Below are 57,671 nucleotides of genomic sequence, written 5' to 3' on the forward strand. Positions count from 1 at the left end.
TCGGTGACGAGGGGCGTCGTCGCGTCAAGCTGGTGGATGTCGGCCAGCGCGAGGCCGGCGTAACGAAGTTCGTAGGTGTGGTCGCCGGAGCGGAACGCGTAGTCGGACGTGATGTCGACCGTGTGCGTGTGGGCGGAATGCGGCGGCAGCTCGAGCCAATCCGACGCGGCGCCTGCGGCGCCGGGCGCAGCCCTGCCGACGAACGCGATCGCCACCCCGCCCGGATGGAGGCGCACGTCGAACAGGCGGCCGGCGGGCCGGGTGTCGGCGGCGAGCCCGCGCGGCAGCCACACGCGGCGCTCGCCGCGGTTTTCCACCCGGAAGGTGACCCAGACCTTGTCGTGCCGCGCGTCGACGCTCAGGCTTGCATGCAGGTTCATCTGCTCTCCTCGTTCCATCGACGTCGCCGTCGGGTTGGAACGATTGTACCGTGCGCGCCCCGCGCGCACGCGCGGCCGCTACGCGCCGGCGCCGGACAGGATGGTGATGGCCACGCGCCGGTTGCGCGCCCGCCCGACCGGATCGCCGTTGGACGCCACGGGCCGGTTGGCGCCGCGCCCGACGGCGGCCAGGCGCGACTCGGCCACGCCGCTGGCCGCGAACAGGCGCACGACGGTCGTCGCGCGCACGGCCGACAATTCCCAGTTCGACGCGAACGCGGGGTTGCCGATCGGCGTGTCGTCCGTGAACCCTTCGACCTCGATCCCGTGCGGATCGTCCTTCAGCAGCCCGGCGACCGTGCGCAAGACCTCCTGCGCGGACGGCGTCAGCGCGGCGTCGCCCTCGTCGAACAGGACGCTGGCGTTGATCTCGAGCGTGATGCCGCGCGCCGTCTGCGTGACGCGCACCTTGCCGCTGTTGACGAGGGGTTTCAGGATGCTGTCGAGCTTTTTCGCCAGCAGGTCGAGGCGCTCGCGGTCGCGCTTGGCGGCCTCCGCCCGCTTGTGGGCGAGGATGCTCGACAGCGGCAAGGTGTCGACCTCGACCATCGTATTCGTCCGGTTCGCGGCGCCGCGCCCGCCGAAGGCGTCGCCGAGCGCTTCCGACAGCACCGTATACTTGCCGATGTTCACGACCGACACCGCATACATCACGACGAAGAACGCGAACAGCAAGGTAATGAAATCGGCGTACGAAATGAGCCAGCGTTCGTGGTTCTCGGTGTCCTGCTCGTACGGTCTGCGGCGCGCCATGGACGGCCTGTCAGTGATGCGCCAGCAGGCAGGCGACGCGCTCTTCGATCACGCGCGTGTAGTCGCCCGTGGCGATGTCGTGGAAGACGTCGGTCAGGATCTCGTACTGGGCCACACGCTCGGCGACGATGCCCTTGATCTTGTTGCCGACCGGGTAGAAGAACAGGTTCGCGAGGCCCACGCCGTACACGGTCGACACGAACGCGACGGCAATGCCGGCACCCAGGCGCGACGGGTCGGACAGGTTTTCCATCACGTGGATCAGGCCCAGCACGGCGCCGAGGATGCCCACCGTCGGCGCATAGCCGGCCGCCGATTCCCAGATGCGCGCGGCCTGGCGCTCGCGGAATTCGTAGCTGTTGATTTCCGTATCCAACAAGCTGCGCAGCTTGTCCGGCTGGATGCCGTCGACGACGAGGCGCAAGCCCTTCTGCACGAACGGATCGGACTTCGACATGTACTGCTCAAGCGACAGCAAGCCGTCGCGCCGCGCCGACAGGCTCCACAGGTGGATCTCGCGGGCCAGCGCCTGGCGGCGGTCGGGCGGCGTCACGAACACCCAGCGCAGCATGCGCACGCCGCGCACGAATGCCTGCGACTTGGTCTGCAGCAGCACGGCGCCGAACGTGCCGACGACGACGATGGCGAAGGCCGCGGGCTGGATCAGCGAGGAAAACTTGCCGCCGTCGAGCGTGTGCCCGACGAAGATCCCGGCCAGCGCCAGCGCGAGACCGAGCAGGCTGGTCAGGTCCACGAGCGCTCCCGCAGATAGGTACGCAGGCGCGCCACGGCCTGGGTGTGCAATTGCGACACGCGCGATTCCGACACACCCATCACGGCACCGATCTCCTTGAGGTTCAGTTCCTCTTCGTAATACAGGCCCATCAGCATCTTCTCGCGCGGCGGCAACGCGTCGATCGCGTCGATGACGGTCTGGCGGAAGTCCGTGTCCAGCAGGCTCTTCAGGGGATCGTCATCGTCGACGGCGTAGCGGTCGAGGAAGCTGTCGTTGCCGTCCTCGTCGTGGAAATCTTCGTAGTAGACGAGCTGGTGGCCGCCGGAATCGCCCAGCAATTCCTGGTACTCGGCCAGCGGCAGCTTGAGCGACTGCGCCACTTCCGATTCGCTGGGCGGACGGCCCAGTTGCTGCTGCAAGGTGGCCATGGCCTGCTCGACCTTGCGCATATTGGCGCGGGTGGAACGCGGCATCCAGTCGCTGCTGCGCAGCTCGTCGAGCATGGCGCCGCGGATGCGTAGCACCGCATACGTCTCGAACTGCGCGCCGTGGTTTTCCTCGTAGCGGTTGATCGCGTCGAGCAGGCCGATCATGCCTGCCTGGACCAGGTCGTCGACTTCGACGGACGGCGGGAGCTTGGCCTTCATCTGGTGGGCGAGACGCTTCACCAGCGGCATGTGCTCCGTCAGCAAGAAGTTCTTGTCCGCTTTCCCTTTGACCGTGTACATGGTTCCAGTGCTTGGTTGATCAATGCCGCGTCAAGCGGCCCGGCCCTGCTGCATGCCCGTGCGCGAAAAGCGCCCGGCCAGGCGGCGGAACGCCACCGATGCACCGGCCAGCGGGAATGCGTCCACGACGGCACGCCCGAGGCGCGCAGCGCGGTGCAGGTACTCGTCCGCCGGCACGGAACCCATCGAGGTCAGCGTTACCGCCAGGTAACGAGTTGCCGCAGATGACATATTATCGTATACCACCTTCGCCTCCGCCTCGGTCGCGCCCGTCACGAGGATGCCGAACGGACGGCGGCCCAGGTGCTGCGACAGGCGCTTGATCAGCGCATAGGCGTTCGTGATCGACGTGGCGCTCGTCGACACCTGCACGACGATCTCCGACGAGGCCATGATCGGTACGGGGAACGAGCCGTCGGCCGAAAATTCGCCGTCGACCATGATGATGCTGCCGGCCTGCTTGACGAGGACGTCGAACGTCTTGGCCAGCCGGCGCGCCTCGTCCGCGCTCGCGGATGGCGTACGGGCCATCGTCGTGACGGCAAAGCCCTGCGGCACGGAATGGATCACCTGGTTCAGCGCGCACTCCTGGCGCGCGACCTGCTGCAGGCTCGGGCCGCGGTCGACGCCGAGGCGCTGGGCCACGCCGTAGTCGCGCGTGCAGGCGTCGACGATTATCACGTCGTTGCCGGACTGGGCCAGCGAGGCGCCCAGGTTGACGAGCATGGCGCCCTTGTCATCCTCGGGCGTGGCGGAAAGAAAGGTCACGATGCGCGGCTTGGGGCCCGCCAGCATCCGGCGCAGGCCCTCCGCCTGGTCGAAGTCGAAACTAGCCAACATACACCTCGCGCAGCGAACGGTCGTTGTTCAGGTTGCCGAGGCCGGACATCATCAGCGGCAGGTCGGCGTCGGCGATCTGGCTTGCCGCGTCACGCTTGGTGCGGAACGCGCGGTCGACGAGCATCGCGCGGTCGGCCAGGTGCAGGTCTTCCGGCACGCGCTGGCCGTTCGAGATGTAGTGCAGGTTCAGCTTCTGGCGCACGAGCACGTCCAGCACGTTGCCGATCGACGCGGCCTCGTCCATCTTGGTCATGATGGCACCGGCCAGGCCCGTGCCCTGGTAGGCGCGCACGACTTCGTTCAGCGTCTCGTTGGTCGACGTCGCGTTCAGGCACAGCAGGCGCTTCACGTCGGCGCCGGACTCCGTCAGCATGGCAACCTGCTCCGTCACCATCTGGTCGCGCTGCGACATGCCGATCGTGTCGATCAGCACCGTGTGCTTGTTGCGCAATTCCTTCAGGGCGATACGCAGGTCGGCCTCATCCTTCACCGAGTGCACCATCACGCCCAGGATCTTGCCGTAGATGCGCAGTTGTTCGTGGCCGCCGATACGATAGGCGTCCGTCGTGATCAGCGCCAGCTTTTCCGGACCGTGGCGCATCACGCAGCGCGCGGCCAGCTTCGCGGTCGTCGTCGTCTTGCCGACGCCGGTCGGGCCGACCAGCGCGAACACGCCGCCGCGGTCGAGGATCGCATCCTCGTCGGCCATCGTCGTGATGTTGCGGGCCAGGACCGTCTTGACCCAACGCAGCGACTCGGCGGCATCCTTGCCGGCCGGCAGCTTGTCGATCAGGTAGCGCGACAGGCTCGCGGAAAAGCCGGCGGCCAGCATCTCGCGCAGCACGGCGGCCTTCTGCGGCTCGCGCTGCTGGGTGCTGCCCCACGACAGTTCGGACAGCTGCGTTTCCATCATGCCGCGCATGGCGCGGATCTCGTTCATCATGCCGTGCATTTCGGCGGCGGCGGACTCTTTGGCCTGGGCGATCGCGGCCGACATCATCGCCGTCATCGCGGCCATGTCGAAGGCCGGCGCTTCCGGTTGCGGCTGCGGTGCACGGCGGTTGGCGTACGTGGGCGGCACGACCGGCTCGTCCATGTCGTACAGCGGGTTCAGCGGCTGGCGCGCGGCCGGGGCTTCCTGGAAAGCGCGCGGTGCCGGCGCTTCCTGGAACGGGCGCGGCGCCGGACGGGCTGCCGGACGTGCGGCCGGTGCCGGGGCCGGTTCGTCGAGATCGTCGAACGACGGTTCCTGCATGCGCAGGTTCGGACGCGGCGCGGCCATTTCCGATTCCGGTGCCGGCGACGCCAGCGAAGCGACGTCGTCATTGTCCAGCGCCAGGATCTCGACCACGCCGTCGACGGGGCGGTTCGACAGGATGACCGCGTCAGGGCCCAGGGCCTCGCGCACTTTGCGCAGGGCCTCGCGGGAAGTCGCCGCTGTAAATTTCTTCACGTTCATCTTGATTTCTCCGCTCTTGCAGGCTTCTGTCGTGGATCGCTATCGGTGTGGTGGGCACAAAGTCCCGTCGTTGATAGGATTATTGACGATGCCAGTGGGAAACCATCACGGGAAAAGGGAGGGGAAAAAGCCCTATTTCCTCGAAGCAGCAATCCACCCCGCGTGGGTGGATTGCCCGCCGCTCCCGCGGCGCAGACCGGGATTACGCCGCGCCGACGAGGCTGGTGACCCGGATCGTCTTCGATTCGGGGATTTCCGAGTGCGACAACACCTTTAACTGCGGCAACGCCCGCCGCAGGAACCGCGACAACAGCGTGCGCAGCGGTCCCGGTACGAGGAGGACCGGCGTCAGGCCCATCGCCTCTTGCTGCTGCGCCGCATTGGCGGCCTGCTGGACAATCGTGTCGGCCAGGCCAGGTTCGATGCCCGTGCCATCGCCGCCGGCGTTCAGCGCTTGCACGAGCAGGCGTTCCAGGCGGTTGTCCAGCGTCATGACGGACAATTCGTTCGTTCCGGGGAACAGTTGCTGCACGATGGCGCGGCCCAGTGCGACACGCACCAGCGACGTCAGATCGGTCGGGTCCTGCGCGCTGCCGCCGTGCTCCGACAGCGTCTCGATGATCGTGCGCATGTCGCGGATGTGCACGCCTTCCTGCAGCAGGTTCTGCAGCACTTTCTGCAAGGTCGACAGCGACACGACCTTCGGCACCAGGTCCTCGACCAGCTTTGGAGCATCCTTGGCCAGGTGGTCGAGCAGCGCCTGCACTTCCATGCGGCCCAGCAATTCCGACGCGTGCGTCGTGATCAGGTGGTTCAGGTGGGTGGCGATCACGGTGCTGGCATCGACGACCGTATAGCCCATGCTCTGCGCATCGTCCTTCAGGCCGGCGTCGATCCAGATCGCCGGCAGGCCGAATGCAGGATCCGTCGTCACGAGGCCCGGCAACGTGCCGCTCGCCATGCCCGGATTGATCGCCAGGTACTGGCCGTTCATCGCCTCGCCGGTGCCCACTTCGACGCCCTTCAGCGTGATGCGGTAGGCCGACGGTTTCAACTCCAGGTTGTCGCGGATGTGCACGGCTGGCGCCAGGAAGCCGACTTCCTGCGCGAATTTCTTGCGGATGCCCTTGATGCGTTTCAACAGGTCGCCGTTCTGCGTCTTGTCGACGAGCGGGATCAGGCGGTAGCCCACTTCCAGGCCGAGCGTGTCGACGGGCATGACGTCCTGCCAGCTCGCCTCTTCCTGCTCGGCCGGCGTCGTGGCCGCGGCCGCGCCGCCCCCGGGCGTGCCCGCCGGGCCGCCACCGCCTGCCGCGCCCTGCTGCTGTTCCAGCGGCATGTTCTTGCGGCGCTTCTCCAGCAGATAGCCGCCGCCGAACAGCGAGCTGCCCAGCAGCAGGAACACGAGGTTCGGCATGCCCGGGATCAAGCCCATGCCGCCGATGATGCCGCCCGTGATGTACAGCACTTCCGGTTTCGCGAACAACTGGCCGACGACCTGGGAACCCACGTCCTTGTCGCTCGCCACGCGCGACACGACCATACCGGCCGCGATCGAGATGATCAGCGACGGGATCTGGGCGACGAGACCGTCACCGATGGCGAGCAGCGTGTAGTTCTTGATCGCGTCGGCAAAGCCCATGTCGTGCTGGACCATGCCCACGATGAGGCCGCCGACGACGTTGATCACGGTGACGAGGATGCCCGCCACGGCGTCGCCGCGCACGTATTTCGACGCACCGTCCATCGCGCCGTAGAACTCGGCCTCTTGGGACACCTCGGCACGACGGAGCTTGGCATCCTGCTCGCCGATCAGGCCCGCGTTCAGGTCGGCGTCGATCGCCATCTGCTTGCCGGGCATCGCGTCCAGGGCGAAGCGTGCGCCCACCTCGGCGATACGGCCCGCGCCTTTGGTCACGACGGTGAAGTTGATGATCGTCAGGATGACGAAGACGACGAGGCCGACCGTGTAATTGCCGCCGATCAGGAAGTGGCCGAACGCTTCGATCACCTTGCCGGCCGCGGCGGCGCCCGTGTGGCCTTCGGTCAGCACGACGCGCGTCGACGCCACGTTCAGCGACAGGCGCAGCATCGTGGTCACGAGCAGCACGGCCGGGAAGGCCATGAAGTCGAGCGGCTTGACCGTGTACAACGCGGTCAGCAGCACGATCACGGACATCGCGATGTTGAAGCTGAAGAACAGGTCCAGTGCGAAGGCCGGCAACGGCAGGATCATCATTGCCAGCAGCAGGATGATCAGGATCGGCGCCGCCAACGCGTTGCCGCGCGCACCGATCTTCTGCAGCCAGGGAGGCAATTTGAAACCGTTCATTCGTGCTCCGTCGTCCATGAAATGTGTGGATCCGGCCAGGACGCCATCGCATCCGATGGATCACTTGCCCAGATACAACATTATTGCCGGAGCGCGGTATCGACCATGCGGGAAGCAGACAGGCAAATACGGTGCATTTCGCCCTGTAAACGAAAAAGGCTAGCGCACCGCGGTGCGCCGGCCTTTCCTGCCCGTCAATGCGTGCCGGTGCCGGGACGGTTGCCTGCTTTTTGCGAAGCAGGGTTGAACGGGTCCATCTCGGGCGGGACCTGGAGCCGCTGCGGACGGTCCGGATACTGGTCGAGCGTGCCCTTGCTGTAGGCGCGCAGCTGGTAGACGTAGGCCAGCACTTCCGCCACGGCTGAGTACAGCGCTTCCGGGATCTCGTCGTCGATGTCCGTGTGCTTGTACAGCGCACGGGCCAGCGCCGGCGCTTCCAGCATGGCGACCTTGTGTTCCTTCGCGAGCTCGCGGATCTTCGCCGCGACCTCGTCGGTACCCTTGGCGACCACGCGCGGCGCGCCCCGCTGCCCTTCCCCATACTTCAGCGCGACGGCGAAATGGGTCGGGTTCGTGACGACGACGTCGGCCGTCGGCACGTTGGCCATCATGCGCTTGCGCGCCATTTCGCGCTGCAGCTGGCGGATCTTGCCCTTGATCTGCGGGTTGCCGTCCGATTCCTTCGATTCCTGGATGACTTCCTGGCGCGTCATCTTGAGCTTATCGGCGTGATGCCACATCTGGTACGGACCGTCGAGGATGGCGATGGCGCCCAACGCGCCGACCATGGTCAGGAACGCCTTGGCGATGAGGCCGCCCAAGTGCGGCGCGGCGGTGCCGAACGGTTCGGCGACGAGGCCGATTACGGCATCCTTCTGGCTCAGCACGACGAACCACGCCACCGCGCCGACGAGCAGCGTCTTGGCGACGGCCTTCAGCAATTCGATAAGCGCATTGGTCGACACCATATTGCCCAGGCCCCGCATGGGATTCAGTTTGCCGAAATTGGGCATGAACGCCTTGGCACTGAAGTTCCAGCCGCCGATGAGCAGCGGCGACGCCAGCATCATCAGCATGACGGCGCCCGCCAGCGGCAGGCACGCGAGGAGCACGCCGGCGATGTCCGCGCCGATGCGTTCGATCAGGGCGTTCGGGTTGTAGATCTGTTCGCGGTCGAGCGAGAGCCCGCGCTGCAGCGTGGTGGACAGCGTGTTGACGATACCACCACCCATCATCCACAGGCCGGCGCCGGCGGTCATCAGCACGGTGAACGTGGCCACTTCGCGCGAACGGGGAATGTCGCCGTCTTCACGCGCCTGCCTCAGTCGTTTCTCTGACGCTGGTTCGGTCCGTTCTGCGTCGCTGTCTTCTGCCATCGTGCGCTTCCTTGCCGGCCGTCCGGGAGACAGCTACATTGTCCAAGGCTGCATTATCCCAGGCATTACCCGGAAGCTAGAAAAGAAGAAGGCGGCAATACACGGCCCATATCGCGGCCTGAACGCCCGCGCCTCGGTGCAAACTATGCGAACACGCAACAAAAATGCGGAAAAGTGGTAGGAATCTCTGGCACGTTCTGTCAAAATTGCAAATTGCTTACGTCGAAAAGAATCACATTTTTGGCTGAGCTGGCTTTCCCGTCGGCATTGATGAATCAAGGCAATGTTCAAATGCTATATAATGGTCTAGCAACATTGCGATTTGCAGGTGCCCCGTTAATTGAACAAAGGATACAAAATGAAGAAACTCCTCGTCACGACCGCCATTCTGAGCCTGCTGTCGGCCCAGGCATTCGCGCAAGAAGCCGCTACCAGCGCCACCGCAGGTACTAACTCGGCATCGGCCCAAGCTGGCTCGTCCTCCGCTACCGGTTCGGACACTGGCGCCACTGCCAACACCAATTCGGGTGGCTTCCTGAACAGCACCTCCATCGGCGGCATGTCGACCGGCACGCTGATCGCCATCGGCACCGCTGTCGCTGCCGTCGCCGTCGCTGCTTCGGACAACGGCACGACCACGAACCATACGACCACCACGCACCACTGATCGCATTCGGGACGCCTGCGCGTTCCGTTGCAGATCGTTGCAAAACAAAACGGCCGCGAAAGCGGCCGTTTTGTTTTGTAAAAGCAGCACGCAGCCGCGCGGCATCGGTTCAGTCGAACACGTCGGCCTGCGCCAGCAGCTTGCCGGTCTGGTCCTTGGCCGCCAGCTGCGGCGCAAAGTCGATGGGCCAATCGATGCCGATGGCCGGGTCGTTCCACAGCAAGGTTCGCTCGTGCTCCGGATACCAGTAATCCGTTGTTTTATAGAGGAATTCCGCGGACTCGCTCAGCACGACGAAGCCATGCGCGAATCCCGGCGGTACCCAGACCTGGCGGTAATTGTCCGCACTCAGTTCCATGCCCACCCAACGTCCGAACGTGGCCGACGATTTGCGCAAGTCGACGGCGACATCGAACACGCGCCCCTGCACCACTCGCACCAGTTTGCCTTGGGGATTGTGAATCTGATAATGCAAACCGCGGAGTACCCCGTTGGCCGACTTGCTGTGATTGTCCTGCACGAACTGCGTGTCGAGTCCCGTCGCCTGGGCGAATTCACGGGCATTGAAGCTTTCGAAAAAGAAGCCGCGTGCATCGCCAAAGACTTTTGGCTCCAGCATCAACACATCGGGTATGGCGGTCGGCGTAACGGTTAGCGGCATAGAGTCGACTTATTTCAACAGGTTGAGAAGGTAGGCACCGTAGCCGTTCTTGGCGAGCGGCGCCGCAAGATTCTGCACATCGGCTGCGCCGATCCAGCCCTGGCGATACGCGATCTCCTCGGGGCATGCCACCTGCAAACCCTGCCGCTTCTGCAGCGTGGCGATGAAGCTCGCGGCCTCGAGCAGGCTGTCGTGGGTGCCCGTGTCGAGCCAGGCGTAGCCGCGGCCCATGATCTCGACGTTCAGCTTGCCCCGCTCCAGGTAGCAGCGATTGACGTCCGTGATCTCCAGTTCGCCGCGCGCCGACGGCTTGATGCCGGCCGCCACATTGCACACGTCGTTGTCGTAGAAGTACAGCCCGGTCACGGCGTACGAGGACTTCGGCACCTTCGGCTTTTCTTCGATGCTCAGCGCGCGCTGCCCGGCATCGAACTCGACGACGCCATAGCGCTCCGGATCCTGCACGTGGTAAGCGAACACGGTCGCGCTGTCAGTGCGTTCGTGGGCGCGACTCAACTGACCCACGAGGTCGTGGCCGTAGAAGATATTGTCACCGAGCACAAGCGCGCTCGGATCATTGCCGACGAAATCCTTACCGATGATGAAGGCCTGGGCCAAGCCGTCTGGCGAGGGCTGCACGGCATACTGGATGCTCATGCCCCAGCGGCTGCCGTCACCAAGAAGTTCGGCGAAACGCGGCGTGTCCTGCGGCGTGCTGATGACGAGCACGTCGCGGATGCCGCTCAGCATCAGCGTGCTGAGCGGATAGTAGATCATCGGCTTGTCGTAGACGGGCATCAACTGCTTGCTGACGGCCTGCGTCACGGGGTAGAGCCGCGTGCCGGAGCCGCCGGCCAGGATGATGCCTTTACGCTTCAATGTGGACATTGGCTACCTCTTACAAAATTTGCCGAAGCACGTGACGCACGCCTTCCTGCCAGGGCGGCAGGCGCAGGTCGAACGTCGTGCGGAAACGGGTCGTGTCGAGCCGCGAATTGAGGGGCCGCTTGGCCGGGGTCGGATACTGGTCGGTGGACAGCGGCGCGACGGCGTCGACGGTTGCCTTCAGAACCTTGCCAGCGGCAAGCGCTTCGCCGATCACGAATTGCGCATAGCCGTGCCAGCTCGTCTCTCCGCCGGCGGCCACGTGATACGTACCGTAGGGGAAATCGGCAGCGCCCGCGCGCGCGTACGCACGCACGAGGTGGGCGCTGACGTCGGCCAGCAACGCGGCCGACGTGGGCGCGCCGAACTGGTCCGCGACGACCGTCAGCTTGTCGCGCTCGCCCGCCTGGCGCAACATCGTCTTGGCAAAATTGCCGCCATGCGCGCCCACGACCCAGCTCGTGCGCAGGATCAGGTGGCGCGGATTTGCCGCGGCCAAGCCCTGCTCACCCGCGAGTTTCGTACAGCCGTAGACGCTTTGCGGTGCCGGTGCGTCGTCTTCCGTGTAGGCACCCTGCTTCGTGCCGTCGAACACATAGTCGGTCGAATAATGCAGGACGAACGCGCCCAGCTTCGCGCCCTCTTCACCCAGGATCGCAGGCGCGACGGCGTTGACGGCGCGGGCCGTCGCCTCGTCCGACTCGGCCTTGTCGACGGCCGTGTAGGCTGCCGGGTTGACGATCACGTCGGGCGCCACGCGACGCACGAGTTCGCGCAACGCGTCGGCGTCGGCCAGGTTGCAGTCCTCTGTGCCGACGGCGACGACGTCGCCGAGTAGCGCCAGCGCGCGCTGTAGTTCGAAGCCGAGCTGGCCGTTCTTGCCGGTCAGGAGGATCTTCATTCAGGCACCGTACTGTTGGCCGACCCAGTCGCGGTAGGTTCCGCTCGTCACATGCTGTACCCAGTCCTGGTGGTCGAGGTACCACTGCACGGTCTTGCGGATGCCCGTCTCGAACGTTTCGGCGGGCTTCCACCCCAGCTCGCGCTCGAGCTTCGTCGCATCGATCGCGTAGCGCCGATCGTGGCCCGGGCGGTCCGTCACGAACGTGATCTGCGTGGCGTACGACTGGCCGTCGGCGCGCGGACGCAATTCGTCGAGGATGGCGCACAGCGTGCGCACGACGTCGAGGTTCGCCTTCTCGTTCCAGCCGCCGACGTTGTAGACCTCGCCCAGCCGGCCCGCCTCGAGCACACGGCGGATGGCCGAGCAATGGTCTTTCACGTACAGCCAGTCGCGGACCTGCTGGCCGTCGCCGTAGATCGGCAGCGGCTTGCCGGCCAGCGCATTGTGGATGCACAGGGGGATCAGCTTTTCCGGAAAGTGATACGGGCCATAATTGTTCGAGCAATTGGTGGTCAGTACCGGCAGGCCGTACGTGTGATGGTAGGCGCGCACGAGATGATCGCTGGCCGCCTTGCTGGCGGAGTATGGGCTGTTCGGCTCGTAGCGGTTCGTCTCGCGGAACGCGGGGTCGTCCTTGCCGAGCGAGCCGTAGACTTCGTCGGTGGACACGTGCAGGAAGCGGAACGCGGCCTTGCCCTCCTCCGGCAGCGCGCCCCAGTACTCGCGCACGGCTTCGAGCAAGTGAAACGTGCCGACGATATTCGTCTGGATGAATTCGCCGGGGCCGTGGATGCTGCGGTCGACGTGGCTTTCGGCCGCGAAGTTCACGACGGCCCGCGGCTGGTGTTCCCGCAGCAGGCGTCGCACGAGGTCGACGTCGCCGATGTCGCCATGGACGAAAACATGGCGCGGATTGTCGCGCAGGCTTGCCAGGTTCTCGAGGTTGCCGGCATAGGTCAGCTTGTCGAGATTGATGACCGGCTCGTCGGCCAGGGCACACCAGTCCAGCACGAAGTTACTGCCAATGAAGCCGGCACCGCCTGTCGTCAAGATCATGTATTTCTCCGGTTGGGCAGGAAGCCGCTGGCGCGGCCTCATCCGGCATGCCTGGCGCTTCCGTCCGATTGTCAGTAATTCCCGAACCAGGCCACGCCGACCGATTTCGGACCAGGCGCGACAGCAAAGCTCGAGTGCGTATCCGTACGCTGGGCCTGCCACAGCCATCCGCCCACGGCCATACCGAGCAGGCTACCGGCGACGACGTCCGATACCCAATGCTGGCGGCCTGCCGTACGACCCAGCGAACCGGCTGCCGCCACGCCGTACAGCCATGGCGCATCGTACTCCTGGGCAAACGGCGTCACCGCGGCAAACGCCACGGTGGCATGGTTGGACGGGAACGATGCATTCGAACGGTCCGTCGCCTTGCTCCACTGGCCCGTTTCCTGGTCGGGGCGCGCCCGGCCGGCGATACGCTTCGCCGTGATCGACAGGGCGGCGGCACTGGCGACCGATTCCAGCGAGATAATACCAATGTTTTGCACGCGTGCATCACCAAACGCCACGGCCCCCGCGGCGATACCGGTGAAAACGAGGGGCGTCGCCTTGCTGACATTGTCCCACGCACGGGCGACGCTCGATCCCTGATGCTTCTTCATAAAGCGATCGACCGGCTTGTCGAGCAGTGCGCTGGCCAGGATGGCGCCACCGCCGACGGCTGCGCCTTTGGCCCAGTCCGGCGGCGTCGGCCCCGTGTTGAAGGACTGCTCGACGCGCATGCGGAACATCGGCCACAGATTCGGCATGGCGCTGACGGGCGGATTCACGGCCGGCAGATTCTGCTCGTCGCGCCGCTCGGCGAAGTTGCCGAGGCCGTCGAACGTCGTCATGTCGCGGCGGGGCTGTTCGATCATGTCGTACAGGTCGCCCGGGCTTGCGACCATCTGGCCGACGTCGCGGGTCCACGGAGACAGGGCGACGCTGGCCGTGTTCTGGCTGTCGAATGGGAGCATGATGTTCAGCGGCACCGACAGGAATACGCCCTTGTCGTGGTACGGGCTCGACGGCGTGCCGGGATTCGTGATGTCCTTGCCACTCGTCTTCGCATACCATGCACCGATCTCGACGCCGGATGGGAAACGGCGCTTGAACTCCATGCGCACTCCGTTGTCCTTGGCTAAGAAACGGCCTGCGCGTGCCGTTGCAGTAATATCGTATGGCAGCTTATAGTGCAAAGCAGCAAAGCCACTGACGGTATTGTAATCACGCTTGTCAAACCAGCCCTTGACGCCGCGCTGCTGCAGCGCATCGACCGTCAGATCGGCCGCCCAGCGAGTGTCTTTCGGCAGATACAGCATTTGGCCACCGACGCCACGGTACATTTCCTCATACAAACCGCCCGACACGCGGGCGTAGACCCGTTCGGCCGGCATCATGTACTTGTTGAGCATCAGGCGATTCAGTTTGAAGCGGCCGCCGCGCTTGTAGTCGGCGACGTCGGTACGCACGTGGGGCAACAGACTGTTGGACGGCTGCGTGACACCAGACACGGTTTCGTACAACGTCAGCTTCACGTCGCTGTTCAGGTACAGCCCCTGGGCCAGCCGCCGGTCGTAGCTGCCTGCTGCCCACAGTTCATATCGCAATGCACCACTTGGGTCATTGAAGAACATCGAAATCTTGGGGACAACCTTGAAGCGATTCGCCTCTCGGTCTTCCGAGGCCACCTGCACGATGTTGCCATCGGCACCGGCTTGGAGTCGAAGCCCATCGTCTTCGCCACGGACAGCAGCCAACAGGGCCTGCCCATCCTCGCCGAGTTCGTCGTCGGGCCGCGCATAGCGTATGTCGACGGTCTGCAGGAAGGTGTCGCGATCGACGAGGCCCGTAAGGTAGTCGGACAGGCGTTGCAGGTCCATGAACTGATAGGTTGCAACGGGTTGCTCGAGCTTCGAATAGCTGATCCGGATGGCACGCGTATCCTGCGGCGCGAACGCCAGTGCCGTGCGCGCCGCGCGGCCTACGGCCCGGCCGAGATTGGAAATGCGACTGCTGGTCAGAGCCAGCTCGAGCGTATCCCCGTCGAGCGCCACGCGGACATTTTTGAAGTCCTGCTTGACGAGCGCCTGCACGAGCGCCGCGCCATGCCCACCCTCGCGCTGCCACTCTTCGGCAGTTACACGCGGCGGCGCCTTCTTAGGATCGAACGGCGCAGGCTCGTACAGCTTGGGAACGAATTCGCGCTCAGAGAACGGGATGCTGACGAAGACATTGCCACTAAAATGGTCCCGATGGCGCGCGACCTGGGCACCCAGCCAACCCCAGCGGTATTCAACACCTACGACGGGACCTTTGCTGTGCTCATGGGCAGTAGTTTCGCTCGCGCGAAAATCCTTGGCGTAGTCGACTGCGTCATATTCGGCCACCAGGGCCAATCCGGGAACCGAAAGCGGCGCCCAACGCACGCCGGCAAACGCGCCTTCCGGTCGCTGGAAACCATAACCGGCGCTGACCTCCAGATTCTTGGGACTGCCGAATGTCTTCGTCACGACGGCGTAGCGGCCCCGGAAGAGCTCGGTGCCAAGAAGGTCGGTCGCCCCCACCGCAACAGCAGGCAACCAGTCGGACTCTTGCATAATTCGGAGCTTGACATTGGCCACCTTGTCCTTGTAGCGACCATAGTTTTTCCCGTAATCACCCTCCGAAAGAGGAAATCCAGGTATGCCGCTTACCGAAACATAACGTCCAGTGACCTGCAGGAACGGCAGCACAGTGGCCGCGACCCAAAAGCTCCCATACGGCTGATCGTAACTGAATCCGGTACTGAAGGTCCCGTCGGACTCGACGATTGCACTGGGCATGTTGATATAACCCGACTGCCCCTGCAAAGAGGGGGTCGCTCCGAATGCGGGCATTGCACTGGCGAGGAAGCATCCGCACCAGGTATAGCCGACCGATTTCTTAAAGTAAGTTAGCACCAAACGCTTTCATGACGCGACGTTGCCACGCCGACAGAAAAAGAAGTGATTTTAGCATCCGTGCCGCCGAGTATCCACCGCTCAACCGTAGCGCCGCCACGTAATGACAATGGCGCATGTTTTCGATGCCAGAACAACACGAGGCACTTACGCCTTGCTATTACTCGACATTCCTGTCCGTACATCACAGACAGTTACTTACTATCAATGCGAATGCTTTCATCGTTCGCGAACGTTTTCGTCGGAATAACCCGACACTGCGGTATATTTTTTCACTGCTCTACTGTATGATGGTGCGGTTCAGCATTTCGCCTGACCCGCGCTTTCTCAAGGCTTCGCGGCGTTACAAATGGTGAGAATTAACAGCTTTTCATCTTCTGAATCCTTCTCGGCCTGTTCCCTGCGTTGGCGCTTCGGAGCGGAGCACCGTGTTTCCGATTTGAAAACAAACGATCGCAGCAAACGATGAAAAATACGTTCCTTAATTTATCTCGAACTCAAAAACAAGTAATTGCCGCGGCAACGGATATTATTTTCATTCCGATTATCCTCATCATCGCAGTGGCTCTCGATTTGAATAAAGCGGAATTATCCATTTTCCCAAAATACAGCCAGCTGATTATTTTCTCCCCCGCATTGGCTATCGCGATCTTTGCCCGTATTGGTCTTTACCGGGCGATTATTCGCTATATCGACCATAAGATCGTCACGACGATCGTGACGGGAGCATTCTGTTGTGCGCTGGCACTGTTCCTGGTCGCACGGATCGTCGGATTTGCCGCACCCAGTTCTGTTTTTGCGATCTTCGGTGCGAACCTCGTCCTATACCTGCTTGTGAGTCGCTTCGTCGCGCATGGATTTTTCGTTGGTGACCGCAGGTCAGGCCGGCGGACGCGCGTAGCCATCTACGGAGCGGGCGAAGCCGGCGTCCAACTTGCCAATGCGTTGCGCCCGGGTTCGGAGTACATTCCGGTCGCGTTCATTGACGACAACCCGCAATTGCATCACGCTACGATTTCGGGCGTTAAGGTTTATGCACCGTCGCGTCTGCGCGAACTGATCGACCAATACGACATCAGTGCCGTGTTGCTTGCGATTCCGTCGCTGACGCCGGCGAAGCAACGCACGATCATCGACAAACTGACGCCTTTGAAGGTGCGTATCAAAGTCACGCCATCCATGAGGAATCTGGTCAAGGGAATGTCGCGCGTGGAAGACGTCCGTGAAATTCAGATCGAAGATTTGCTCAGCCGCGATCCGGTTGCACCGGATGATTCGTTGCTGTCCGTATGCATCACGGGCAAGTCTGTCGCGGTCAGCGGCGCCGGCGGCTCAATCGGCTCAGAACTCTGCCGCCAGATCGTCAAGCTCCAGCCGCGCCGACTGGTCCTGCTCGAGCTGTCGGAATTCGCGTTGTATTCGATTGACCAGGAACTGCGCGCGTATGCCAGCGCTCATGACCTCGATGTCGAACTCGTGCCATTCATGGGATCGGTGGTCGACTTGGCGAAGTGCCGTGAGATTTTCCAGCGCTTCGAAGTCGAGACGGTCTATCACGCGGCGGCCTACAAGCATGTGCCCCTCGTGGAACAAAACCCGATCGAAGGTATCCGCAACAACGTGTTCGGAACGCTGAACTTCGCCCGGGCTGCCGTCGAAGCCAAAGTGAAGTGCTTCGTACTTGTGTCGACCGACAAAGCCGTACGTCCCACCAACGTGATGGGCTCAACGAAACGCCTCGCCGAGCTGATTCTGCAGGCCTTTTCGCGTCAACATGGTCACACCCGGTTCTGCATGGTTCGGTTCGGAAACGTGTTGGGCTCCTCGGGCTCAGTCGTTCCGCTGTTCCGTCGGCAGATTGAAATGGGTGGTCCCGTGACGCTGACCCACCCGGAAATTACCCGTTACTTCATGACGATCCCTGAAGCCGCGCAGCTTGTGCTTCAGGCTGGCTCGATGGGCAAAGGCGGCGACGTTTTCGTCCTCGATATGGGAGAACCGGTCAAGATCGCGGACCTTGCGAAACGCATGATCCATCTGAGCGGGCAAGAGGTATTCTCCGCTGAGACGCCCGACGGCACGATCGAGATCAAGTACGTCGGCTTACGTCCGGGAGAGAAACTCTATGAGGAACTGCTGATCGGGGACAATGTTACCGGCACAGCTCACCCATTGATCATGCGTGCCCAGGAAGCTGAAATTGCGTGGCCGTTCCTCGAATTGATGCTGCGTCAACTCGAGGATGCCTGTGACCGGTTCGACCACGAGGCGATCCGTGCGCAGTTGCGCAAGATGGTCAGTGAGTACGCGCCTACGACCGATATCGATGACCACTTATGGAAACGCGGCCTTTCGCTGGAATTTCCTGTCGATGGTAATGCCGGCACCGTCGAAGTGACCGCGTAAATCTCCCAGTTCATCACTAGGCGCGACAATAGCTCGCGCCTCGTTCGTTCCTGCTCACCGAACAGCCCGCATCCCCGCCTGGCATCAGGAACGCCAAAATCACCGCGACCTCGCCGTCGCGAGCACAACCTTGTTTTTTGCCGGGCTATTCCGTGACACTCCATTTATACCTGACAGGAGACAACAATGGCTGGCATTTTAAACAAGACCCGACGCGCGACGCTCGTCGGGGCAACGGCCCTCGCGGGTCTTTTCGCCAAGGCGTCAACTAAGGCAGCGACACCTAATGTCGTGCCGGCCGGAAAGCCGCAATCCATCGACCCCGTTTCGCTCGCCTCGTCGGTTGGCGCATCAATGGTTGGGTACCTCGCATCGGGAGCGAATGCCGTCAAGCGCTCGTTGCTGGATCGCGGCCGCGATACCATCAGCGCGTTCGACTACATGACGCCTGAGCAAATCGCCAGCGTCCGTAACGGCACGCCGACCGACGTCACGGCGGCGCTGCAGAACGCCATCAATTCCATTACGACGTACGCGGGCACGATTGAGCTGCCGCCGGGGAACTTCCGGCTGTCCGCGCCGCTCGTGACGTCCAAGCCCGGCCTGGTACTGCGCGGTGCGTCCAGATATGGCACCTATCTCACTGCTCCTGGCGGCGCGACCTTTGACATGCTGCGCATCGCGCACCAACAGGTCGAAGTTACCGGCATCATCTTCCGCCCAGCTACTACGGAGCAGCTTCCGATCCGCATTTATGCTGGACGGGCGCATATTCACGACAATTACCTGCTTGCAGCCGCGAACAACGCCGGCATCGGCATTCTGCTGACGGACCGAAACCCTACAACGGGTGCAACCGTGCCAGGCGCGTACGCCCATACCATCGACAACAATATGATCGGCGATAGTGGCCATGCTTTTGCCTATGGCATCGCCGAAAACAGCACGATCGGCATTACTGCGACCCGCTTCCGCGAAAATAACATTATTTCCAACCATCCCATCCAGATCAAAAAGGGGGGCGGCAACGTCTACCGCGACAACCTGCTCCAGTGTGCCGGAAGCGCCCCAGTCGGCGTTGGCATCATGCTCGGTGCGGGGACAACGGGCGAAAAAATTAGCGGGAATTATTTCGAGGGTTTCAAAGCGATGATCGAAACCCTCAATACCAGTAACAATCATCAGATCTTCCACGCGGTCGGGAATCACAATGACAACTGCACGGTGGCGGTCGCGGACGCCGGTGCCAAGAACTACGTCATCGAAGATGCGGTGCAGAAGTGCGAGACGCGCAACGGCTGGTCGACGGCGTACCCCGGAGCGTCGTGGCGCCTGCAGACCGCTGCCGGGAAAATCGCGTTCGCGGCCGACAATGCTGGCAATTGCTTCCTGGGCGCATCATCTGGCACGTCGCACGTCATCAACCGGGCCGAATCGACCGAAGGAGCCGTCATCCTGAGCTTCCAGGCGTCAGGCGGGCCCGTCTGCACCATTCAAGACGCTCGCGGCCGGGGTGCCAACAATGCCAATGCCATGCTGTGGATGAATAAGAGTTCGACAACGGGCCGGTCAATAAACGCGGCCGGAACCGTCAATACGAGCGGCGCCGACTACGCCGAGTACATGAGAAAAGCCGACACCTGCGGTCCGGTGGCCAAGGGGCAGATCGTCGGCATTGACGAAAACGGCAACATTACTGATCGCTGGGCGCTGGCATTGACTTTTGTCGCGAAATCGACCAACCCGTCCTATGTCGGCGGCGACGTCTGGCACACCGATCCTCGTCCAACACCCCCGGCCATCCCCCCTGCGAATGCCGAGCAAGCGATGCTCTCGTACTACGCCGATGAATGCGCCCGCCATGAACAGGAACTGGCTGCATGGGACACCGCGCACGAAGCAGCGCGACTCAGGATGGACCGCATCGCCTTTGCCGGTCAGACCCCGGTGAACCTATGGGGCGCGCAACCAGGCCAGTACGTCGTGCCGGTGCAGGACGGTGACGGAATCAGCGGAATTGCCAAGAACGAAGTCGACATGACGCTGTATGAATATATGCGCGCCGTCGGCAAGGTTGTTGCCATCGAGACCGATGGCCGCGCACGCATCGTCGTGAAAGTCGTTTGACGCCGGCTGATAGCGTTCTGGTGCAAGCAGACTTGCCTGCACCGAAATAGTCGTTCAGCCGGAGATCGTTTTCCGGATGACGTCGATGATCCGGTCGACGTCCGCCATCATCATGTTCGATCCCGATGGCAGGCAAACACCTTGCTCAAACAAGCGGTCCGACACGGACGGACCGCCACCGGTGAAATACTGGCAATGCTGAAAAACCGGCTGCATGTGCATCGGTTTCCACACAGGTCGCGCTTCGATCATCTCCGCGGCCAGCGCCTTGATCAGGCGTTCGCTCGACACACCTGTCGCCGGATCGATCGTGCACGCGGTCAGCCAGTGGGTCGAAAAACTCCATTCCGGCTCGGGCATCCAGTTGATGCCGACGTCGCTCAGCGCCGACCGGTAGCGGTCGAACACCGCGCGGCGCGCCGCTACACGTTCTTCGAGCACGGTCAACTGACCACGGCCGACGCCCGCCAGAATATTGCTCATCCTGTAGTTGTAGCCGATCACGCTGTGTTGGTAATGCGGTGCGGGATCGCGCGCTTGGGTTGCCAGGAACTTGGCTTTCTCGATCAACTCACGATCGTCCGAAACGAGCATGCCGCCGCCCGACGTAGTGATGATCTTGTTGCCGTTGAACGAATAGATGCCGAGCTTCCCGAACGTTCCGCTGGCGCGTCCTTTGTATTTCGCCCCCAGCGATTCCGCTGCATCCTCGACGAGCGGAACGCCGAAACGTTCGCACAATGCGACAAGCGGATCCATGTTTGCGCTTTGGCCGTACAGGCTGACGACGATCACTGCCTTCGGCAGGCGTCCGACCTTTTCTGCGGCGGCGAGCGCCCGTTCGAGGGCCATTGGCGACATGTTCCAGCTCTCTTCATCAGAGTCAATGAACACTGGCTCCGCCCCCTGGTACACGATCGGGTTAGCGCTGGCGGCGAACGTCAGGCTCGAGCAGAAGACCGTATCGCCTTTCGTCACGCCGAGCAATATCAACGCGAGGTGGATGGCGGCCGTGCCGGAACTGACGGCGGCCGCGTGCGTCATGCCGACATAGTCCGCGAGTTCGCGCTCGAACGCATCGACGTTTGGACCGAGCGGAGCGATCCAGTTCGTACGAAACGCTTCCTGCACAAAATCCTGCTCGGAATCGCCGAGGTGCGGCGTCGATAACAGGATCTGCCGGTCGATGTCGCGCCGGTCCAGGACCTGCACGACGTGTCCGTTCCGGTCGACGACCGGAAGATGGTTGATGCCGTGTTGATTCATCAGGCCGAGTGCATCGCGGCGACTGACGTTGTCGTGGACGACGATGGACTCGATCGACGGCAAGTCGACGAGTCGCGCATCAAGCTGCTTGCCGTTCAGGAGCAGGCGGCGCAGGTCGCCGTCCGTGACCGTACGCTCGAACGTCGTGTTGTCCCTCACCAGCAGCAGAAGCCCGGAAGCGGCCTTGTCCAGCATCGCCAACGCTTCGCCCACAGTGGTGGAGCGGGTCACGGTTATTTCTCGTACCTTATTCACTTTTTTCCTTACTTTTGGAGACTGCAGGCACCCCGACATACGTCTGGGCCGCCGGAACATTTTCTAGAACGACAGCGCCGGCACCGATGACCGCGTGGTCTCCGGCGTGCACGAGAGGCAGCAGCCTCGCACCGGCACCGACCAGTACGCCTTCACCAGTCCGAACGCCGCCGCCCAGCGAGGCCGCCGGGGCGATGTGCGAGAACCGCCCCACCTCACAGTCGTGGTCCACGACCGCGCCGTGATTGACGATGACGCCGTCACCGATCCGGGCCGAAGGCGCGACGATCGCGTGCGCGGCGACGAACACGCCCTGCCCGAGCGCGGCGTGGACGGACACAGTGGCGCGCGGGTGGACGATCGTCACGGGACGTCCGCCGAGCGCGAGCAGCTGCGCATGCAGCGTGGCGCGGACGCCGGCATGGCCGATCGCCACATGAAAGCAGGCACCGCGCATGTCGTCGTGCACGGCGGGCACCGTCACGGTCCAGTCGAGCACGCGGGCGCCTGCCCGCTGCGCGTTCCCGTCCGTCAGCCGGATCCGGTCACCGGACACGCCCGTCAACAGCAGCGCATCGATGACGACTTTCGCATGGCCGCCCGCGCCGACGATGTAGATGGTATCAGTATGCATTCGCCTTCATCAATACGTGGCTGTCCAGTGGCAACTGGTCCAGCAGCTCGACGATGCGCCGCGCGGCATCGCCGTCGCCGTACAGGTTCGCCGGGGGTAGCCTGCCGCCAGCGAGCGCTTGCCGGACCGCATCAAGAAGCGCCTCGCGCTCCGCCGGGACGTCCATCACGTTGGCATTCCGTTCGCGCATGGCTTGACGGCTGCCGATGTTGATGACCGGCGTACCGAAACTGGCGGCCTCGATGATGCCGGCGCTGGAATTGCCGATCATGACGTCGGCCTGCGCCATCCAGGAGATGAACGCGTCGCGCGGCAGGTGGGTGACGAGCGCCATGCCCGGCCGGCCGGAGCGCACAGCCAGGGCCGCGCGCACGTCGTTGCTGCCGGCGTCCGCATTGGGCATCAGCGCCATCACCTGGACGCCGCTGTCGGCCAGCGCATCGAGGATGATGCCGGTATCGCGGCCGGCCGCCGCGGCTTCCTGCAGGACCGGATGAAACACCAGCAGTGCGACCGGCGCGTCCGTGCGCAGGCCCGCGTCGCGGCACAACGCCAAGCGGTCGATGTGGGCCAGTTCGCGCACGCCGTCCAGGCCGGGCGCGCCCGTCACCCGGACATGATCCTCGCGTTCGCCCATACGTACCAGCCGTGCGGCCGCGTCGGCCGTCGCCGTGAAATGGAAATGCGACAGCTTCGAGATCGCGTGGCGCACGGGCTCGTCGACGGTACCGGAACGTTCGCCGCCATGGATATGCGCGACGGGAATGTTCAGGTGAATCGCCGCCAGCGCGCCGGCCAGCATTTCGCCGCGGTCGCCCAGCAGCAGCACGACGTCGGGCCGGATCTCTTCGAAAGCGTCGACGAACGCCGTCAGCATGCGCCCGACGTTGCGTGCCATGGTCGCGCCGGTAGGCGGGTCCATGTGGACGGGCACCCGTTGCGTGACCGGCAGCCCCGCGCGCACGATGTCGTCGACTGTGTTGCCGTAGCGCTCGGACAGATGCATGCCCGTGACTACGATCGCGAGCTCCATCGACGGGTGCGCCTGGATCGCGAGCAGGGTCGATTGCATCAGCCCGAAGTCCGCCCGCGTCCCGCTCACGTAACAGATTTTCCTCATTGGAGGTTCTGCCATTGCAACGTGCTGCCGGCAGGCAGGTCCTGCTGCAGCGTCTTGCCGATCACGAGGCCGAGTTCACCCGGCTGGATACCGTTGCCCGGCCGCAGCAGGATCAGGTCGTCCCGCGTCAGCACCGTGCCGGCGGTCAGTGCGCGCGCCGTCGTCACGCTGCGGCGGACCAGTTCGCGCACCGGCAGCTCGGATGCCGTCGGCGCCTTCACCGGAGAACCGAGAGCCGCTTCGACGTCACGGATCTGGCCGATCAGCGCGGCCAGTTCTTGCGGCGTCAGAGATGCCTTGTGATCGGGACCCGGCAGGTCGCGGTCGAGCGTGAAATGCTTCTCGATCACAGTCGCGCCCATGGCGACCGCGGCCGTCGACACGGCGATGCCCAGCGTGTGGTCGGAATAGCCGACGGGCAGGCCGGTTTCGGCGGCGATCGTCTGCATCGCACGCAGGTTCACGTCAGAGCACTGCGCCGGATAGTTCGACGTGCAGTGCAGGATCGTCAGTGCGTCGCCGTCGATCTCGCCGAGCCCCGCCTTGCGCCGGGCGTCCGCGATCGTCCGGACAGCGACCTTGATGTCGTCCATGGTGGCCATGCCCGTCGAGACGATCAGTGGCAGCCCCTTCGCGGCGAGGAATTCGAGGAATGGCAGGTTCGTGATTTCACCCGACGGCACCTTGATGCGGTGCATGCCCAGGCCGAGCAGGAAGTCGGCGGCATCCTCGTCGAACGGCGTCGACATGAATTCGATACCCAGTTCCTGGCAGCGCTGCAGCAGCTGGTGGTGCAGTTCCGGCGACATCTCGAGCGCCTTCAGCAGCGAGAACTGGTCGCCCTCGCCCGTTTCGCGGCGCTGGTATTCGGCCTTGGCGGCGCCGCGGCGCACGAGCTTTTCCGCGGAAAACGTCTGGAACTTGACAGCGTCGGCACCGCAACGTGCCGCGGTCTCGACCAGTTGCATTGCCAGTTCCGCGCTGCCGTTGTGGTTGACGCCTGCCTCGGCGATGAAAAATACACGGTTCATAGCGAAAATCCGTCGTCGACAATAAGGTTTTGGCCCGTCATGTGCTTGGAAGCGTCAGAGAGCAGGAAAACAAGCGCACCGACCATGTCGGCCGCATCCAGCATGCCTTTCTTGCCGGCCTTGCTGTTGTACCTCTGGACGAACGATTCGGCCTGGTTGTCGAAGATGCCTCCCGGGCTCAGGCAATTGGCACGGATGCCGTCGCGCTTGAAATACTGGGCCAGGTACAGGGTCAGGTGAACCACGGCCGCCTTGATGCCTGCGTACTCGACGGGCATGGTCATCGTCGTGCCTTCGTAGACGTCGAAACGCGGCGCGATGCTGCCGTAGATCGACGACATGTTGACGATATTCCCCCAGCCTTGCTGCTTGAAGAACAACGCGAACTGCTGCGACACGAGGAAATAGCCGCCCAGGTGCAGGCCGACGTTCTCGCAGAAATCCTCGTACTGCACGTCTTCGAACCGGCGTCCGTAATTGCGGTTGCGCGGGTAGGCGTTGTTGACGACGGCATCCACGTGACCGTGACGTTGCTGCAGGCGCGCGATCAGATCTGCCACCGAGGTCTTGCTCGTAATGTCGAGCACTTCCGGGACGGCGAGACCGGGATGGCGTACAGAGATGTCGGCGGCGACTGACTCGGCGGCAGCGCTGTCGCGGTCGGCCACGACGACGAGGCCGCCATGTTCGGCGATCGCCGAGCAGAATTGGCGGCCGAGCAGCCCGGCGCCGCCCGTAACGACGATGACTTTACCGTTCAGCATTCGGTTCCTTCATACAGGGTTTTGTACAAGCCGTAGCGTTTGTCGGCAACGGTCGGAAACGCGCGGCGATACTCGGCGACGCTGGCAAGGTCGACGTCGTAGATGTCGAGTTCCCGCTGTGACTCGATCGGTTCGAGCACGTCGCCCTGCGGCGTCACGATCATCGAACTCTTCTCGTACGCCAGCTGGTTGCCATCCTCGCCGACGCGGTTCACGCCGAACACGAAGTACTGGTTCTCGATGGCGCGCGCGACGAGCAGCGCACGCCAGTGCGCGACGCGGCGCACCGGCCAGTTAGCGATGTTCACGACGGCATTACAGCTGCGTGCCAGCACGGAATACAGTTCAGGGAAGCGCAGGTCATAGCAGATGGAACAGCCAAGCGTCAGTCCCGCGACTTCGGCGACGCCGAGCTTCGTCCCGGCGCTGAGCGCACGGTCTTCGCCGGCAAAGCTGAACGGGTGGATCTTCGCGTACAGGATGTCGACGGCGCCATCCTGGCGCGCGAGGCACAACGTATTCATCGGCTTGTTCGTGTCGGCCACGACGAGACTCGCGCCGAACACGATGTTCACGCCGGCCGCGCGTGCCAGCTCACCGAAGCGGCGCAGGCTCTCGGACCGGTCTGCCGGTTCGGCCAGCGCAGTCATGTCGAGCGAATACGCCGTGAGCGTCATCTCAGGAAAGATGACCAGCTCACAACCCTGCGCGGCGGCACCATGGGCAAACTCCGAGCAACGCTCGAAGTTCGCGTCCTTGTCCTGCCAGCGCTGGTCGAGCGATACGAGAGCGACGCGCATCAGTTGTATTTCCTGAAAACGGGCTTGATGACCGGGCCCTGCAGGTAGTTCTCGGTGCCCTCTTCCAGCGCGCGGCCGTACACACGGAACGCGGCGTCGATCGCCTGTTCGGTCAGCGCGATCTCAGCGTCGCCATGGCGATATGACAGCGCGATCCACGGCATAAGCACGCCGTTCTTGATCATTTCCTGCGAGAACAGGGTCCGCAGCGCCAGCGAATTCGCGCCCGACTTGTCCAGCGTGAGATAGAACGGCGAGCAGGCGGCGCCGCCGACCTTGAAGCTGTCGGCGATACCGTGCGCTTGGGCCTGGCGTTCCATCATGGCCGTCAACTTGCGTCCATAGTCCCACAAATGCTCGACGACCTTGTGCTCGTGCATGAACTTGACGGTCGCGACGAAGGCGCCCAGTCCGCTCATCTCGGCGCCATGCGTGGTCGACAGCAGGAACAGGCGCTCGCGGCCTTCCATCTCGATCGACCCCAGTTCCATGATCTCGCGGCGGCCGGCAATGCACGACACGGAAAAGCCGTTCGCCATCGCCTTGCCGAACGTGCACAGGTCCGGCGTGACGCCATAGACGTGCTGCGCGCCTTTCATGTGCCAGCGAAAGCCGGTGATCATCTCATCCAGGATGAAGACGATGCCGTTCTTCTTGCACAGTTCCTGGACCTTGTGCAGGTAGCCGTCGCGCGGCTCTTCGGTCGCGGCCGGCTCCAGCACGACGCAGGCGAACTGTCCCGGGTGCTCGGCGATCAGAGTCTCGAGCGACGCGATGTCGTTGTAGCGGAACAGTTTCGTTTTCTGCAGCGTTTCCTGCGGGATGCCGCGGGTCAGCGGCGTCGAGCCGATGAACCAGTCGTCGTACGAGAAGAACGGATGCTCGGCGCAGCGTGCCACCAGTTCGCGGCCGGTGTAGGCGCGGGCGAGCTTGACAGCGGCGGACACGGAGCTGGAACCATTCTTGGTGAACTTGACCATGTCGACCGAATCGATCTGTTCGACGAGCAGCTCGGCCGCATCCAGTTCGATGGTCGACGGACGGGTCAGGTTGTTGCCGTTGCGGATTTGTTCGATGGCGGCGTTGTCGATGACGTCCTCGGCATAGCCAATGTTCACGGCGCGCAATGCCATGCCGTAGTCGAGATAGCGCTTGCCTTCGGGATCGAAGATGTACGCGCCCTTGCCGCCGGTGAGGATCTGCGGCGCGTTGGTCGGATATTGGTCGAAGCCGCGCGAATACGTGTGCGCGCCACCCGGAATCACTTTAAGGAGACGGTCTTGGTAGCTCATTCTTTACCTTCGGTAAACTTCTCAAGTTGGTAGAGAGTCTGCAGGACGCGGTAATCGTCCAGCAACGTATTGGGATACAGGGACTTGTCCTGCCGGATCACGGCATTGACGAAGGCGGTCATCTCGGCGATGTAGGGCTCTTCCGGATTGATGTAACCGGCTTCGACCGAACCGCCGCCGAGGTCGAAGCGGATCCATTCCGGATGCTCCACGTTGGCGTAGCGGACGCAGTTTTCGTCGGCGCTGAACACGATCTCGCCCGTGCTGCCCAGGACGCGCAGTTCGCGCGTCGACTGCGGACGCGAGACCACTTCGACGGTCACGTTCGCCAGCACGCCCTGCGGATAGCGCATCAGACAGTGGTAGATATCGTCGATGTCGGCGTTCATGTCCGTGAGCTTCGCCTTCACGCAGGCAAGGGGTTCCGGCGTGCCGAAGATGTCATTCAGCCAGGTCAGCTCGAACGGCACGATTTCGCGGCCGGCGCCGGTGTCACGCGCAGAGACGTAATAGTCCTCGATGCGCTCCCACGGGTGCCAGTCCGGCAGGTATTGGCCGGTCTGGTAGTTGAGGTTCAGCGGCTTACCGATGGCGCCTTGCGCGATCAGTTCCTTGACCTTCTTCGGGCCGGCGAAATAGCGCATCGTGCACGAGGGGGCCATCAGCGGGCCGCTGGCGTCCACCTTGTTGTGCAGTTCCAGGATGCGATCCGCTTCCACCACCGACGCTTCGATAAAGCATGGCAGGCCGAGTTCTGCGCCCTTGAACGCATACGTCATGTGATGTTGCGGCGACGTCGAGATCACGAAGGCCCCCGGCTGGAACGACTGCAATGCCGCGTCCAGACTGTCGAAGACGGGAATGCCGTACTTCTGGTTCGATTCAGCCCGACGGTCTTCGCGCGGGTCGAAACCGGCGACGTCATGGCCGCCGATCGCCAACAGGTTGCGAACGCGGCGTTTGCCCATCGAACCCAGACCAATGACAAGAAATTTCATACCGTCCCCCACTCGTGCTTCATGACCGCCTCAACGCAAAGAAAATTGTAAATGTCGTCAATCTCGTAATTCTGGTACCGCTTGATTTCGTAATGGGTGCAGCGGCGCGTATAGAACGTGTTTTCCTCGAGCAGTGCGTCGGTCTTCGCGATGTACGCGACGCCGAACGGAAAATACGCGGCCGCATTGTCCTGCCGGCGCGTAGTCTGGGGCAGGTCCGGGCAGAACGGCTCCATCCTGGCGCCGACCAGGCGCTTCATGATCGACGGGTGTTCCGTGACCTCACCGACACTGATGATCGAATCGAATTCTTCGCTCTGGCGGATCAGCGCTTCGAGCATATTGTCGATGTCGTCGTCCTCGCGCAGCGGCGACGTGGGCTCGAGCAGGACGATGTAGTCGTAGCTGTGGCCTTCGTTGTCCTTGAGGTAGGCCACCGCGTGGCGGATCACATCGTAGGTCGACGCTGTATCGCTCGCCAGTTCGGGCGGACGGATGAACGGCACGTGGGCGCCGGCGGTGCGGGCGACCGCCGCGATCTCGGCGGAGTCCGTCGTGACGAGCACGGTGTCCAGGTAGCGCGACTTCAACGCCTTGTCGATCGTCCACGCGATCAACGGCTTGCCACAGATCGGGCGAATGTTCTTGCCAGGCAGGCCTTTCGATCCGCCGCGAGCGGGTACGATGGCAAGCACCTTTTTTTCATGGATCAATTAATTTCCCTCCAAAATATTCTCAATTGCGTCGCATACGTTGGCGGTCGCGGATGTCGTCCCGGCCGTGCCGCGCTCGCCCGCACGGCGGTCGACGACGAGGTCGTCGAGTGCTTCAACGGTGTTGAACGCGTCGACGTCGCCACTGAACAGGTAGGCACAAGCTTCGCTCAGCGACGTGAAGTCGAGCAGCCCGACGCGGACACCGTGGATCTGCGCCTCGAGCGCGATCGTGGACGGGAACGTCACGAGCATGTCGAGCGCAGACAGGTACGCCTCAATGGGCATGCCGTTGCAATCGATGGCATCGCCGAGGTCTCGCCAGCGGGCTTCGTTGGGATGCTGGCGTACCGCGAGCTTATAGCCCTTGCGGGCACAGCGCGCTCGCAGGCGTTCGAATACCTCGAGCTGCAGATCGCCCTCGGGACAGCCGGGCAGGATGTTCGACGCATAGCCCACGACGGGCTGTCCGGCACGCAGCGAGGTGACCTCATCCGTCGGCGCGAACGTGTAATGACGGTCAAATGCCGGATTTCCCGTCACCACGATACTGTCCGCATGGCGTCCGAAACCGACGAGGATGTCCTTGACGTTGTTACTCAACACGCAGATTTGCGAACCGTACCAGTCTTCCTTGAACCACTGGCCATCCGCCGACGGATAGAGGTCGAGCAGGCACAGCGACGCGACCCCCCGCTTGTGCGCCGCCAGCAGCGCCGCCCGTTCGGCACGCGGAGAGTTGGTTGCGACGACCAGGTCCGGCGCGTACGATGCGAGCAGGCGCTCCAGCGTGCGCGTCGGCAGGAACGCATGGCGGCCTCGTTCCGCGTAGATGGCAGCAGCCGTGTCGATGCCCTGTTCCGCTTCCAAGTCCGCGTACGACAACCCCATGTACGCCACCGTCTCCTCACGCGGTACCAAGTCCGAATTTACGCCCTCACTCAGGCGGTTGCCGTGCGCGAGGGCCGCTTCATCGCCCTCAGTCACGAGGTCACGGAAGCCGATGTGGGGAACCCCGGCCCGTGCCAGCACGCTGGCGGCGGTGGTCAAGCCCAGGACGAGCACCTCGTGGCGCCCCTGCCCGAGCAGGGTCTGCACGACGGGCAGCAGCATGTTGACATGCCCACCGCCGTAAGCAACGAACAGGATTTTCTTCTTTTTACTCAATTTACTCACCTGAAAACAAAGCACGACTGCGTCACACTACTCCGCCAACGATATGTGGCCCCCTGGCGTCACAGCGCTGGCACGCGCGCCTGACCGTGTCTGCGGGTACAGCAATACAAGTGGCACCGCCATCGTCAGCACGGTCAGGCCAAACAGACCGCCTCCGCATGCCAAGCCGATCAGCGTCTCGACCGGTGTGAACGGGCGGTTGCGCATCCGCACGAAAATCACAAGGAACAGCAGTGAGAACGCTGCCGCCGCAACGAGCAGGACGGCCAGCAGTTCATTGCCGAAGAGGACGCGGCCGAGACCGTGCGCCAGCATGTGGTAGACCCCTTCGAAGCCACCGCCAAAGAAATCAATGTTCTTCATGATCGCCAGCACCAGGTATTGTCCTACATAGAACATGACGGGCGCCGCGATGGCCAGCAGCACTGCCTTACGCAGCGGTTTCATGGGCGTGCGCTGACGGTACTGCAGATAGAACAATGCAAACGATGCTACCACCACGATAAATACGCCGGTGCTGACTGCGGCGAGCCAGCACGAGAACGCTACCAACAGCAGAGGCTTCAACCCGTTGACTGGACCACGCGTCAGTCGCAGACATAACGACAGACAAAGCAACCAGGAAGTCCACGCAATCACGCCGCGACCATTCATGAAGAAGTGTGCAGCCAGAAAACCGCACCATGCCAGCACTGTCGGCGATCGCCCCGTAGTCATGAACGACAGGCCGCGCCACAAAACTACGTTAAATGCAAAGAATAGCGAGATGTACAGGGAAAACCCAAAATCCGGATATAACTCACCCCACAGGAATCCAGGATAGGCGGTGAGATAGCGGAAAAAATGCGGGTGTCCGGTGACTGCCAACAGGAGTGGCGACACGCCCGCGTCCCATAGGTCCAGGACCTGGTCCCAGGGTTCGAAGCGCTTCAATCCGACGATCGAAAATAACGCGGCCGCCGCGACGGCTGTCAGCCACCCCGCGAGCGTCTGGCGCAGCGTCGGTCGACCATATGGTTCAGGCAACGAGTTCGACATTGACCGGTTCGTTGAAATTAGAAAGCGCAGCGACCGGCACGCCTTCTTTGTACATGACGATGCGATGGTTGTCCGTGTCGGCCACGTACAACGCGGTCTTAGCCTGCACGGCATCGTTCGGTGCCAACAGTTCATAGCCGAGCAACGAACGTGCCAAACAGACACTTTCGCCATCTGCCGTATGTTCGTTTACCCTGGCCAATAACGCCTGGAGAGATATGGCGCTGCCGTGGCTCCAACAGCCTGCGGGAGCGGGCAACCGGCTCAAGGTTTGCGGATCGAAAGCGACGATCTGATTGATGTGCTCTTCGGCTACCAGGAGTTTTCCTCCAGCCATATGGACACAATTGGGATAAAAGGAGTCCGCAGTCCCGACGAGCTTTGAAAAGCTGACGTCCCGCCCCGCGTATCGCAGAACTTTATGAGAAAAGGTATCCGCGACGTACAACGAGTCAGACGTGAGGTACACGCCGCGCGGAAAACCGAAATTCCCGGGCACCCGAGCGACTTCGCGGGCTTCCGTGCCTTGCTGCTCGTATAACCGGACAGCGCCGGGTCCCTGTTGCCGGAACGCTACCGCCAGGATATTACCTCTTAGGGAAAATGCATTCACCGGCCAGTCGAATACCGACTCGCCAACGAGGAATCCGTTCTGTTTGTTTAACCACAAAATTCGACGCCCGGTGCCCACGAGTGCATAGCGACCCGAAACCAGCAAACCCCGCGGCTGAACAGCAGATGTGCGCCAGACTTCAGCCCCATCGGGTGCGACTCGCTGGACGACACCGCCAAGACCGGAAACAATAATCAGGCTGTCTTCCAGTCGAGGGCCGGTAAGTACGGGAGCCCCCTTCGGAGTACAGTGCAGGCCCCCGGTTGTACCACCATCTCTCGGTTTGAATCGACCACGCGACGGAGAAATAACACCATCCCGTTCGAGAGCACAACGGGGACCGTCGACAACAGTACGCACAGTGGGAACTGCTGCCATCAGCCGTCCTGTCAGCCAGTTCGGGAAAACGATTGCACCTGCGCCGAAGGCGCCAAGCCAAGCCCTGCGCCCGAGACTGGTCACGAGATGACTCATTCCGCGCGCCCTGTCCCGCTCGGCGGCGTGGCGCCTGCTCCGTTTTCCAGCCAATGTTCGGTCGCGATGAGAGCGCGCAATTCGCGTGTCCGATCCGTGCGACGGCCGACGTGCTCATCTGCCAAATCGTTCATCGCTTCGGCATTCAGGTAATTCGGAAGGGAAATACCGAGCCGGGTCACATGGTCGCGGCAATATTGGGCGCGATCGGTTTTGAACCATTCACCAACCGGCACGGTGAACATCTGCTTGCGACGATATGCCAGCTCCTCCCCGATGAGCGGAGCGACCGCCTTCTTGTACAAATACTTCGTCACGCCATCCTTCAGCTTTAGATGACCTGGCATCCGGAACGCGAACTCCATCATGCGGTAATCCAGGAACGGCGTGCGCGCTTCCAGCGATACCGCCATACCCATGCGATCCGGTTTGACCAAGTTATTCCCTGAGAGCAGCAACTGCATGTCGAGATACAAGGCCTGGTTGATGCGGTCCTGGTGCTGGACTTCGGCGAAGTACGGACGTGCGACATCGAACGAGTCCACTCCGGACAATGTACGTGCCAGCGTGGGCGTGTAAAGCGCATGCTTGCCGCTGTCAGTGAACAAGGAAATACTGTCGAAATAGGCTCTTTGAAACTGCTCAGCAGAAGCATGCTCGGCTGCGCCGCTCGCAAAGAAGTTGCGATACTTGTCATATCCAGCGAACAACTCGTCCGCGCCGTCTCCCGTCAAGACAACCTTGACATGTTTCGCGGCAAGCTGGGAAACACGGTATGTGGGCAGGAACGAAACGTCGCCATGCGGCTGGTCACAGTGATACGTGGCAAGCGGCCACAGCGAGAGCATGTCGGGCAAGACTCGCTCCATCGTGTGGTTCGTTCCAAAACGGTTGGCAGCGCTTTGCGCAAACGGCGCCTCGTCGTAGCGCGGATCCTCGAAGCCAATGCAAAAAGTCTTGACCGGCTCGTCAATATGACGCGCCATCATGCCGACCACGGTGCTCGAATCGACCCCGCCCGACAGGAATGCCCCGAACGGAACGTCGCAACGCAGGCGCAGGCGCACCGCATCGTCGAGGATGCTATTAAACTCCTCGATCCACTCGGCTTCGCTACGTCCATGCACGGGCTGTACGTCGGCCAAGTTCCACCACCGCGTCGTCGTAGCGCCTTCGCGGGTGATTTTCATCACGGTGCCCGGCATCAGGTGACGCACGCCGCGATAGATCGTGTATGGCGCGGGGACGTAGTTAAAGGTCAGGTAATGGTGGAAAGCCACTTCATCCATGTCCTGGCGAACGACCCCAGCCCTCAAGAGCGATTTGATTTCCGAGCTGTAAGCGACCAGCTTCCCGTCATCGTACACGTACAACGGCTTGACACCGATGCGGTCACGGACGATATACATCGCTTGTTCGCGCGCGTCGTGGATGGCGATCGCAAACATGCCATTGAGCTTGTTCAGGAATCCGATGCCTTCGAGTTCATACAGGCGCAGCAGGACTTCCGTATCGGAATGCGTGCGGCACGGATTACCCCGCTTGGCAACTTCCTCGGCGAGTTCGATATGATTGAAGATTTCGCCATTCTGGACAACGACGATCTGGCCGTCGTCCGAGACGAAAGGCTGGTGACCGCCCTGCAAATCGATGATCGACAGACGCTGGTTGCCCAAGGCTGCGCCCGGCACGGCGTGAATCCCCTGGTCATCAGGTCCACGATGCCGGATCGCGTGGCCCATCGCCTCGAGCTTGTCCTGTGGCAGTGAATAGCCATCGCGATGGAAATACCCGAAAATTCCGCACATCTCTTAATTTCCCCCTACAAACAAAACTTGGCGGACCGTGAGCGCAATCACCCACAAGTCGAAACGTAACGAAGACCGGCGCACATATTCGAGATCGAGCTGCTTGCGCTCGTCTTCCGTCCCGGACGAGCGCAGTGTCGCTTGCGCCAGGCCGGTAATACCCGGCCGTACCAAGTGACGTTGCGTCCATTCGGCGTCCGTGTAGAGCACGCGCTGCTTAGGTACGTCGGGACGCGGTCCCACAAGGCTCATGTCCCCTTTCAGAACATTGAGTAACTGAGGCAATTCATCGACGCTCGTGCGCCGGATGATCCGGCCAACCCGCGTGATGCGCGGGTCGTTGGTCGCCGTCGAGTAACCGCCGATCCTGTCGGCGTCGACTCGCATACTGCGAAACTTATACATACCGAATTCGCGCCCCGCGCGTCCGACGCGGATCTGTTTGTAGAACACCGGGCCACGGTCATACGTCCACACGGCAGCCGCAACAAACAACATCAGAGGGGAGAGGCACAGCAGCGCGCAACCGGAGACGACAATGTCGAACAAACGTTTCATGAGACAGCGGATTGCGGGAAAGAATCGGTTGAAAAACGAAGGAAGCGACGAATCGGGACGGCCATCGCGATCAGGAAACCGGCCGCCGCCAGAAGCACGCGCAGGAGATTGTGGCTCGGCTCAATGAGTTGGGCGATGCCGGCGCAGGCCAGTGCAAGCGTCAGCACCATGCCGAAATGCGACGACGCGAGCGCCTTCCACAGCGCGCCACGGCCGAGCATCGGCATTCGCGCGATACGCGAAAGCCACACGGCAGCAACAGCTTGGCTCCCGATCACGGCAAACATGAGTGCGTTTTCCGACTTCAGCAACAGACCTGGCAGCGCCAACACCGGCAGCAGGGACAGCGTACCGACTGATACCTTGAAGACGTCCTTGGCACGTGAGCTCGCGTTCAACAGCGCCGTGGCGATGCTCGTCACGGCGGCGCATGGTGCGCTGAGTGTGGCGATAGCCGTCAGTCCGGCAATACGGGAAAGTGACGCTTCGTCCATATGCGACGCGGCAAACACGACGTGGACAGCGGGAGCCGCGAAGAACCAGCCGAACAGCAGGATCGTAGCGCCGAGCAGCAGCGCGTAACGGGTATTTTGAACCGCCAGCGCCATCGCCTGTTCCGGCTTTCCTTCCGAATACATGATACTCATACGCGACAAAGCAACCGTACCAATCGATGTCAGCAGGATCGTAACAGGCAGCTCCACAAGCTTCTGTGCGTAATTGAAGCTGGCAACAGCCCCTTCGCCCAACGTGGATGCCATCGCGCGAATTACAACCGGAGCAAGAAGCGACATGGCCGCAGCGAGCGTCGCAAACATGAATGCGCGCAGCAATGCATGGTCGACCACGCGCTTCTTCGCGGGAGCATACCAGACGCGCGACGGCATCATCATCATCTGCGTGACCCACCGGAGCGCAGCACCGGCCAAAATGCCGAACGCGAGCCAGGACAATGGCTGGGTATGATGACGGCATAAAAACAATGCGATGAGCACGCCAACGTTGAAAAACAACGTTCCGCATCCAACGAGCATAAAGCGCTGTCGAGCGTTGAGGTAAGCCCCCGTGACACCAGCGACGCCGCTGAGTGGCAACGCGACCGCGACGGCAACGAGTCCATCGGTGCCGATGGACTCCGCGTTCACACCCGGCGCCAGCAGGTGAAAGACGACATGCGGATACAAGACCAGCCCAGCACCGGCTACGCCGAAAATCGCTAATATTGCGAGCGAGAACTGGCGAAACAAGACCAGCGCCTCATCGCCCTGTAAGGTGCTGAAACGCGGCACCAAGGCGGCACTGATACCGCCGGAAATCAGTAAGTTGACAAGGAGATCCGGCAGCGTGAGCAGCAATACAGCCAAGTCAGCCTGGGGTGATATCCCGAAGACTGTGGCAAGCCCCAGTTCGCGCAGCAGTCCGGTCAGGCGGCCCGCGAGCAACGCCAGACTGAGCACGAAGGTCGCGCTGAAAAGTGACCTCGACATATCAGTTCGAAACGAGTTCCCGTTCCGCGATCGAGGAAGCGATCGACGTCACAATGGCCGCGACCTCGCGATGGGCCCGCAGCAAGTCTTCCTGACTTCCATTCAGGTGGTGTTCGTAGGCCTGACGCAATTTCGCGACCTGGGCCTTGAAATCCATTTGCGCACAGATTTCGGCGACGGTTTCCGCGCGGCGATGGAAGGTTCGCGACAGGATGGCGGCACTCGAGCCCAGCCTGGCGTGCTCAGCGAGGATCAGTTCGGCCGGAAGCAGGCCTTCACCGACTCGAGCGACGCCTCCGATACCGAACGGAACCAAGGCATCGTTGAGTACCTGCGCCATCCGATCCACCGTGCCGTCGGCCAGCAATTCGAACATGAACCGCTTCCGAAGTTCGAGGTGCAAATCGTTCAAGCCGATGTGGACTTCGTTAACACCGCGGATAGCCACGCACTCGTGCAGGGTTTTCATTGCGCCGACAGTCTCAACGAGAAGGGTCGTCCGCGCGCGGCCATTCACTGCCTTGATGAACAGCTCGACCTCCCTCGGCGTACGGAACATCGGCAACATGATGATATCAGCGCCGGCCTCAAGTACCTGCTCGACTTCGTCGACGGTATGTTCGTTGACCGGGTTAATCCGAACCATCAGTCTGCCCGCAGGGACAACCATACGCACAGCGGCAACATCGTTGACGGAATGACGGCTTATCAGCGTGTCAAGGTGACCTTGGCGCTCATGCTTGCCCAGCACTTCAAGGTCGACGAAGATCCTGTCGGCGCCGCTGTCAACGGCGAACTGTGCTAACGGGACCGAATTGGTAATAAAAAAAAGGTTCATGAGTTTTGCTTCGGATTGCTTGACAGGCGTCGAGCTTCCAAACGCCTGTCCCGCTGTTCAGCGCAGGCGAAGGTGGGCCTTGAGTCTCGCAAGCTGCGCAACCCGCTCGGGAGAGCGCAGGGCCATTTTTTGAGTTTCGATCAGGAATGCCGACAGAATTGCAAGGAACAGACCTCCGAGCCCTGCAGCGACGACAATCACGCTGCGCTTCGGTTTGAATTTGCGTTCCGGTTCGATGGCAGCGTCCAGTACCTGGATGACCGATGCATCCTTCGCTTCGTCGAGGCGAGCTGCTTCATACTGTTTTGCGAGCAATTCATACAACATCTGATAATACTTCACTTCGCGCAAAACCTTAATGTTCTCGAGACCTTGCTGGCGGTCGCCACTGTGGTCTTGGGCGCTGCCTTCGGTTCGATTCCCGTTCTCGAGCTTGGCAAGCTGGGCACGCAGACTCTCCAGCTCTTCCTGTACCCGCTTGTAGTCCTGGTTATTTGGGGTCACGAACGCCTGCATCGAGCGCAACTGGATTTCCTTCGCCGCGACCTGAGCTCGCAGACGGCCCACCGTTTCAACGATGGCCCGGCTCTCGCTGTCAACACTGATCACGCCGCTCGTATCGAGCGAGTGCTTGAGTGCAGCTTCCGCATTGGCCAAGCGGTCCTTCGCAAACTCGAGTTGTTGCTCAAAAAATTTGCGTCGTTGCGCCGCCTCGGTGACCGCAAGCGTCTTATTCAAGTTCAGCAGTTCTTCCACATACGCGTTGGCGAGCGGCGCGACCAGCTTTTTTTCCTCGCTCTCGACATCGAGCGTGATGAGGCCATCCTTAGCGGTCATGACGGTCGTGTTCGCCTTAAGCGCTTTGCGTGTCTCTTCCGGAGATTTCGCGTCAAACACCTTCTCGAGATCGAAGCGTTTGATGAGGCGATCGGCAACCGTGCGGCTCTCGAGCATCGCGATGTACACGTCGTTCGCATTCTTCGGACCACCCGCACCACCCGCCACGACGCTGGCGACACCACCTAACTGCGCAAGGAGCGCCGCTGCACCGGATTGGCTTTGCTGTGGCGGCAGCAGCTTGACGCCCGCACGATAGACGTTCGGCATCGCAAAACTCAGTGCGGCAGCGAGTATCGACGCGAATATGGGCAAGCCAATGATCAGCTTCTTGTGCTTGGCCAGCATGATGAGAAGCTCGACGACATCGAATTCTTTCTGTTCGCCGTGGTTCTCCGCTGACGTATTAATTTCCATTTCTTTCATGACTTTAAGCTATAGCCTTGCCTTGTCTTTGCTTGGTATACGAACGGCAGCCCGCGATATTTGCCGTTAATTCTTGAGAGTCTTGATCGCGGCAGCGCCGAGACCAAAATTCGCGAGAATCTGCGTCCACTCACGAGCACCTTGCGTAAATTTCGTCCATGCAGTCTGCTTGTCGAGCTTTTCCGGGACGACGATCGTGTCACCCGGCATCACCTCGATACCGCCAACCTTGCCGAAGAACCAACCCTGCGAATCGGTCGACACGACGGTGCCGTCGACACGCAGCACGAAGGCGTTGTCGATATCGGCATCGGACGTCGTTCCCGCCATATTCAGGTAATCCTTGACGCGGCTGTTCGGACGCCACAGCGGCGACGCCTCGACGTTCACGGCGCCGAACACGTGCACGAATGCCGGCTTCGACGGAATGACGAGGCGGTCGCCGTTCTGCAACGAGACCGGAGGCAGATGGCCGAACGAACGATCATTCGGATCCAGGCCAAAAGCAATCCGGCCGGTCGGCTGCAACTTGCGGAAACGTGCGATACGCTCTTCGGAAGTTCGGCGCTCGGATTCGAACTGTGCGGTCATTGCCGCGGCCTCGGTCGGCGACAGACCACGTAGGTTAGCCATCTGACGAGACTGCTCGCTGCGTAACTGGGTTTCGAGACGGTCAGCTGCGCGCTGCAGATTCGCTTCCTGTTCTTTTTTCACTTCTTCACGATAGAACGCGGTACCGAACAGGTAGGCGTTGCCGGTTGGGCCGCCCGCCTTGGCGATCAGGCTCTGGAGCGTGTCGCCGGCGGTCATCTGGTAGACGCCGGGCACCTTGACCTCGCCTTCGACACGCACGAACACTTGACGCTTGTCCACCGGCACCGCAACGTCTTCCTGCGAAAAGATTGTCACGGTATCGCCGGCTTCCAGCTGGACGTTGTCTGGACCGTTCGGATTGGTGAACACGGCGCCCAGGTTAAACGGGATCAACTTGACGGTCAGGTCGCTACGGTTGACGCGCTCGATGACGGCGTAATCCCAGTTGATCGGGTCGATCAACTTGCCGATATGCGAAGCGATCTTCGTCGCATCCTCTGTGGTGTCTTTTTCGCTGTCGCCCGTCGCCACCACATTATTTTGCCGCTCGGTTGACTCCCGGGTAATCAGATATTCACGGCTCGGAATCAAATCGCTGACGCGCATGCCCTGCCTGAATGGCGCACGCACCGGCTGGTCGACGTTGCCGCGCAAGATCACGGCATTGGAGAAATCCGGCGTGATCGAGGTCACGTTAAGCACATCGCCATTCTTCAACGGGCGGCGCAAGCCTTCCGTGTTCAGCGCAAATTCCTCCACGCTGCGTGGATGACTCTTGTTCGGATCGATGCGCTCCAGGAAAACGCGACGCGGGTCCGCGACCACCGGCAGACCGCCGGCAAAGCTCAGCAGCGACTCGATAGTTTCGCCGCTGTTTTTCAGCTCATACACTGCCGGGCTGTTGACCTTGCCTGTCAAGGCCACGAAACCACCCGCAGGCGGGATATAGATCGTGTCGCCATCCAACAGCTTGATGTCCGCGGATTTGTCGCCCTTGGCGATGAAGGAATACAGATCGAGTTCGGCAGCGACCTTGCCGCCGCGCTTGACCTGGACATGACGCATGCTGCCGTTCGCGTTCGGCCCACCGCTGGCAAACAACGCAGTCACGAGTGTCGACAAACTCGAAACCGTGTAGGTCCCCGGCCGGTTCGCCTGTCCCACCACGTACACTGTCATCGCGCGGAGCTGGCCAAACGTCACGTTGACCGTAACGCCCTTGTACAAACGACCGACGGCGGCACGGATGACGTTCTGCGCGTCGGCGGCCTTCACACCGGCCAACGACACGCTACCGATGGTCGGGATCGAAATATTGCCGTTCCGGTCGACGGTGGCACGGTAATCGATATCGATCGTCCCCCAGCCGCGAATCATCAGTTCGTCGCCCGGCCCGAGCAGATAATCGGACGGAACCGGCGAATTAGTGACAGGGGTAAACGTTGCCGTTCCGTTGACGAAAAACTCGGCACCGAAAATGGGAAGCAGTTTGCCGGTATTTTCAGCAATGAACTTTTGGAATTCGCTAGGCTCTTTCTGGCTATCCTCGTCGCTGAAATTCCCATTCTGCTGTAAACGCGTAGCATTGCGGCGGTGCAACGCATCGCGATCATTCAGTCGATCGTCGAAACGAGCGTCGCCACCACGCTCTTTCCCGACGCGACCGTTCATCGCCCTGCCGTCGCGCATAGCGCCGACGTTGTCACCGAAACCCCGCTCGCTCGCCTGGCCATTGGTAATGCGGGTTTTGCGTGCCGATCCACTGCTCAGCCCATCGGACAACGCCGCATCGCTCGCATTCCGCGTCCCAGACATGGACGTTGTGGAGGGCTCTTGATTGAAGAGATCAGACTTGTTCGTATCTTGCGCAGAAGCAGCAATGGAAGCGACGGCCATGGCCACGGCCGCAAAACTCTTGTTGAACTTGAACATTGGGCGTTAGTGAGATGGAGCGTGAGGGCTGATGAACCAATCCGACATTTTAACTGAAGGCAATGCGGAGTGTGAACCTTTTGTTGCACGTGCGATCACAAATTGTGCTATGCAAAATGACAACTTCAACTTATCCACGACATGCGACGGGTTAAACACTACGATTGCTAACTACATAGCAATGAAGGTTTATCTTCTGTCACATCAACTCCGGGAGGAATGTCATTACATAGTGAATGTTGGTGAGAATTCCTCCTAATCAACGTTTTCATAAATCAATTGCGCGCTCATCCGAAGTGCCGCTACACCGCAGCCAATTGTCGTAAGCGGCGCAAGAACAAGTGGCCGAAGGTATCACGCGCGACGGCGGGCAAACGATAAGAGACCCCTCGCGTCACCAACCGCGGCGCGGCATGAACCGATTTGGACTGCTGCGTCGCAGCCGATGTTAGCGAATTCCGACAATATTGAGATGATGAGTTCTCGCAAGTCGGCTCACCATGCCGCACGGCTGGCTGATCAATCGGCGGCCACGTGGAACTCGCTGCCGCTACAGTCGCGACAACCACTACGTGCCGGCCGCCAGAGAAAGCAACGCATGACGAGTTCACCCCGGCACAAGCAGCTCCAGCTGCGCCCGCTCCAAATAACACCACTCCCCTTCCTTCAACCCCAGCGCATCGAGCGTCAACCCGCCAATCTGTGATCGGTGCAGGGCCACGCAGTGATTGCCAGCCGCCGCCAGCATGCGCTTGACTTGGTGATACTTCCCCTGCTCCAGCACGATCTCCAGCTGATGATCACCCCGCTGCACGCAAGACTGGGCCGCAAGCGGCGCGGGCTCGTCATGCAATTGCACACCTGACAGCAGCTGATCCACGAGCGCCTGGGTCACGGGCTCCTGGGTCGTGGCCTGGTACACCTTCGGGATATGCCGCTTCGGCGACGACTGCGCGTGGATGAACGGCCCGTCGTCCGACATCAGCAGCAACCCCGTCGTGTCGTGGTCGAGCCGGCCGACCGGCTGGACTTCACGCCAGGTAAATTGCTCAGGCAACAAGGTCAGGACGCCGGGATGGTGGCTGGGCTTGCGCGAACACTCGAAGTTCGAGGGTTTGTACAACGCGATATAGACGTGCTCGCGGTACGTCCACTCTTCATCGAAGACGGTCAGCACGAGGCCGTCCGTCTCCACCAGAGTTTTGTAGTTGTCGTGCACTTCGCCGTTGATCGTCACGTCGCCATCTTCGATAAGGGCGCGGCAGTACTTACGCGTGCCAAAGCCTTGCGACTGGAGCACGCGGTCGAGGGATAGTTTACTCATGGGGCAAGACTGTAGCAGAAGGAACGCAAGCCTCAAAGTTCAGCAAACTCGGGGTTTCCACTCGAAGCAAGAATTCGTTTGACACATCTCAAGAATTGACTATGCCCCGTTGATACACTGAAACCTGATTAGGAATCGACCTACAGTTACTGAGTGTAGGACTAAAGGTGGGCCGCACCATCTGGCGCATCGGATCAACCCCAACCACGAGGCAAACGTGCAGATCGAAAAAAAACAGAACCAGAGCACCCCTTCTTCGTTCGCGGCCACAAGCAGCGGAACGAAGGTGGCCCAGGAATATGCGGCATTGTTCCCGACTCGGCTCGCGCTGGCGCGTTGGACGCGGGGTGGCGACATCCCGCATGTACATTGTTTCGAGCACCAGTTGCCGATGCGCGCCGCGTGGTACGAGCAGGGGCAGCGCCAGTTTCAGGCGTGGCTCGAAGCCGGGGGTTTTCATCAGCCAGACCATGACGGGGCCGACGGCGTGGTCGCGGAGACAGCGCAACAACCCGCGTACCGCGTCGAACTCAGCAAGAAGCACGTCGTACATGGCAGCCGGCACGCTTCGCCCCCCGCAGCAGGCGACCTTCCGGCCGACGCCGGCAACGCACGCCCAAAATGAAAACGACGGCATGCGCCGTCGTTTCCTTCCCGATTGGGACTCCAGCTTGAGGAATTGAATTCTCTCGAAACCGCACGGATGCGGGTCTGAAGCGGTTCCGACAACGTCAAGAACAGGCTGTTATCTTGTCGTTAGCGCCGAAACAGCTACACACCAACTATAGCCCACCGTTCGTAAGTTTCAAGCCAAATTATCGAGACCGATACGTCGATCGATGCCCGTGCTCAGCGCAAGCTGGGCACGGCGCCCCGGTAGATCGAATGCACGGCACCGGCGCCCACCGACGCGCCAAATTTCTTCAGCACCCGTTCCGGCAAACCTTCGTGTGCCGTGTAATCGATGATGTCCTCGGCTTTCACGACGTCGCGCGCGACCGTGTCCACGGTACCGAATCCATCGGCCAGGCCCATCTCGACGGCCTTCGCGCCGGTCCAGTACAGGCCCGAGAAAATCTCGGGCGTTTCCTTCAGGCGCTTGCCGCGGCCCGCGCGCACGACGGCGATGAACTGCTCGTGGATCTCGTTGAGCATTTCCAGCGCATGCTGCTTCTGCTTGTCGGACTGCGGGCTGAACGGATCCAGGAAACCCTTGTTCTCGCCGGCCGTCAGCAGGCGGCGCTCGACGCCGAGCTTGTCCATCAAGCCCGTGAAGCCGAAACCGTCCATCAACACGCCGACGGACCCGACGATACTCGCCTTGTTGACATAGATCTTGTCGGCGGCTGCCGCGATGTAATAGCCGCCCGACGCACAGATTTCGTCCACGACCACGTACAGCGGCTTGTTCGGATAGCCCTTCTTGAGACGCTGGATTTCGTCGACGATGATGCCGGCCTGCACGGGGCTGCCGCCCGGGCTGTTGATACGCAGGACGACGGCCGCCGACCCCGGATCGGAAAACGCCTTGTTCAGCGACGGGATCACGGTGTCGGCCGCGCCGCTGCCCTCGTCCTCGATGGCGCCGTCGATTTCGATCAATGCCGTGTGGCGCCCCAGCGCCTCGATGTCCGAGCTGCCGAAGTTGAAGTCGAAATAAGCCCAGATGGCGAAAAATGCCAGCAAAAGAAAGGATAGCTTGAAGAAGATGCCCCAACGGCGCGCAGCGCGCTGCTCGCGCACGGTGGCAAAGACGAGGCGCTCCAGGGTCTCGCGTTCCCAGTTGCTCGAGGGCGCAGGCGCGGCCGCTCGAAGGTCATTCGGATTGTCGTTCCTGTTGTTATCGCTCATACATGCCTGGTTGAAGGTGACCCCGCCTGGCTGTCGGTCAGGTCGTGAGCCGGCGGGCGGAGGTACTGGTCCGGCCGCCAGTAGATGCGGTCGTCGGCTTCGCGCACGGCGATCGGCCGCAGCTTGCCGCCGCGGCAGGGCCCGCCTGCGCAGGCGCCCGTTTCCGGTACATAGATGGCGCCGTGCGTCGAACACATGAGGTATAGCTTGCTGGACTCGAAGAACTCGCTTTTGGACCAGTCCAGTTCGATCGGCACGTGGGCGCAGCGGTTCAGGTAGGCGTAGACAGTCCCCCTGAAACGCACGACGAAACCCGTCGCATCGGCGCCGAACGCCTTCACCGGGAAACGGACGCCCAAGCCGCCGTCCTCGACGGCCGCCGACTCGCAGATATAGACGTCCTCGGTGTTGCTCATGCGTTCTCGACCAGCCATGCGTGCAGTTCAGGCACGTTCTTCGCGGTAAAGACGGGATGACATGCCTGCAATTGCTGGACCGGATGGGCGCCGTACTCGACGGCGATGCCGGCGGCGCCCGCATTGTTGGCCATCAGCAAGTCATGCGTCGTGTCGCCGATCATAACGGTACGTCGCATGTCCTGGCCGAGCTCCCTTGTCAATTCTTGCAACATTGCAGGATGCGGTTTGGAAAATGTCTCGTCCGCGCAACGGGTCGCATCGAACGTCGACAGCAAGCCCGCCGCGTTCAAGGCACGGTTCAGGCCAACCCGGCTTTTGCCCGTCGCAACCGCCAGGAAATAGCCTTCCTGCGAGAGCTCGTCCAGCATCGTCCGCACGCCCTGGAACAGGACCAGCTCATGGTCTTTCGTCAGGAAGTGGTAGCGATAGCGCTCGACCATGCGCGGATACATGGCCGGATCGATGTCCGGCATCACGACCTGCATGGCTTCGCCCAGGCCGAGGCCGATCACGTGGGCCGCGGCGGCATCGCTGGGTACCGCGAGGCCCAGGTCCTTCGCGGCGGACTGTATACATTTGACGATGGTGGCGGTGCTGTCCATCAGCGTCCCGTCCCAGTCGAAGACAATCAGATCGAATTGCTTTCTTGCCATGTCTTGCGGCGCTCGTGGCGCCGGCTCCTCATTCCCGCCTGCAAGTTCCCCTTCCCGCCGGCAGGATCTGCCGCTGGCGGGACCGGGTTCCCGGTGGCGCGTTATCGATTGGTATTACGTGCTTTGACTTCTTGCGCAGGCCCCAAGCTTACCAAGAAACGGTCGCATTCTGCCGGCAACGGCGCTTTCAGGGTCAGCGGCTTGCCCCTCTCCGGGTGCTGGAACGTGATCTGGTACGCGTGCAGGAACATCCGACGTAGCGCGCCGCGCGTGTCGGTTGCCTTCTGAAGCTGCTTGTTGAGTGCAAAATCGCCGTATTTCTCGTCACCGAGGATCGGAAAGCCGGACGACGCGAGGTGCACGCGGATCTGGTGCGTGCGCCCCGTCTTGAGTTCGGCCTCCAGCAGCGCATAGTCCGGCCACTTGCGCAGAAGATTGAAAATGGTGTGCGATTCCTGGCCGCCGGCCTGCACGACGACGCGGCGCTCCCCGTCCGGCGTCGTGTACTTGTGCAGCGGCAGCTTGACGTGCTGGCGCGGGTTGCGCCAGTCGCCGGCGACGAGGGTCAGGTAACGCTTGTCGGTTGTGCCGTCGCGCATTTGCTCGTGCAAGCTCGTCAACGCGGAACGTTTCTTTGCCAGCAACAGCAGTCCGGACGTTTCGCGGTCCAGACGGTGCACCAGCTCCAGGAACTTGGCGTCCGGCCGGGCCGCGCGCAATTGTTCGATGACACCGTAGGACACGCCCGAGCCGCCGTGCACGGCGACGCCGGCCGGCTTGTCGATCACGAGCAAATGGCTGTCTTCATGCACGATGGCAAATTCGGCCCCAGGCACGGGCGCGGCGCCGGCCTGCCGCTCGGCGATGCGCACGGGCGGGATGCGCACGACGTCGCCCGCGACAAGGCGGTACAACTGATCGATGCGACCTTTGTTCACGCGCACTTCGCCGGAGCGCAGGATGCGGTAAACATGGCTTTTCGGGACGCCCTTGCAGACGCGCAGCAGGTAGTTATCGATGCGCTGGCCTGCTTCTTCCTCGGTGATTGTGACAAACTGGGCAGTGGGCGCGGAGCGGCTGTCTGTCTGTGATGAAGGGGGAACGACGTCGTGTTGCAAGGTCATTCGCTTTGTCTTCCCAGAAATTCTCTCTAAGTCCTTCATTTTGAATATATAATCGACAGGCGGCGGTCAAACCTCTGCTGGTGTAAGAATTAAAACGATATTTTACACAGGGGCGTCTCCATCGGCCCCGCCAAAATGCAAATTCGATGGAAAAAAACGGAATCCCCAGAATCCGTCGCAAGCGGCAGTAGTGTCGCGGCATCGCAGCGGCAATGCGAAAGCGCAGCGGTGGAGTTCACGGGATTTCTAGACGTGTACGCACATTCCTGTGCGAGCCTGGGTTGCACCGCAGTTGCAATCGGGTTGCCGTACGGGATGCAGGATTGGATTGTTTGGAATTGTAAGGATAAGTACCGGCAAGCCGGCCCCCGGGTCGGCTCGCCGGGTGATGGCGTCGATAACGCTTGCCGTTTCGCCCGACCCGAAGTAAGAACCTAGAAGCCGTCGTGAGCGGTAGCAGTGTTGTTGGAGACAAGTGATCCGGGAAGGTCATGCAGATGCGCAGTACGCACCGCAACCCTCGAGGACCGTATCGCGGCTCCCTTCAGCATCGCTTGGCCCGGCGGTTCCCGGGTTCCACAGGCAGCAATCACGGTCTGGAATCAAGGCTGATATTCGCCTGATTCACTGCCCGGTCTGCGTGCCAACTGAAAGTCTGGCTGCGTCGCACCGCTTGCCTGCCCCTGTGCCGCCCCGATCGGGCCGCCCGGGCCGGCGAGACGTTCGTGCGCAAGGCAATCACGTTCGACGCCACTGCGCCCTGTGGCCGGCAATGCCGTGTCACACCTCGGGCATACCACCGCCAACACTCCGTTCCCCGCGTACATCCCTGTACTTTCGCCGTTCTGTCAGCAGACGGCATGAAACGGCCCACGGGTCGCGGAGTTTATAAAAATGAAACGTATGTTGTTTAACGCTACGCAGCAAGAGGAGTTGCGCGTAGCGATCGTCGACGGCCAGAAACTGATCGACATCGATATCGAGACCGCTGGTCGCGAACAGCGCAAATCGAATATCTACAAAGGCGTCATCACCCGCATCGAACCCTCCCTCGAAGCCTGCTTCGTCAGCTACGGCGAAGAACGCCACGGCTTCCTCCCCTTCAAAGAAGTTGCCCGCTCGTATTTCCGCGACGGCGTCGACGTCCGTAACTGCACCATCAAGGAAGCCCTGCGCGAAGGCCAGGAAATCATGGTCCAGGTGGAGAAGGAAGAGCGCGGCAACAAGGGCGCCGCGCTGACCTCGTTCATCTCGCTGGCCGGCCGCTACCTCGTGCTGATGCCGAACAACCCGCGCGGCGGCGGCGTGTCGCGCCGTGTCGAAGGCGAAGAGCGCCAGGAACTGCGCGAGACGATGGACAAGCTGGACCTGCCGCAGGGCATGTCCGTCATTGCCCGCACCGCCGGCATCGGCCGCAACGTCGAAGAACTCCAGTGGGACTTGAATTACCTGATGCAGCTGTGGCGCGCGATCGAAGGCGCCGGCAAGTCGGCCCCGGGTCCGTTCCTGATCTATCAAGAGTCGTCGCTGGTCATCCGCGCCATCCGCGATTATTTCCAGCCTGACATCGGCGAAGTCCTGATCGACACGGACGAGATCTTCGACCAGGCCCAGCAGTTCATGAGCCACGTGATGCCCGACATGGCGCACCGCGTGAAGCGCTACACGGACGACGTGCCGCTGTTCTCGCGCTTCCAGATCGAACACCAGATCGAGACCGCGTACTCGCGTACCGTCCCGCTGCCGTCCGGCGGCGCGATCGTGATCGACCACACGGAAGCCCTCGTTTCCATCGACGTCAACTCGGCCCGCGCCACCCGCGGCTCGGACATCGAAACCACGGCATTCAACACCAACTGCGAAGCGGCCGACGAAGTGGCCCGCCAGCTGCGCCTGCGCGACCTGGGCGGCCTGATCGTCATCGACTTCATCGACATGGAAGTCGCCAAGAACCAGCGCGAAGTGGAACAGCGCCTGAAGGATGCCCTGCACCATGACCGTGCACGCGTCCAGATGGGCAAGATCTCGCGCTTCGGCCTGATGGAATTGTCGCGCCAGCGCCTGCGTCCGTCGCTGTCGGAAGGTTCGCACGTGACCTGCCCGCGCTGCTCGGGCACCGGCCACATCCGCGACACGGAATCCTCGGCCCTGCAGGTGCTGCGCATCATCCAGGAAGAGGCGATGAAGGAGAATTCGGCCGCGATCCACGTCCAGGTTCCGGTCGACGTCGCCGCTTTCCTGCTGAACGAAAAGCGCGGCGAAGTCCTGAAGATCGAGACGCGCCACCGCATCACGGTCATCCTGGTCCCGAACAAGCACCTGGAAACGCCGCACTACAAGCTCGAGCGCATCAAGCACGACGATCCGCGCCTGGACGACGACGCCGCCAGCTACACGATGGCCGAGTCGGCCGACACCGACATGGCCTTCGCCAAGCGCCAGAAGGAAGAAGCGAAGCCGCGCCAGGAAGCCGTCGTCAAGACGATCACCCCGGCGCAGCCGGCACCGATGGTCGACCGCCAGCCGGCCAAGCCGGTCGAGGCGCCGGCACCCGCCCCCGTTGCGGCCGCGATCCCCGTCGCGCCCCGTGTCCAGGAAGGTTTCTTCGCGAAGCTGCGCAACTTCTTCTTCAGCCCTCCGGCCCCGGTCGCGCCACCGCCCGCGCCCGTCGCACCGCCGAAGCCCGCTGAGGCAGCCCCGGCCGCCGGCGAACGCGGCGAGCGCAATGCCCGCGGCCAGCGCAATGGCCGCGGCAGCCGCAACGCCCCGGGCGCCGGCAAGAACCGCGCCGAGCGCGAAGACCGCGAACTGAAGTCCGCGGGTGTCGAGGAAGGCGCCAAGCCGGTCGATGCGGAAGGCAAGCCGGCACGTCCGCCGCGCCCGCCGCGTCAGCCGCGCGAACCCCGTGAGCCGCGCGAGCAGGCAGCCGCCACGGCGGACGGCCAGCCGCAGGCACCGCGCGCCGAGCGTGCGGAACGAGGTGAACGTGCCGAGCGCGGCGAGCGTCCGGAACGCGCACCGCGCCAGCCGCGTCCGCCGCGCGAAGGTGCCGAGCGTGCGGAGCGTGCCGAGCGCGCGCCTGCCGAAGCGAAGAGCGAGGAGCTGAACGCGGCCCAGGCCGTAGCGGCCCAGGCGGCCGTCACCCTGGCCGGCGAACCGGAGATCCCGGAAGCGCTCAAGCCGGTGACGAACGCCGGCTTGACCACGGATGAACTCGATGCCGATGCACAGGGCGACGAGCCGCGCCGCCGTCGCCGTCGTGGCGGCCGCAACCGTAATCGCCGCGACCGCGACCAGATCGAGGGCGCCGAGCACGAGGCCGCCGAGGGCGAGGCCGCTCCTGCGTTCACGCCGGTCGCCGACGAGGAAGCCGCCAAGGTCCATGCCGCGGCGAAGGCAACGAAAGACCAGCCGGCCAAGGCCGTCGCGCTGGGTCCGTGGCCGTTCCCGACGACCGAATCGGTCAAGGCTGCGACCGTGAAAGCGGCCGCCGAACAGGCTGCCGCCGAGCAGGCGGAAGCCGCCCGCGCCAAGGCCGCGCAGGCCGCTCGGGCCAAAGCCGAGCAGGAGCAGGCTGCTGCCGCGGCGCCGGCCGAGACGCCAGTGCAAACCGCGCCGGCCGTCGAGCCTGACGCCGCCGTCCAGGCGCCGTGGCCATTCCCGACCACGGAATCCGTCGCCGACGCGGTCGCCCGCAAGGCCGAGCACGACGCCGCCGCGCAGCCGGTCGAAAGCACCGTGCCGGCAGCGGCACCCGCTGCGGCGCCTGCTGCAGCGCCTGTTGCTGTCTCCGCGCCGGTCGAAGCGCCTGCCCCGATCGCCGCTCCGGCTCCGGCACCGGCTGCTGTTGCGGCGCTGGCCGAAGTCGAGCAGCCCGCTGTTGTTCCGGCTCCGGTGGCTGCCGCACCGGCCGACCTGAACGAGCTGCTGGAACAAGCTGGCCTGACGCTGGCATCGACGGATCCGGAAAAGCTGCGCGCCGCCCAGGCAGCGGCCGCACAGGTCGAGCAGCCGGCACGTCCGCGCCGCACGCGCAAGGCAGCGCCGCCGCCCGTCGACGAGCCGCTGATCCAGGTGGATACGCGTCAATAAGCCAGGCGACGCAATGAAAAGGGAAGCCGCGTGCTTCCCTTTTTTTATTGCAACGCCGTCTGTGCTACGATGGCGGCGTCGAAAAAGGCAGGGTCGGATTTGGTAAGCCCGGTCCCTTCGCGCCGCCGCCGACGCGAAGCTCTGTTCCATGCGCACGCGCATGAGTACCCGCGACGAACCGTCCGGCGCCCAGCGCCCAACGGGTTCGTTCGCGCGTGCCTGCGATGCATCCGAGCGAACCCATCTTCGGAGCATGCCATGCAACTCAACCATCTCGACCTTCCCGTGCCCGACGTCGCGGCCACGGCCGCCTTCTTCACGACCCATTTCGGCTTCCGCCTGTGCGAAACGCGCGGCAACAATGGTTTCGCCCTCTTGACCGGCAGCGGCGGATTCGCGCTCGTCCTCACGCGCCGTCGCACCGAGGGGGTACAAGATTTTCCGGACAATTTCCACGTCGGCTTCGTCGTCGATTCCGACGCAGCCGTGCACGCAGCCCATGCACGCATGCAGGCCGCCGGCGTGGACGGCCTGCCGCCCGTGTCGTTCCAGCGCGGCGCAACGCTGTTCTATGTCCATGCGCCGGGCCGCGTGCTCGTCGAAGTGAGCCATCGCACAGCCGTTTGATGCGTGTAAGATGGGCAATCTTTCAACCGTTGCCCATCGACCTTGTCCGCCCCGCCCGCTTTCGTTCCCTTCCGCACCGCCCTGCGCTACTGGCTCAAACTCGGGTTCATCAGCTTCGGCGGGCCGGCCGGGCAGATTGCCATGATGCATGCAGAACTCGTCGAGCGCCGCCGCTGGATCTCCGAGCGGCGCTTCCTGCACGCGCTGAACTACTGCATGGTGCTGCCGGGACCGGAAGCAACGCAGCTCGCCATCTACATCGGTTGGCTGCTGCACCGCGTGCCGGGCGGAATCGCGGCCGGCGTTCTGTTCGTGCTGCCGTCGCTGCTCGTGCTCATCGCGCTGTCGTGGATCTACATGGCGTGGGGCCAGTTGCCCGCCGTCGCCGGCATCATGGCGGGCATCAAGCCGGCCGTCGTCGCCATCGTGCTGGCGGCGGCGTGGCGTATCGGCAGCCGGACGCTGAGGAATGGCGTGCTGGTCGGCGTCGCGCTCGCCGCGTTCATCGGCATCGACCTGCTCGGCGTGCCGTTTCCGTTGATCGTGCTGGGCGCGGCGGCGGTCGGGCTGGTTGGCGGACGGTTGCGGCCCGCGCTGTTCGACATCGGTGGCGCCCATGCGGCCGCAAAGGACGGCACGCCGCATCCCCCGGCCGTGATCGACGACACGACACCGACGCCGGCGCACGCACGCTTCAGCTGGCGGCGCCTGGCGACGGTCGGCTTGGCGGGCTGCGCCATCGGGTTCGCGGCCTGGTGCGCGCTGGCGCTCGCATACGGCCCGGATGGCGAACTGCCGCGCATGGGCGCATTCTTCGGCAAGACGGCGCTGCTGACATTCGGCGGCGCCTATGCCGTGCTGCCCTACGTCGTGCAGCATGCCGTCGAGCAGTATCACTGGCTGGATGCCGGCCAGATGATCGACGGCCTCGCTCTGGGCGAGACGACGCCGGGCCCGTTGATCATGATCGTCGCGTTCGTCGGCTTCGTCGGCGGCTGGAGCCATGCGCTGTTCGGTCCCGGCGCGCGCCTGCTCGCGGGCGCGGCCGCGGCGACCGTCGTGACGTTCTTCACGTTCCTGCCGTCGTTCGTGTTCATCCTCGCGGGCGGGCCGCTGGTGGAGTCCACGCGCGGCGACGTGCGGCTGACGGCGCCGCTCACGGCGATCTCGGCGGCCGTCGTCGGCGTCATCGCGAGCCTGGCCGTGTTCTTCGGCGCCCACGTCTTCGTCGCGCACGGCGCGCCGCGCTGGGATGCGATCGCCATCGGCTCGGCCGCCGCGGTGGCGTTATTGCGCTACAGAACCGGGACAATCAAGACCATCCTGGCCTGCGCCCTGGCCGGCCTTCTGCTATCGTATTGGCATGGCTGAAAAAATCATCATGATGGCCGACGCGCGCGCACCCGCGCTGGCCGTCCCCGACACGCTGGAGACACCGAACGGCCTGCTCGCCGACGCTCTCGGGCGGCCGCTGCACGACCTGCGCATCTCGGTCACCGACCGCTGCAATTTCCGCTGCGTGTATTGCATGCCGAAGGAAGTCTTCGACAAGGACTACGCCTACCTGCCGCATTCCGCGCTGCTGAACTTCGAAGAGATCGCACACGTCGCGCGGCTGTTCGTCGCGCACGGCGTCGAAAAGATCCGCCTGACGGGCGGCGAACCGCTGCTGCGCAAGAACCTCGAGCGCCTCATCGAACAGCTGCGCGCCATCGAGACGCCGTCCGGCCGCGCGCTCGACCTCACGCTGACCACGAACGGCTCGCTGCTGGCGCGCAAGGCGCAGACCTTGAAGGATGCGGGCCTCGACCGGGTGACCGTGTCGCTCGACGCCATCGACGACGCCGTGTTCAAGCGCATGAACGACGTCGACTTCGCCGTGGCCGACGTCCTGGCCGGCATCGATGCCGCCCATGCCGCGGGCCTCGGTCCCATCAAGGTCAACATGGTCGTCAAGGGGGGCATGAACGACGACCAGATCCTGCCGATGGCGCGCCATTTCAAGGGCACGCCCGCGATCCTGCGCTTCATCGAATACATGGACGTCGGCGCATCGAACGGCTGGAACATGACGGAAGTCGTGCCGTCGAGCGAAGTCGTGCGCCGCATCTCGGCCGAGATGCCGCTCGAACCCATCCTCGCCAATTACGCGGGCGAGACCGCCGCTCGCTGGCGCTACGTCGACGGCGGCGGCGAAGTCGGCATGATCTCCAGCGTCACGCAGGCGTTCTGCCGCGACTGTTCGCGCATCCGCCTGTCCACCGAGGGCAAGCTGTACACCTGCCTGTTCGCGACGCGCGGCCACGACCTGCGCGAGCTGCTGCGCGGCGGCCGCACGGACGACGAAATGCTGACGGCCATCGCCCGGCTCTGGCGCGCGCGCGACGACCGCTATTCCGAAACCCGCACCGTCAACACGGCGGGCCTCTCCCAGCGCGCGGAGAATGCACAAAAAATCGAAATGTCCTACATCGGCGGATAACAATATGAACAAGGAATCCATCAGCGGCCTGATCCTCGCCGGCGGCCGCGGCACGCGCATGGGCCACGTCGACAAGGGCCTGCAACCGTTCGGCGGCACGACCATGGTCGCACACGTGCTGGCGCGCCTCGAACCGCAGGTGGCGACGGTCGCCATCAACGCCAACCGCAACGAGAACACCTATGCCGCGTACGGCGTGCCCGTGTGGCCGGACGACACGCCCGATTACGCGGGCCCGCTGGCCGGCCTGCAGGCGGGACTGCGCCGTTGCGCGACCACGTACCTGCTCACGGCGCCTTGCGATTCGCCGTTCCTGCCGGCCGACCTGGCCGAGCGCCTGCTGGACGGCCTGCGTGCGGCCGGTGCCGACCTTGCCGTCGCCGTCACCGAGGAAAACGGCCGGCGCCAAGTGCATCCCGTGTTCTGCCTGCTGAAGACGAGCCTGGAGCCCGTGCTGTCGGCCTACCTGGACGGCGGCGGCCGGCGCATGGACGGCTGGTACCCGCAGATCAAGGTGACCGAAGTGCTGTTCGACGACGCCGATGCCTTCCGCAACATCAACACGCTGGACGAGCTGCACGAGCTGGATACTGGGTCGACCAAGCCGCCGCGCCTGGCCGACGTCGTGAGCTGCCTGTCCGCCTACGATCCGGACGCCCTGCCCGTGCGCGACGCCCAGCGCATCATCCGCGAATTCGTCACGCCCGTGCGCGCGACGGAAATGGTCGCGTTGCGCGCGGCGCTGGGCCGCGTGCTGGCGGCCGACATCGTGTCTCCCATCGACGTGCCGTCGCACGACAACTCGGCGATGGATGGCTTTGCGCTGCGCGGATCGGACCTGCCGGCGGATGCGCCCGCGCGTCTTGCCGTGATCGGCACCGCGTACGCGGGCCGCGCGTTCGACGGCAGTCCGCGGCCGGGCGAGTGCGTGCGCATCATGACGGGCGCCGTCATGCCGGCCGGCTGCGACAGCGTCGTGCCGCAGGAATTCGTCAGCGTCGAAGGCGACACGATGGTCATCGCGCCGGGCACGATCCGCGCCGGCGACAACCGCCGCCTGGCCGGCGAAGACCTCAAGTCCGGCAGCGCCGCGCTGCGGGCCGGCAAGGTGGTGCGTCCCGCGGACCTCGGGCTGCTTGCGTCGCTGGGCGTGGCTGAAGTGCCGGTGCAGCGCCGGCTGCGCGTCGCATTCTTCTCGACCGGGGACGAATTGCGCTCGATCGGCCAGTCACTCGACGAAGGCTGCGTCTACGACAGCAACCGCTACACGATCTACGGCATGCTGCAGCGCCTGGGCTGCGACCTGATCGACATGGGGGTCGTGCGCGACGATCCGCAGGCGCTCGAACAGGCGCTGCGCGACGCGTGCGAGAACGCGGACGCCATCATCACCTCGGGCGGGGTGTCGGTGGGCGCGGCCGACTACACGAAGCAGATCATGGCGCGCCTGGGCGACGTGACGTTCTGGAAGATCGGCATGCGCCCAGGCCGCCCGCTGGCGTTCGGGCGCATCCACTCGAACGGCCGCAGTGCCTTCCTGTTCGGGCTGCCGGGCAATCCGGTCGCGGTGATGGTGTCGTTCTACTTCTTCGCGCGCGACGCGCTGCTGCGCATGATGGGCGCCGACGCGCCGCTCGAGCTCGTGCGCGCCCGCGCGGCCGCGACGATCCGCAAGAAGCCCGGCCGCACGGAATACCAGCGCGGCATCCTGGCCCGCGCCGCGGATGGGCAGCCCACTGTCACGATCACGGGAGCGCAGGGGTCGGGTATCCTGCGGTCGATGTCGGAGGCGAATTGCATGGTGGTGCTGCATGATGAGCAGGGCACGGTGCAGGCGGGCGAATTGGTCGACGTGCTGCTGTTCGAGGGCCTGATCTGATACGCGACGCGTCACGTAGGGTGGGCACCCCGTGCCCACGCGAACCTTCGAACACCAATCAACTATTCAAAATCACCCCATCCGGGATCCGGCCCGCCCGCCCAATCGACCGGATAGACACCATCGCGCACGTACCGATGGATCGTCGAATACGGCCAATCGACCGCACGCGTCACAAAGCCATGCCGCACAGGGTTGTAATGGATGTAATCGAGATGCCGCTCGAAATCGACGTCGTCACGAATGAGATGCTCCCAGAACCGTCGTTGCCAGATCGTTGATTCGCGATGTTTGCGGTTGGAAGCGCTACGCACGGCTGGATCAAGCGCGATATCCGACGAGAAACGTGAAACGGAACGCTTGATCAGCGACCAGCGCGTAGAGAAATCAAAATCACCATCAGGCAACGTCCAGATGCAGTGGAGATGATCAGGCATCAACACCCAGCCATTGATCGCAAACGAACGAGTCTTGCGCACGTCGTCGAGCGCGCGACGTAATGAAAGCCGGATCGTCGGATGACACAGAATGGGGCGTCGATGATAGGTGACGAGCGTGAAGAAGAAGGTATTCCCGATTCGAGTTCGTCGATAGCAGGTCATGATCCGGCGATCGTACGCCGTCAATTATCGATAGCATCAGAGGCCAATCAAACGTACGCGTGGGCACGGGGTGCCCACCCAACGGCAATATCGCGGGCAAAACGTACGCGTGGGCACGGGGTGCCCACCCAACGGCAATATTGCGGGTAAACGTACGCGTGGGCGCGGGGTGCCCACCCAACGGCAATATCGCGGGTAAAACGTACGCGTGGGCACGGGGTGCCCACCAACGGCAATATCGCGGGTAAAACGTACGCGTGGGCACGGGGTGCCCACCCAACGGCAATATTGCGGGTAAAACGTACGCGTGGGCACGGGGTGCCCACCCAACGGCAATATTGCGTGTAAAACGTACGCGTGGGCGCGGGGTGCCCACCCAACGGCAATATCGCGGGTAAAACGCACGCGTGGGCACGGGGTGCCCACCCAACGGCAACATCGCGGGTAAAACGTACGCGTGGGCACGGGGTGCCCACCCAACGGCAATATTGCGGGTAAACGTACGCGTGGGCACGGGGTGCCCACCCAACGGCAATATCGAGGGTACGTAGGATGGGCACCCCGTGCCCATCATTCAATCATCGGTGTCGACGCTCGAAGCGCCCAGCATCAGTTGCGCCGCCTCACTCGGCAACGCCTCGACGGACTTGAGCTTGCGCGCCATCTGCCGGCTGCGCACCTCGGCGCTTTCGATGTTCTTCGCCGCGCGTTCCAGCGTGAGCTTGGTCTGCGCCAGCACGTCGCCGAACTTGCCGAACTCCGTCTTCACGGCGCCCAGCACCTGCCACACTTCGGACGAGCGCTTTTCCAGCGCCAGCGTGCGGAAGCCCATCTGCAGGCTGCTCAGCAGCGCCGCCAACGTGGACGGCCCCGCGATCGTCACGCGCAATGAGCGCTGCAGATCGTCGGCCAGGCCAGGACGGCGCATCACTTCCGCGTACAGGCCTTCGGTGGGCAGGAACAGGATGGCGAAGTCCGTCGTCTGCGGCGGCGCCACGTATTTTTCGCAGATGGTCTTCGCCTCGCCGCGCACCGCGCGTTCCAGCTCCGCGCCCGCGCGCGCGACACCGTCGGCATCGCCCTGCTCGGCCGCTTCCAGCAGGCGCTCGTACTGCTCTTTCGGGAACTTGGCGTCGATCGGCAGCCACAACGGCGGACCGCCGTCGACGACACCCGGCAGCTTGAGCGCGAACTCCACGCGCGCGTTCGAACCGCGCACGGTCTCGACGTTCTTGGCGTACTGGTCGACGGTGAGGATCTGCTCGAGCAGCATCTCCAGCTGCACCTCGCCCCACGTGCCGCGTGTCTTCACGTTGACGAGCACGCGTTTCAGATCGCCCACGCCGACGGCCAGCTGCTGCATCTCGCCCAGGCCCTGGTGGACTTTTTCCAGCCGGTCGGACACCTGGCGGAACGATTCCGTCAGGCGCGTCTCCAACGTGGCGTGCAGCTTTTCGTCGACGGTCTGGCGCATCTCTTCGAGGCGCTGCGCGTTGTCGGCCTGCAGGTCGCGGATCTTCGTCTCGAGCGTCGCGCGGATCTCGAGCATGCGCTGCGCGTTCGATTCCGTCAGGTTCGCGAGCGCGCCGTTCAACGTGTCGGAAAAGCGCTTCAGCGCGCGCGCCTGCTCTTCGCGGCCGCCCTGGGAATTCAACTGGATCTGCTGGCGCATG

The 57,671-nt window shown here is 62.8% G+C and carries 47 protein-coding genes (2 of these 47 only partly in view); 9 read left to right on the forward strand and 38 right to left on the reverse strand.

The features are described 5' to 3' along the window. The 8 genes from HAV22_RS08420 to flhB form a co-directional block, all read right to left on the reverse strand. A protein-coding gene (locus HAV22_RS08420) for a hypothetical protein (RefSeq protein WP_166858447.1) crosses the window boundary here: on the reverse strand, positions 1-380 show its 5' portion. It extends 31 nt beyond the left edge of the window; only the first 380 of its 411 coding nucleotides appear in the window; its start codon is at positions 378-380; the stop codon falls past the left edge of the window. Between the two features lie 78 nt (positions 381-458). Next, positions 459-1,193, reverse strand: a complete 735-nt coding sequence (gene motD / locus HAV22_RS08425) for a flagellar motor protein MotD (protein ID WP_166858449.1) — start codon at positions 1,191-1,193, stop codon at positions 459-461. Between the two features lie 10 nt (positions 1,194-1,203). Next, positions 1,204-1,947: a flagellar motor protein gene (locus tag HAV22_RS08430; RefSeq protein ID WP_166858451.1), complete on the reverse strand. Its 744-nt coding sequence runs from the start codon at positions 1,945-1,947 to the stop codon at positions 1,204-1,206. Beyond that, the gene (locus HAV22_RS08435; RefSeq protein WP_166858453.1) at positions 1,938-2,657 is read right to left on the reverse strand and encodes an RNA polymerase sigma factor FliA; all 720 of its coding nucleotides are present in this window, start codon (positions 2,655-2,657) and stop codon (positions 1,938-1,940) included. The genes HAV22_RS08430 and HAV22_RS08435 overlap by 10 nt, the downstream gene beginning before the upstream one ends. A gap of 30 nt (positions 2,658-2,687) precedes the next feature. Next, positions 2,688-3,494, reverse strand: coding sequence for a MinD/ParA family ATP-binding protein (locus HAV22_RS08440; RefSeq protein ID WP_166858804.1), 807 nt, complete (start codon positions 3,492-3,494; stop codon positions 2,688-2,690). Continuing rightward, entirely contained in the window at positions 3,487-4,956 is a 1,470-nt protein-coding gene (flhF, locus tag HAV22_RS08445) for a flagellar biosynthesis GTPase FlhF (RefSeq protein WP_166858455.1), read from the reverse strand. Before flhF ends, HAV22_RS08440 begins: the two co-directional genes overlap by 8 nt. 202 nt (positions 4,957-5,158) lie before the next feature. Then, positions 5,159-7,288, reverse strand: a complete 2,130-nt coding sequence (gene flhA / locus HAV22_RS08450) for a flagellar biosynthesis protein FlhA (RefSeq protein WP_166858457.1) — start codon at positions 7,286-7,288, stop codon at positions 5,159-5,161. Between the two features lie 194 nt (positions 7,289-7,482). After that, the gene (gene flhB / locus HAV22_RS08455) at positions 7,483-8,664 is read right to left on the reverse strand and encodes a flagellar biosynthesis protein FlhB (protein ID WP_166858459.1); all 1,182 of its coding nucleotides are present in this window, start codon (positions 8,662-8,664) and stop codon (positions 7,483-7,485) included. A 358-nt stretch (positions 8,665-9,022) separates the two neighbouring features. Between flhB and HAV22_RS08460 the strand changes: the two genes are divergently transcribed. Continuing rightward, positions 9,023-9,331, forward strand: coding sequence for a hypothetical protein (locus HAV22_RS08460; protein ID WP_166858461.1), 309 nt, complete (start codon positions 9,023-9,025; stop codon positions 9,329-9,331). 109 nt (positions 9,332-9,440) lie between these two features. On the opposite strand, the gene rfbC is transcribed toward HAV22_RS08460, so the two are convergent. From rfbC to HAV22_RS08485, 5 genes are all read right to left on the reverse strand, one after another. Next, positions 9,441-9,992, reverse strand: a complete 552-nt coding sequence (rfbC, locus tag HAV22_RS08465) for a dTDP-4-dehydrorhamnose 3,5-epimerase (protein WP_166858463.1) — start codon at positions 9,990-9,992, stop codon at positions 9,441-9,443. A gap of 9 nt (positions 9,993-10,001) precedes the next feature. After that, on the reverse strand, positions 10,002-10,871 hold the full coding sequence (rfbA, locus tag HAV22_RS08470; protein ID WP_166858806.1) for a glucose-1-phosphate thymidylyltransferase RfbA: 870 nt from the start codon (positions 10,869-10,871) through the stop codon (positions 10,002-10,004). 19 nt (positions 10,872-10,890) lie between these two features. Beyond that, the gene (gene rfbD, locus HAV22_RS08475; RefSeq protein ID WP_166858466.1) at positions 10,891-11,778 is read right to left on the reverse strand and encodes a dTDP-4-dehydrorhamnose reductase; all 888 of its coding nucleotides are present in this window, start codon (positions 11,776-11,778) and stop codon (positions 10,891-10,893) included. Next, positions 11,779-12,837 (reverse strand): dTDP-glucose 4,6-dehydratase, encoded by a 1,059-nt coding sequence (gene rfbB / locus HAV22_RS08480; protein ID WP_166858468.1) that lies wholly within the window; start codon positions 12,835-12,837, stop codon positions 11,779-11,781. A gap of 71 nt (positions 12,838-12,908) precedes the next feature. Further along, the gene (locus HAV22_RS08485) at positions 12,909-15,695 is read right to left on the reverse strand and encodes a YjbH domain-containing protein (RefSeq protein WP_166858470.1); all 2,787 of its coding nucleotides are present in this window, start codon (positions 15,693-15,695) and stop codon (positions 12,909-12,911) included. A 528-nt stretch (positions 15,696-16,223) separates the two neighbouring features. Between HAV22_RS08485 and HAV22_RS08490 the strand changes: the two genes are divergently transcribed. Together HAV22_RS08490 and HAV22_RS08495 are read left to right on the forward strand one after the other, a co-directional pair. Continuing rightward, the gene (locus tag HAV22_RS08490) at positions 16,224-18,164 is read left to right on the forward strand and encodes a nucleoside-diphosphate sugar epimerase/dehydratase (protein ID WP_166858472.1); all 1,941 of its coding nucleotides are present in this window, start codon (positions 16,224-16,226) and stop codon (positions 18,162-18,164) included. 186 nt (positions 18,165-18,350) lie between these two features. Next, the gene (locus HAV22_RS08495; RefSeq protein ID WP_166858474.1) at positions 18,351-20,291 is read left to right on the forward strand and encodes a pectate lyase family protein; all 1,941 of its coding nucleotides are present in this window, start codon (positions 18,351-18,353) and stop codon (positions 20,289-20,291) included. Between the two features lie 54 nt (positions 20,292-20,345). Here the strand turns inward: HAV22_RS08495 and HAV22_RS08500 are convergent, their stop codons facing one another. From HAV22_RS08500 to HAV22_RS08590, 19 genes are all read right to left on the reverse strand, one after another. Next, positions 20,346-21,788 carry an aminotransferase class I/II-fold pyridoxal phosphate-dependent enzyme gene (locus tag HAV22_RS08500; protein WP_371869582.1) on the reverse strand — a complete coding sequence of 481 codons (1,443 nt, stop codon included), beginning with the start codon at positions 21,786-21,788 and terminating at the stop codon, positions 20,346-20,348. Positions 21,789-21,804: 16 nt separating this feature from the next. Next, complete coding sequence (locus tag HAV22_RS08505) at positions 21,805-22,446, reverse strand: acetyltransferase (RefSeq protein WP_166858478.1); 642 nt, start codon at positions 22,444-22,446, stop codon at positions 21,805-21,807. Continuing rightward, positions 22,436-23,581 carry a UDP-N-acetylglucosamine 2-epimerase gene (gene neuC / locus HAV22_RS08510; RefSeq protein WP_308789204.1) on the reverse strand — a complete coding sequence of 382 codons (1,146 nt, stop codon included), beginning with the start codon at positions 23,579-23,581 and terminating at the stop codon, positions 22,436-22,438. Before neuC ends, HAV22_RS08505 begins: the two co-directional genes overlap by 11 nt. Then, complete coding sequence (gene neuB, locus HAV22_RS08515; RefSeq protein WP_166858482.1) at positions 23,563-24,597, reverse strand: N-acetylneuraminate synthase; 1,035 nt, start codon at positions 24,595-24,597, stop codon at positions 23,563-23,565. The genes neuC and neuB overlap by 19 nt, the downstream gene beginning before the upstream one ends. Continuing rightward, positions 24,594-25,361, reverse strand: coding sequence for an oxidoreductase (locus HAV22_RS08520; RefSeq protein ID WP_166858484.1), 768 nt, complete (start codon positions 25,359-25,361; stop codon positions 24,594-24,596). The genes neuB and HAV22_RS08520 overlap by 4 nt, the downstream gene beginning before the upstream one ends. Then, positions 25,355-26,161 carry a nitrilase-related carbon-nitrogen hydrolase gene (locus HAV22_RS08525; protein WP_166858486.1) on the reverse strand — a complete coding sequence of 269 codons (807 nt, stop codon included), beginning with the start codon at positions 26,159-26,161 and terminating at the stop codon, positions 25,355-25,357. Before HAV22_RS08525 ends, HAV22_RS08520 begins: the two co-directional genes overlap by 7 nt. Beyond that, the gene (locus HAV22_RS08530) at positions 26,161-27,453 is read right to left on the reverse strand and encodes a glutamate-1-semialdehyde 2,1-aminomutase (protein WP_166858488.1); all 1,293 of its coding nucleotides are present in this window, start codon (positions 27,451-27,453) and stop codon (positions 26,161-26,163) included. The genes HAV22_RS08525 and HAV22_RS08530 overlap by 1 nt, the downstream gene beginning before the upstream one ends. After that, entirely contained in the window at positions 27,450-28,463 is a 1,014-nt protein-coding gene (locus HAV22_RS08535) for a Gfo/Idh/MocA family protein (protein ID WP_208296117.1), read from the reverse strand. The genes HAV22_RS08530 and HAV22_RS08535 overlap by 4 nt, the downstream gene beginning before the upstream one ends. Further along, positions 28,448-29,164, reverse strand: a complete 717-nt coding sequence (locus HAV22_RS08540; protein WP_166858491.1) for an acylneuraminate cytidylyltransferase family protein — start codon at positions 29,162-29,164, stop codon at positions 28,448-28,450. The genes HAV22_RS08535 and HAV22_RS08540 overlap by 16 nt, the downstream gene beginning before the upstream one ends. Beyond that, positions 29,165-30,331, reverse strand: coding sequence for a hypothetical protein (locus tag HAV22_RS08545; RefSeq protein ID WP_166858493.1), 1,167 nt, complete (start codon positions 30,329-30,331; stop codon positions 29,165-29,167). It abuts the gene before it with no gap. Positions 30,332-30,367: 36 nt separating this feature from the next. Further along, positions 30,368-31,378 carry a hypothetical protein gene (locus HAV22_RS08550; protein ID WP_166858495.1) on the reverse strand — a complete coding sequence of 337 codons (1,011 nt, stop codon included), beginning with the start codon at positions 31,376-31,378 and terminating at the stop codon, positions 30,368-30,370. Continuing rightward, positions 31,359-32,369 carry an NHL repeat-containing protein gene (locus HAV22_RS08555; RefSeq protein ID WP_166858498.1) on the reverse strand — a complete coding sequence of 337 codons (1,011 nt, stop codon included), beginning with the start codon at positions 32,367-32,369 and terminating at the stop codon, positions 31,359-31,361. Before HAV22_RS08555 ends, HAV22_RS08550 begins: the two co-directional genes overlap by 20 nt. A gap of 92 nt (positions 32,370-32,461) precedes the next feature. Beyond that, complete coding sequence (asnB, locus tag HAV22_RS08560; protein WP_166858500.1) at positions 32,462-34,273, reverse strand: asparagine synthase (glutamine-hydrolyzing); 1,812 nt, start codon at positions 34,271-34,273, stop codon at positions 32,462-32,464. Between the two features lie 3 nt (positions 34,274-34,276). Beyond that, positions 34,277-34,831 carry a sugar transferase gene (locus HAV22_RS08565; protein WP_166858501.1) on the reverse strand — a complete coding sequence of 185 codons (555 nt, stop codon included), beginning with the start codon at positions 34,829-34,831 and terminating at the stop codon, positions 34,277-34,279. Beyond that, positions 34,828-36,318: a lipid II flippase MurJ gene (locus HAV22_RS08570; protein ID WP_166858504.1), complete on the reverse strand. Its 1,491-nt coding sequence runs from the start codon at positions 36,316-36,318 to the stop codon at positions 34,828-34,830. Before HAV22_RS08570 ends, HAV22_RS08565 begins: the two co-directional genes overlap by 4 nt. A 1-nt stretch (position 36,319) precedes the next feature. After that, positions 36,320-37,156, reverse strand: a complete 837-nt coding sequence (locus HAV22_RS08575) for an aldolase/citrate lyase family protein (protein WP_166858507.1) — start codon at positions 37,154-37,156, stop codon at positions 36,320-36,322. A 57-nt stretch (positions 37,157-37,213) separates the two neighbouring features. Next, positions 37,214-38,419, reverse strand: coding sequence for a GumC family protein (locus HAV22_RS08580; RefSeq protein WP_229421148.1), 1,206 nt, complete (start codon positions 38,417-38,419; stop codon positions 37,214-37,216). A 66-nt stretch (positions 38,420-38,485) separates the two neighbouring features. Then, positions 38,486-40,945, reverse strand: coding sequence for an SLBB domain-containing protein (locus HAV22_RS08585; RefSeq protein ID WP_229421149.1), 2,460 nt, complete (start codon positions 40,943-40,945; stop codon positions 38,486-38,488). A 607-nt stretch (positions 40,946-41,552) separates the two neighbouring features. Next, positions 41,553-42,269 (reverse strand): pseudouridine synthase, encoded by a 717-nt coding sequence (locus HAV22_RS08590; protein ID WP_166858509.1) that lies wholly within the window; start codon positions 42,267-42,269, stop codon positions 41,553-41,555. 217 nt (positions 42,270-42,486) lie between these two features. On the opposite strand from HAV22_RS08590, the gene HAV22_RS08595 reads away from it, so the two are divergent. Then, positions 42,487-42,894 carry a hypothetical protein gene (locus HAV22_RS08595; protein ID WP_166858510.1) on the forward strand — a complete coding sequence of 136 codons (408 nt, stop codon included), beginning with the start codon at positions 42,487-42,489 and terminating at the stop codon, positions 42,892-42,894. 224 nt (positions 42,895-43,118) lie between these two features. On the opposite strand, the gene HAV22_RS08600 is transcribed toward HAV22_RS08595, so the two are convergent. The 4 genes from HAV22_RS08600 to HAV22_RS08615 form a co-directional block, all read right to left on the reverse strand. Then, positions 43,119-44,120, reverse strand: coding sequence for a S49 family peptidase (locus HAV22_RS08600; RefSeq protein ID WP_166858512.1), 1,002 nt, complete (start codon positions 44,118-44,120; stop codon positions 43,119-43,121). Beyond that, entirely contained in the window at positions 44,117-44,536 is a 420-nt protein-coding gene (locus HAV22_RS08605) for a Rieske (2Fe-2S) protein (RefSeq protein ID WP_166858515.1), read from the reverse strand. Before HAV22_RS08605 ends, HAV22_RS08600 begins: the two co-directional genes overlap by 4 nt. Continuing rightward, positions 44,533-45,192: an HAD-IIIA family hydrolase gene (locus HAV22_RS08610; RefSeq protein ID WP_166858517.1), complete on the reverse strand. Its 660-nt coding sequence runs from the start codon at positions 45,190-45,192 to the stop codon at positions 44,533-44,535. Before HAV22_RS08610 ends, HAV22_RS08605 begins: the two co-directional genes overlap by 4 nt. A 101-nt stretch (positions 45,193-45,293) precedes the next feature. Beyond that, positions 45,294-46,316, reverse strand: a complete 1,023-nt coding sequence (locus HAV22_RS08615) for an RluA family pseudouridine synthase (protein WP_166858519.1) — start codon at positions 46,314-46,316, stop codon at positions 45,294-45,296. Positions 46,317-47,210: 894 nt separating this feature from the next. On the opposite strand from HAV22_RS08615, the gene HAV22_RS08620 reads away from it, so the two are divergent. From HAV22_RS08620 to moeA, 5 genes are all read left to right on the forward strand, one after another. After that, the gene (locus tag HAV22_RS08620; RefSeq protein ID WP_166858521.1) at positions 47,211-50,408 is read left to right on the forward strand and encodes an Rne/Rng family ribonuclease; all 3,198 of its coding nucleotides are present in this window, start codon (positions 47,211-47,213) and stop codon (positions 50,406-50,408) included. Positions 50,409-50,666: 258 nt separating this feature from the next. Continuing rightward, a complete protein-coding gene (locus HAV22_RS08625; RefSeq protein WP_166858523.1) occupies positions 50,667-51,035 on the forward strand; it encodes a VOC family protein in 369 nt (122 codons plus the stop codon). Between the two features lie 42 nt (positions 51,036-51,077). Continuing rightward, a complete protein-coding gene (gene chrA / locus HAV22_RS08630) occupies positions 51,078-52,406 on the forward strand; it encodes a chromate efflux transporter (RefSeq protein ID WP_166858525.1) in 1,329 nt (442 codons plus the stop codon). After that, positions 52,399-53,517, forward strand: coding sequence for a GTP 3',8-cyclase MoaA (gene moaA / locus HAV22_RS08635; protein WP_166858528.1), 1,119 nt, complete (start codon positions 52,399-52,401; stop codon positions 53,515-53,517). Before chrA ends, moaA begins: the two co-directional genes overlap by 8 nt. Before the next feature lie 4 nt (positions 53,518-53,521). Beyond that, a complete protein-coding gene (moeA, locus tag HAV22_RS08640) occupies positions 53,522-55,396 on the forward strand; it encodes a molybdopterin molybdotransferase MoeA (RefSeq protein ID WP_166858530.1) in 1,875 nt (624 codons plus the stop codon). Positions 55,397-55,458: 62 nt separating this feature from the next. On the opposite strand, the gene HAV22_RS08645 is transcribed toward moeA, so the two are convergent. Together HAV22_RS08645 and HAV22_RS08650 are read right to left on the reverse strand one after the other, a co-directional pair. Continuing rightward, on the reverse strand, positions 55,459-55,998 hold the full coding sequence (locus HAV22_RS08645; RefSeq protein WP_166858532.1) for an REP-associated tyrosine transposase: 540 nt from the start codon (positions 55,996-55,998) through the stop codon (positions 55,459-55,461). A 574-nt stretch (positions 55,999-56,572) separates the two neighbouring features. Next, positions 56,573-57,671, reverse strand: the 3' portion of a protein-coding gene (locus HAV22_RS08650; protein ID WP_166858534.1) for a DNA recombination protein RmuC. 227 nt of this gene lie beyond the right edge of the window; the window shows 1,099 of its 1,326 coding nt (coding positions 228-1,326); the start codon falls outside the window, past its right edge — the gene reads right to left on this strand; it ends in the stop codon at positions 56,573-56,575.

Origin of the sequence: Telluria antibiotica (assembly GCF_011682055.1) — a bacterium.
Taxonomy (GTDB): domain Bacteria; phylum Pseudomonadota; class Gammaproteobacteria; order Burkholderiales; family Burkholderiaceae_D; genus Telluria; species Telluria antibiotica.

Excerpts from the sequence above, each read along its gene's own strand:
- HAV22_RS08590 (WP_166858509.1), bottom strand. The coding sequence starts at position 42,269 with ATGAGTAAACTATCCCTCGACCGCGTGCTCCAGTCGCAAGGCTTTGGC.
- HAV22_RS08495 (WP_166858474.1), top strand. The coding sequence starts at position 18,351 with ATGGCTGGCATTTTAAACAAGACCCGACGCGCGACGCTCGTCGGGGCA.
- HAV22_RS08600 (WP_166858512.1), bottom strand. The coding sequence starts at position 44,120 with ATGAGCGATAACAACAGGAACGACAATCCGAATGACCTTCGAGCGGCC.
- HAV22_RS08490 (WP_166858472.1), top strand. The coding sequence starts at position 16,224 with ATGAAAAATACGTTCCTTAATTTATCTCGAACTCAAAAACAAGTAATT.
- HAV22_RS08610 (WP_166858517.1), bottom strand. The coding sequence starts at position 45,192 with ATGGCAAGAAAGCAATTCGATCTGATTGTCTTCGACTGGGACGGGACG.
- HAV22_RS08605 (WP_166858515.1), bottom strand. The coding sequence starts at position 44,536 with ATGAGCAACACCGAGGACGTCTATATCTGCGAGTCGGCGGCCGTCGAG.
- rfbC (WP_166858463.1), bottom strand. The coding sequence starts at position 9,992 with ATGCCGCTAACCGTTACGCCGACCGCCATACCCGATGTGTTGATGCTG.
- HAV22_RS08645 (WP_166858532.1), bottom strand. The coding sequence starts at position 55,998 with ATGACCTGCTATCGACGAACTCGAATCGGGAATACCTTCTTCTTCACG.
- HAV22_RS08585 (WP_229421149.1), bottom strand. The coding sequence starts at position 40,945 with ATGTTCAAGTTCAACAAGAGTTTTGCGGCCGTGGCCATGGCCGTCGCT.
- HAV22_RS08575 (WP_166858507.1), bottom strand. The coding sequence starts at position 37,156 with ATGAACCTTTTTTTTATTACCAATTCGGTCCCGTTAGCACAGTTCGCC.
- HAV22_RS08580 (WP_229421148.1), bottom strand. The coding sequence starts at position 38,419 with ATGAAAGAAATGGAAATTAATACGTCAGCGGAGAACCACGGCGAACAG.
- HAV22_RS08620 (WP_166858521.1), top strand. The coding sequence starts at position 47,211 with ATGAAACGTATGTTGTTTAACGCTACGCAGCAAGAGGAGTTGCGCGTA.
- rfbB (WP_166858468.1), bottom strand. The coding sequence starts at position 12,837 with ATGATCTTGACGACAGGCGGTGCCGGCTTCATTGGCAGTAACTTCGTG.
- HAV22_RS08520 (WP_166858484.1), bottom strand. The coding sequence starts at position 25,361 with ATGCTGAACGGTAAAGTCATCGTCGTTACGGGCGGCGCCGGGCTGCTC.
- HAV22_RS08555 (WP_166858498.1), bottom strand. The coding sequence starts at position 32,369 with ATGGCAGCAGTTCCCACTGTGCGTACTGTTGTCGACGGTCCCCGTTGT.
- HAV22_RS08505 (WP_166858478.1), bottom strand. The coding sequence starts at position 22,446 with ATGCATACTGATACCATCTACATCGTCGGCGCGGGCGGCCATGCGAAA.
- HAV22_RS08550 (WP_166858495.1), bottom strand. The coding sequence starts at position 31,378 with ATGTCGAACTCGTTGCCTGAACCATATGGTCGACCGACGCTGCGCCAG.
- flhF (WP_166858455.1), bottom strand. The coding sequence starts at position 4,956 with ATGAACGTGAAGAAATTTACAGCGGCGACTTCCCGCGAGGCCCTGCGC.
- HAV22_RS08460 (WP_166858461.1), top strand. The coding sequence starts at position 9,023 with ATGAAGAAACTCCTCGTCACGACCGCCATTCTGAGCCTGCTGTCGGCC.
- HAV22_RS08525 (WP_166858486.1), bottom strand. The coding sequence starts at position 26,161 with ATGCGCGTCGCTCTCGTATCGCTCGACCAGCGCTGGCAGGACAAGGAC.
- HAV22_RS08615 (WP_166858519.1), bottom strand. The coding sequence starts at position 46,316 with ATGACCTTGCAACACGACGTCGTTCCCCCTTCATCACAGACAGACAGC.
- HAV22_RS08485 (WP_166858470.1), bottom strand. The coding sequence starts at position 15,695 with ATGCCCGCATTCGGAGCGACCCCCTCTTTGCAGGGGCAGTCGGGTTAT.
- moeA (WP_166858530.1), top strand. The coding sequence starts at position 53,522 with ATGAACAAGGAATCCATCAGCGGCCTGATCCTCGCCGGCGGCCGCGGC.
- HAV22_RS08625 (WP_166858523.1), top strand. The coding sequence starts at position 50,667 with ATGCAACTCAACCATCTCGACCTTCCCGTGCCCGACGTCGCGGCCACG.
- neuC (WP_308789204.1), bottom strand. The coding sequence starts at position 23,581 with ATGGCAGAACCTCCAATGAGGAAAATCTGTTACGTGAGCGGGACGCGG.
- asnB (WP_166858500.1), bottom strand. The coding sequence starts at position 34,273 with ATGTGCGGAATTTTCGGGTATTTCCATCGCGATGGCTATTCACTGCCA.
- neuB (WP_166858482.1), bottom strand. The coding sequence starts at position 24,597 with ATGAACCGTGTATTTTTCATCGCCGAGGCAGGCGTCAACCACAACGGC.
- moaA (WP_166858528.1), top strand. The coding sequence starts at position 52,399 with ATGGCTGAAAAAATCATCATGATGGCCGACGCGCGCGCACCCGCGCTG.
- HAV22_RS08565 (WP_166858501.1), bottom strand. The coding sequence starts at position 34,831 with ATGAAACGTTTGTTCGACATTGTCGTCTCCGGTTGCGCGCTGCTGTGC.
- rfbD (WP_166858466.1), bottom strand. The coding sequence starts at position 11,778 with ATGAAGATCCTCCTGACCGGCAAGAACGGCCAGCTCGGCTTCGAACTA.
- motD (WP_166858449.1), bottom strand. The coding sequence starts at position 1,193 with ATGGCGCGCCGCAGACCGTACGAGCAGGACACCGAGAACCACGAACGC.
- flhB (WP_166858459.1), bottom strand. The coding sequence starts at position 8,664 with ATGGCAGAAGACAGCGACGCAGAACGGACCGAACCAGCGTCAGAGAAA.
- HAV22_RS08570 (WP_166858504.1), bottom strand. The coding sequence starts at position 36,318 with ATGTCGAGGTCACTTTTCAGCGCGACCTTCGTGCTCAGTCTGGCGTTG.
- flhA (WP_166858457.1), bottom strand. The coding sequence starts at position 7,288 with ATGAACGGTTTCAAATTGCCTCCCTGGCTGCAGAAGATCGGTGCGCGC.
- HAV22_RS08530 (WP_166858488.1), bottom strand. The coding sequence starts at position 27,453 with ATGAGCTACCAAGACCGTCTCCTTAAAGTGATTCCGGGTGGCGCGCAC.
- HAV22_RS08435 (WP_166858453.1), bottom strand. The coding sequence starts at position 2,657 with ATGTACACGGTCAAAGGGAAAGCGGACAAGAACTTCTTGCTGACGGAG.